At 60.8% G+C, this 57671-nt stretch carries 48 protein-coding genes; 24 read left to right on the top strand and 24 right to left on the bottom strand.

The features are described from left to right. Window positions 1-241: 241 nt before the first annotated feature. From mdtD to betI, 6 genes are all read right to left on the bottom strand, one after another. Entirely contained in the window at window positions 242-1669 is a 1428-nt protein-coding gene (gene mdtD / locus HU765_RS21210; protein ID WP_186549281.1) for a multidrug transporter subunit MdtD, read from the bottom strand. 189 nt (window positions 1670-1858) lie between these two features. Next, window positions 1859-3196, bottom strand: a complete 1338-nt coding sequence (locus tag HU765_RS21205; protein ID WP_186622760.1) for a TldD/PmbA family protein — start codon at window positions 3194-3196, stop codon at window positions 1859-1861. Then, complete coding sequence (locus tag HU765_RS21200) at window positions 3196-4638, bottom strand: TldD/PmbA family protein (protein ID WP_186622758.1); 1443 nt, start codon at window positions 4636-4638, stop codon at window positions 3196-3198. The genes HU765_RS21205 and HU765_RS21200 overlap by 1 nt, the downstream gene beginning before the upstream one ends. Before the next feature lie 279 nt (window positions 4639-4917). Continuing rightward, window positions 4918-6621 (bottom strand): choline dehydrogenase, encoded by a 1704-nt coding sequence (gene betA / locus HU765_RS21195; protein WP_186622756.1) that lies wholly within the window; start codon window positions 6619-6621, stop codon window positions 4918-4920. 209 nt (window positions 6622-6830) lie between these two features. Next, window positions 6831-8303, bottom strand: coding sequence for a betaine-aldehyde dehydrogenase (gene betB, locus HU765_RS21190; RefSeq protein ID WP_186622752.1), 1473 nt, complete (start codon window positions 8301-8303; stop codon window positions 6831-6833). An 88-nt stretch (window positions 8304-8391) separates the two neighbouring features. After that, the gene (betI, locus tag HU765_RS21185; RefSeq protein WP_042561476.1) at window positions 8392-8985 is read right to left on the bottom strand and encodes a transcriptional regulator BetI; all 594 of its coding nucleotides are present in this window, start codon (window positions 8983-8985) and stop codon (window positions 8392-8394) included. A 486-nt stretch (window positions 8986-9471) separates the two neighbouring features. Here betI and HU765_RS21180 point away from each other — a divergent pair, with 486 nt between their 5' ends. Then, the gene (locus tag HU765_RS21180) at window positions 9472-11412 is read left to right on the top strand and encodes a BCCT family transporter (RefSeq protein ID WP_346727552.1); all 1941 of its coding nucleotides are present in this window, start codon (window positions 9472-9474) and stop codon (window positions 11410-11412) included. A 253-nt stretch (window positions 11413-11665) separates the two neighbouring features. Here the strand turns inward: HU765_RS21180 and choV are convergent, their stop codons facing one another. The 3 genes from choV to HU765_RS21165 form a co-directional block, all read right to left on the bottom strand. After that, window positions 11666-12844: a choline ABC transporter ATP-binding protein gene (choV, locus tag HU765_RS21175; protein ID WP_186622748.1), complete on the bottom strand. Its 1179-nt coding sequence runs from the start codon at window positions 12842-12844 to the stop codon at window positions 11666-11668. Next, a complete protein-coding gene (gene choW, locus HU765_RS21170) occupies window positions 12841-13686 on the bottom strand; it encodes a choline ABC transporter permease subunit (RefSeq protein WP_186622747.1) in 846 nt (281 codons plus the stop codon). The genes choV and choW overlap by 4 nt, the downstream gene beginning before the upstream one ends. 77 nt (window positions 13687-13763) lie before the next feature. Continuing rightward, window positions 13764-14711 (bottom strand): choline ABC transporter substrate-binding protein, encoded by a 948-nt coding sequence (locus HU765_RS21165; RefSeq protein WP_186549266.1) that lies wholly within the window; start codon window positions 14709-14711, stop codon window positions 13764-13766. Window positions 14712-15147: 436 nt separating this feature from the next. Here HU765_RS21165 and HU765_RS21160 point away from each other — a divergent pair, with 436 nt between their 5' ends. Both HU765_RS21160 and HU765_RS21155 read left to right on the top strand, forming a co-directional pair. Continuing rightward, the gene (locus HU765_RS21160; protein WP_186549264.1) at window positions 15148-16524 is read left to right on the top strand and encodes an L-serine ammonia-lyase; all 1377 of its coding nucleotides are present in this window, start codon (window positions 15148-15150) and stop codon (window positions 16522-16524) included. 514 nt (window positions 16525-17038) lie between these two features. Further along, entirely contained in the window at window positions 17039-18142 is a 1104-nt protein-coding gene (locus HU765_RS21155) for a GlxA family transcriptional regulator (RefSeq protein WP_007949927.1), read from the top strand. Window positions 18143-18246: 104 nt separating this feature from the next. On the opposite strand, the gene HU765_RS21150 is transcribed toward HU765_RS21155, so the two are convergent. The 6 genes from HU765_RS21150 to HU765_RS21125 form a co-directional block, all read right to left on the bottom strand. Beyond that, complete coding sequence (locus tag HU765_RS21150; protein ID WP_186549262.1) at window positions 18247-18510, bottom strand: hypothetical protein; 264 nt, start codon at window positions 18508-18510, stop codon at window positions 18247-18249. Window positions 18511-18896: 386 nt separating this feature from the next. Next, complete coding sequence (locus HU765_RS21145) at window positions 18897-20060, bottom strand: gamma-butyrobetaine dioxygenase (RefSeq protein ID WP_186549260.1); 1164 nt, start codon at window positions 20058-20060, stop codon at window positions 18897-18899. Window positions 20061-20085: 25 nt separating this feature from the next. Beyond that, window positions 20086-20562: a thioesterase family protein gene (locus tag HU765_RS21140; protein ID WP_186622746.1), complete on the bottom strand. Its 477-nt coding sequence runs from the start codon at window positions 20560-20562 to the stop codon at window positions 20086-20088. A gap of 134 nt (window positions 20563-20696) precedes the next feature. Then, window positions 20697-21662 carry an L-carnitine dehydrogenase gene (locus HU765_RS21135; RefSeq protein WP_186622745.1) on the bottom strand — a complete coding sequence of 322 codons (966 nt, stop codon included), beginning with the start codon at window positions 21660-21662 and terminating at the stop codon, window positions 20697-20699. A gap of 212 nt (window positions 21663-21874) precedes the next feature. After that, window positions 21875-22762: a 3-keto-5-aminohexanoate cleavage protein gene (locus tag HU765_RS21130; protein ID WP_186549254.1), complete on the bottom strand. Its 888-nt coding sequence runs from the start codon at window positions 22760-22762 to the stop codon at window positions 21875-21877. 73 nt (window positions 22763-22835) lie between these two features. Next, window positions 22836-23780, bottom strand: a complete 945-nt coding sequence (locus HU765_RS21125; protein WP_186622744.1) for a choline ABC transporter substrate-binding protein — start codon at window positions 23778-23780, stop codon at window positions 22836-22838. Between the two features lie 190 nt (window positions 23781-23970). Here HU765_RS21125 and HU765_RS21120 point away from each other — a divergent pair, with 190 nt between their 5' ends. Further along, entirely contained in the window at window positions 23971-24915 is a 945-nt protein-coding gene (locus tag HU765_RS21120; RefSeq protein ID WP_186622743.1) for a GlxA family transcriptional regulator, read from the top strand. 109 nt (window positions 24916-25024) lie between these two features. Here the strand turns inward: HU765_RS21120 and HU765_RS21115 are convergent, their stop codons facing one another. The 3 genes from HU765_RS21115 to HU765_RS21105 form a co-directional block, all read right to left on the bottom strand. Further along, on the bottom strand, window positions 25025-25441 hold the full coding sequence (locus HU765_RS21115) for a DUF3010 family protein (protein WP_186622742.1): 417 nt from the start codon (window positions 25439-25441) through the stop codon (window positions 25025-25027). A 28-nt stretch (window positions 25442-25469) separates the two neighbouring features. Next, window positions 25470-25793 carry a helix-turn-helix transcriptional regulator gene (locus HU765_RS21110; protein WP_186622741.1) on the bottom strand — a complete coding sequence of 108 codons (324 nt, stop codon included), beginning with the start codon at window positions 25791-25793 and terminating at the stop codon, window positions 25470-25472. A gap of 102 nt (window positions 25794-25895) precedes the next feature. Then, window positions 25896-26297: a lysozyme inhibitor LprI family protein gene (locus tag HU765_RS21105; RefSeq protein ID WP_186622740.1), complete on the bottom strand. Its 402-nt coding sequence runs from the start codon at window positions 26295-26297 to the stop codon at window positions 25896-25898. 231 nt (window positions 26298-26528) lie between these two features. Between HU765_RS21105 and HU765_RS21100 the strand changes: the two genes are divergently transcribed. The 6 genes from HU765_RS21100 (at window position 26529) to HU765_RS21075 (ending at window position 34304) form a co-directional block, all read left to right on the top strand. Next, window positions 26529-27506, top strand: coding sequence for a dipeptidase (locus tag HU765_RS21100; RefSeq protein ID WP_027610650.1), 978 nt, complete (start codon window positions 26529-26531; stop codon window positions 27504-27506). A gap of 78 nt (window positions 27507-27584) precedes the next feature. Then, window positions 27585-28115 carry a 4-vinyl reductase gene (locus tag HU765_RS21095; protein WP_186549244.1) on the top strand — a complete coding sequence of 177 codons (531 nt, stop codon included), beginning with the start codon at window positions 27585-27587 and terminating at the stop codon, window positions 28113-28115. Window positions 28116-28130: 15 nt separating this feature from the next. Continuing rightward, the gene (gene dgcA, locus HU765_RS21090) at window positions 28131-30191 is read left to right on the top strand and encodes a dimethylglycine demethylation protein DgcA (protein WP_186622738.1); all 2061 of its coding nucleotides are present in this window, start codon (window positions 28131-28133) and stop codon (window positions 30189-30191) included. A 163-nt stretch (window positions 30192-30354) separates the two neighbouring features. Next, window positions 30355-32304, top strand: a complete 1950-nt coding sequence (gene dgcB / locus HU765_RS21085) for a dimethylglycine demethylation protein DgcB (RefSeq protein ID WP_186622737.1) — start codon at window positions 30355-30357, stop codon at window positions 32302-32304. Further along, the gene (locus HU765_RS21080) at window positions 32304-33524 is read left to right on the top strand and encodes an electron transfer flavoprotein subunit alpha/FixB family protein (RefSeq protein ID WP_186622736.1); all 1221 of its coding nucleotides are present in this window, start codon (window positions 32304-32306) and stop codon (window positions 33522-33524) included. The genes dgcB and HU765_RS21080 overlap by 1 nt, the downstream gene beginning before the upstream one ends. A gap of 9 nt (window positions 33525-33533) precedes the next feature. Beyond that, window positions 33534-34304 (top strand): electron transfer flavoprotein subunit beta, encoded by a 771-nt coding sequence (locus tag HU765_RS21075; protein ID WP_186622735.1) that lies wholly within the window; start codon window positions 33534-33536, stop codon window positions 34302-34304. Between the two features lie 877 nt (window positions 34305-35181). Here HU765_RS21075 and gbcA read toward each other — a convergent pair. Continuing rightward, on the bottom strand, window positions 35182-36477 hold the full coding sequence (gene gbcA / locus HU765_RS21070; RefSeq protein ID WP_016772823.1) for a glycine-betaine demethylase subunit GbcA: 1296 nt from the start codon (window positions 36475-36477) through the stop codon (window positions 35182-35184). A gap of 296 nt (window positions 36478-36773) precedes the next feature. Here gbcA and gbcB point away from each other — a divergent pair, with 296 nt between their 5' ends. Next, window positions 36774-37874, top strand: coding sequence for a glycine-betaine demethylase subunit GbcB (gene gbcB / locus HU765_RS21065; protein ID WP_186622734.1), 1101 nt, complete (start codon window positions 36774-36776; stop codon window positions 37872-37874). An 81-nt stretch (window positions 37875-37955) separates the two neighbouring features. Here the strand turns inward: gbcB and HU765_RS21060 are convergent, their stop codons facing one another. The 3 genes from HU765_RS21060 to HU765_RS21050 all read right to left on the bottom strand — a co-directional run bounded on the left by HU765_RS21060 (window position 37956) and on the right by HU765_RS21050 (window position 40595). Further along, on the bottom strand, window positions 37956-38156 hold the full coding sequence (locus tag HU765_RS21060; protein ID WP_186622733.1) for a hypothetical protein: 201 nt from the start codon (window positions 38154-38156) through the stop codon (window positions 37956-37958). 309 nt (window positions 38157-38465) lie between these two features. Further along, the gene (locus HU765_RS21055) at window positions 38466-39290 is read right to left on the bottom strand and encodes an NAD(P)-dependent oxidoreductase (protein WP_186622731.1); all 825 of its coding nucleotides are present in this window, start codon (window positions 39288-39290) and stop codon (window positions 38466-38468) included. A gap of 264 nt (window positions 39291-39554) precedes the next feature. Further along, on the bottom strand, window positions 39555-40595 hold the full coding sequence (locus HU765_RS21050; RefSeq protein WP_016772826.1) for a low specificity L-threonine aldolase: 1041 nt from the start codon (window positions 40593-40595) through the stop codon (window positions 39555-39557). A 127-nt stretch (window positions 40596-40722) separates the two neighbouring features. Between HU765_RS21050 and HU765_RS21045 the strand changes: the two genes are divergently transcribed. The 8 genes from HU765_RS21045 to fdhA all read left to right on the top strand — a co-directional run bounded on the left by HU765_RS21045 (window position 40723) and on the right by fdhA (window position 50862). Continuing rightward, window positions 40723-41433, top strand: a complete 711-nt coding sequence (locus tag HU765_RS21045; RefSeq protein WP_186622728.1) for a TraX family protein — start codon at window positions 40723-40725, stop codon at window positions 41431-41433. Between the two features lie 285 nt (window positions 41434-41718). Next, window positions 41719-42972, top strand: a complete 1254-nt coding sequence (locus HU765_RS21040; protein WP_186622726.1) for a serine hydroxymethyltransferase — start codon at window positions 41719-41721, stop codon at window positions 42970-42972. Between the two features lie 20 nt (window positions 42973-42992). Continuing rightward, window positions 42993-44243, top strand: a complete 1251-nt coding sequence (locus HU765_RS21035) for a sarcosine oxidase subunit beta (protein ID WP_016772829.1) — start codon at window positions 42993-42995, stop codon at window positions 44241-44243. Between the two features lie 14 nt (window positions 44244-44257). Continuing rightward, window positions 44258-44587, top strand: coding sequence for a sarcosine oxidase subunit delta (locus HU765_RS21030; protein WP_186549224.1), 330 nt, complete (start codon window positions 44258-44260; stop codon window positions 44585-44587). Next, on the top strand, window positions 44584-47601 hold the full coding sequence (locus HU765_RS21025) for a sarcosine oxidase subunit alpha (protein WP_186622725.1): 3018 nt from the start codon (window positions 44584-44586) through the stop codon (window positions 47599-47601). Before HU765_RS21030 ends, HU765_RS21025 begins: the two co-directional genes overlap by 4 nt. Window positions 47602-47759: 158 nt before the next feature. Continuing rightward, window positions 47760-48392 carry a sarcosine oxidase subunit gamma family protein gene (gene soxG / locus HU765_RS21020; RefSeq protein ID WP_186622723.1) on the top strand — a complete coding sequence of 211 codons (633 nt, stop codon included), beginning with the start codon at window positions 47760-47762 and terminating at the stop codon, window positions 48390-48392. 232 nt (window positions 48393-48624) lie between these two features. Continuing rightward, the gene (gene purU, locus HU765_RS21015) at window positions 48625-49482 is read left to right on the top strand and encodes a formyltetrahydrofolate deformylase (RefSeq protein ID WP_186622721.1); all 858 of its coding nucleotides are present in this window, start codon (window positions 48625-48627) and stop codon (window positions 49480-49482) included. A gap of 180 nt (window positions 49483-49662) precedes the next feature. Beyond that, window positions 49663-50862, top strand: a complete 1200-nt coding sequence (gene fdhA, locus HU765_RS21010; protein WP_186622719.1) for a formaldehyde dehydrogenase, glutathione-independent — start codon at window positions 49663-49665, stop codon at window positions 50860-50862. A gap of 58 nt (window positions 50863-50920) precedes the next feature. Here the strand turns inward: fdhA and HU765_RS21005 are convergent, their stop codons facing one another. Further along, window positions 50921-51301, bottom strand: coding sequence for a hypothetical protein (locus HU765_RS21005; protein WP_186622717.1), 381 nt, complete (start codon window positions 51299-51301; stop codon window positions 50921-50923). 235 nt (window positions 51302-51536) lie between these two features. Here HU765_RS21005 and HU765_RS21000 point away from each other — a divergent pair, with 235 nt between their 5' ends. Continuing rightward, window positions 51537-52094 (top strand): DUF2780 domain-containing protein, encoded by a 558-nt coding sequence (locus HU765_RS21000; RefSeq protein ID WP_186622715.1) that lies wholly within the window; start codon window positions 51537-51539, stop codon window positions 52092-52094. 1 nt (window position 52095) lies between these two features. Here HU765_RS21000 and HU765_RS20995 read toward each other — a convergent pair whose 3' ends face one another. Next, a complete protein-coding gene (locus tag HU765_RS20995; protein ID WP_186622762.1) occupies window positions 52096-52983 on the bottom strand; it encodes an acyltransferase in 888 nt (295 codons plus the stop codon). A 285-nt stretch (window positions 52984-53268) separates the two neighbouring features. Between HU765_RS20995 and HU765_RS20990 the strand changes: the two genes are divergently transcribed. From HU765_RS20990 to creD, 4 genes are all read left to right on the top strand, one after another. Then, window positions 53269-53775 (top strand): RimK/LysX family protein, encoded by a 507-nt coding sequence (locus tag HU765_RS20990; RefSeq protein WP_186622713.1) that lies wholly within the window; start codon window positions 53269-53271, stop codon window positions 53773-53775. 69 nt (window positions 53776-53844) lie between these two features. Continuing rightward, window positions 53845-54525: a two-component system response regulator CreB gene (creB, locus tag HU765_RS20985; protein ID WP_186622711.1), complete on the top strand. Its 681-nt coding sequence runs from the start codon at window positions 53845-53847 to the stop codon at window positions 54523-54525. Continuing rightward, complete coding sequence (gene creC, locus HU765_RS20980) at window positions 54525-55943, top strand: two-component system sensor histidine kinase CreC (protein WP_186622709.1); 1419 nt, start codon at window positions 54525-54527, stop codon at window positions 55941-55943. The genes creB and creC overlap by 1 nt, the downstream gene beginning before the upstream one ends. A gap of 183 nt (window positions 55944-56126) precedes the next feature. Next, a complete protein-coding gene (gene creD, locus HU765_RS20975; protein WP_186622706.1) occupies window positions 56127-57497 on the top strand; it encodes a cell envelope integrity protein CreD in 1371 nt (456 codons plus the stop codon). The last annotated feature ends 174 nt before the right edge of the window (window positions 57498-57671 follow it).

Here is a 57671-nt window from a genome sequence, read left to right as displayed (position 1 = left end):
GACAGTTCTGGACGAACAGCGATTGAACCCGAGGCAGGGATTATCTGTGGCGAGGGGATTTATCCCCGCTGGGGTGCGTAGCGCCCCCCCCAAAAAAGATGAATGCGATCAGCCTGACTGGCCGAGGCGACAGCAGAAGCAGAGGGGCGCTACGCACCCCAACGGGGATAAATCCCCTCGCCACAGATAAATCCCCTCGCCACAGTAGTCCTTCACCAGCTCCAGAAGTCCTTTGGCAGAATCAGTGCTCGATGTGCTCTTCAGGACGCTTGGCGCGGCGGCCGTCTTCCTTCGACAGCTGCGAGAAAATCGTCGCGGCGAGCATGGCCATGATGCCGACTGTGACAAAGGTCAGCTGGAACGCGCCGAGTACGGTTTCCACGCCATCGTTGCCGACCTTGGCGGTGAAGCCGCCGAGCAGCGCACCGGCACACGCCACGCCGAGGCTCAGCGACAGCTGCGCCACCACCGACAGCAAGCTGTTGCCGCTGCTGGCGCTGGCATCGTCGAGGTCGATCAGGGTCACGGTGTTCATCGCCGTGAATTGCAGCGAGTTGATTGCCCCCAGCACCGCCAGCAGGCACAACAGCAGCCAGTACGGCGTCTGTTCGCTGACCAGACCCATGCTCGCCAGCATGATCCCCAGTGCCAGGGTGTTGCCGGTGAGCACGATGCGGTAGCCGAGGCGTTCGATCAGCGGTCGTGCGACCCACTTGGCAACCATCGCCGCAGCGGCCAGCGGCAACATGCTCATGCCGGCCTGGGACGGCGAATAGCCCAAGGCCACTTGCAGCAGCAACGGCACCAGAAACGGCAGGGCGCCGCTGCCCAGACGCGCGAACAGGTTGCCGAGAATGCCGACGGCGAAGGTGCGGGTCTTGAACAGCGACGGCGCGAATAGCGGATTCTCGATATGCCCGGCGCGCAACCAGTACGCCGCCAGACAGGCCATGCCGGCGAACAGCAGCAACATCACCCGCAGGTGCGGCAAGTGCAGTTCGCCGAGGCCTTCCATGGCGATGGTGATCAAGATCATCGCCGCACCGAACAGCAGAAAGCCCAGGCTATCGAAGCGTGTGCGCTCAGTGCCGCGCAGGTCGGGAATGAATTTCCACACCGCATAACAACCAATCACCCCGACCGGCAGATTGATCAGGAAGATCCAGTGCCACGTCAGGTATTCGACCATCCAGCCGCCCATGGTCGGACCGATCAGTGGGCCGAGGAGGCCGGGGATGGTGATGAAACCCATGATCCGCACCAGTTCCGAGCGCGGATAGGCGCGCAGCACTACCAGGCGCCCGACCGGCAACATCAGCGCACCGCCGAGGCCCTGAATCACCCGTGCACCGATCAGCATGCTCAGGCTGCTGGACAAGGCGCACAGCAGCGAGCCGAAGCTGAACAGCAGAATTGCGCCGAAGAAGATTTTCTTGGTGCCGAAGCGGTCGGCTATCCAGCCTGAGGCCGGGATCAACAGGGCCACGGTGAGCATGTAGGCAATGATCACGCCCTGCATGCGCAACGGGTCTTCGGCCAGATCGCTGGCCATCGCCGGCAGCGCGGTGTTGAGAATCGTCCCGTCGAGGGACTGCATGAAGAATGCAATGGCAACGACCCACGGCAACCAGCGGGCGGTGATGGCGTCGAGAGGCGGGCGGTTGGGCATGGAACCTCTGATGGGTGGTTAATCCAGATTTTTGTTCAAACATGAAACCCTGTGGCGAGGGGATTTATCCCCGCTGGGTCGCGCAGCGGCCCCAAAAAAGCGGGACTGCTGCGCAGTCCATCGGGGATAAATCCCCTCGCCACAGTTTCTATTCCAACAGTTGATCCCTGTGTGCCGGGGATCTTTGTTTTACAGCGTTAGGGTCAACCGGCTGACCAGCGCCCCCGGCAACAGCGATGACGAAGTGTTGCGCTGGCTGTAGGTACTCGCCGACAGCAGTAATTCGCGCTCCGTGGTCAACGCCTCAAGCTGCGAACCGAGCAGGCTGTAGGCGCTATCGTCGAAACGCATGGTGCTGACCGGTGCCTGGATCTCGCCGTTCTCGACCCAGAAGGTCGCGAAGCGGGTCATGCCGGTCATGCGCGCCGCCGGTTGATCCGAGTAGTTCAGGTACCATAGATTGCTGATGTACAGCCCGGTGCCCAGCTCTTTCAATATCTGTTCTTGCGACAGATCACCGGCCGCCATGTTCAACGCACTGGGCATTTCGCCGCCGCCCGCGCCGTTGGCCGCCAAACCGTATTCGGCCGCACTGCGCGAACCGACCAGTTGATCGCCGGCCTGGCCTTCGATGATCAGCCGCAGATCGCTGCGCGGATAACCTTCGGCGGAAAACGCCGGGCTTAGCGATTCACTGACCTTTTCATCCAGCGACACCAATGGGCTGAACGCCTGATCGCCGACATACAGTTTCTGCAACGGACTGCTCTTGCTGGCGATCGACTGCGCCGAGAAGCCGCCCCAACTGAGCATGCCCATGATTTCTTCCAGCGCTGCCGGTGCCAGATAGGCGCGATACTGACCTGGCGCCAAGGTGCGCAACGGACGACCAAGAAATTCAAGCTGCTCGCGTGCCTGAGCGAAACGCTTGGCGAAACCTTCGTCGCTCCAGTCGTGGCCGGCGTAGCTGGCTTTTACCGCTTCGCCGTTTTCGTGAAACAGACTGAAGTCGAAATTGAAGCTGTTGGCCTCATGCCAGCCAAACGCACCCGCCGAACTGGCGAAACCCCGGCTGATCGGGCCGGCCGCGTAAAAACCGACCAAATCCAGACCTTCAGCGGCCGCGCAGATTTGGGCCACGACATCTTCCGTGTCCGGCAGCGGATGTGCTTGTACATGCGTGCTCTGCCAGCCGTTGTGATTGAGCAGCAGATACGGATCCTGCGGCAGCAATGGCAGGGTTTCGCGCAGTTGTTGCAGGCCTTCGGCAAGACGCTGCAGATCGGCTTCCTGATCCCCGGACAAGGTGATCTGCAAGTCGGCGTGACGACCGTCGTTGATCAGTTTCAAGCCGACATTGGCCTGCTGCACCTGCCCGGCCTGGCGCACCTTGGCGTGATTGAAGCGCACGAACGCCGAGGCTTCGGCGGCGTAGCTGAGCGTGAATTGTTCCGGCTCGCGCACACTGTCGCGCAGCCAGTCGACCATGACCTTGAAGGCGTCGGACTGACGCTTGGAAATGTTCATCAGGCGTCTCCCCCAAACACATCAATGTTGCTGAATACGCAGGCCGGCGAAGCATGGCCGACGCGGATCACCTGGTTCGGTTCGCCCTTGCCGCAGTTCGGCGTGCCCAGCACCTTGACGGTGTTGGCGTCGCCGACCGCGCGCAGGCTTTTCCAGAAGTGCGCGGAAATTGCCCGGTAGTTGGGATTTTTCACCACGCCTTTAAGTTCACCCTTCTCGATCAACTGGCCCCATTCGCAGCCGAACTGGAATTTGTTGCGCGCATCGTCGATCGACCACGAACGGTTGGTGCTCATCAGAATGCCGTGTTCGATACCGGCAATCATCTGCTCCAGCGTCTGATCGCCCGGCTCGATATTGAGGTTGGCCATGCGGTCGATCGGCGGCCGGTTCCAGCCGCAGGCGCGGCTGTTGGCAACGCCGTCGAGGCCGGCGCGATACTGCGACAGCGCCCCGCCCAATGGGCGCAGCAGCAGGCCATCGCGAATCAGGAATTGTCTGCTCGCCGCGGTGCCGTCGTCGTCATGGCCGTAGCTGGCGAGTTCTTCGGGAATGCCCGGATCGAAAGTTACGTTAAGCAGCTTCGAGCCGTATTGCAGGCTGCCGAAATCGCTGGTCTTGACGAAACTGGTGCCGGCGTAATTGCGCTCGTCGCCCAAAATCCGGTCGAGTTCCAGCGGATGGCCGATGGACTCGTGGATCTGCAACATCATCTGGTCCGGCATCAACAGCAGATCGCGCGGGCCTTGCGGGGTATTGGGGGCGAGCAACAATTGCAGCGCCTGATCGGCGACTTGCGGGCCGGCACCGACCAGGCCGCAACGGCTGATCACGTCGGCGCCGCCCTGTTGGCCGAAGTTTTCACGGCCCAGGCTGCGGGTCTGGCTGTCGTTACCGTCGTAGGCGGTGACGTCGAGGCTCGGGTAGACGAAGCGCTGGGCCTGACGCAATTCGGCGCCGGCGCTGCTCAAATAAATCTGCTCGACGTGGGTAATGCCGATGCTCACCTGCCAATTGACCAGGCGCTCGTCCTTGGGCACCGAGGCGGACTCTGCACCGAGCAGTTCGAAGCATTCGCTCAGGGACGGGAAAGGCTGTTCCAGGTTGGGTGAAAAATAATCGGCGCGGTCGCTTGAGACCGGTTGCTCGCGCAGGTCGAGCAGGGCATGCGGCTTGAGCCGGCGTGCTTGCTGTTCGGCGCGTTCGAGGGCCGCTTGCAGGCCTTGCTGCGACAGGTCGTTGGTCGCGGCGTAGGCTTCGACGCCATTGACGCGCACGGTGAGCATCGCCCCTTCGTCCCGGCTCAGGCTCGGCGGTTCGGCGACATTCTTGCGCACCGACAGGTACTGCCCGGATTCGCGCGCATAGCGCAGGGAAAAGAATTCAGCGCCCGTGCGCAAGGCAGCGAAGCGCTGCTTGAGCTGGGGGTGGAAATCGAACATTCGGGAACCTCCTTGTAGGGGGAAGCGGTAGAGCGACGGCGGGGCGGGGTGAAACGGTTGCGCGAGGTCTAGAGTAGGCCTGCGTGGGGGTAGGATCAAGTGAAGAGGGGGTGTAGGAGGATTTACTGTGCAGCAGGGGATTTGTGCTGAATGGCAGGGCCTCATCGCGAGCAGGCTCACTCCTACAGTTAATCTTCAGTGTCCACAGAGTTTGTGTTCACTGGAGATCCTTGTAGGAGTGAGCCTGCTCGCGATCAGCCTTGATGCGGTGTAACTGGATTACTGAGTAACCGGGGTGATATCACGCATCGGCTTGCCCTTCACCGGCGCACCATTCGCCACGTAGTAAGCCGCATTGCTGCGCGGCAGTGGCTTGCGGCCGCGGATCTTGTCGGCGATTTTCTCGGCCATCATGATCGTCGGCGCGTTGAGGTTGCCGGTGGTGATGATCGGCATGATCGAGGCGTCGACCACGCGCAGGCTTTGCATGCCATGCACACGACCCTCGCCATCGACCACAGCCATCTCGTCGGTGCCCATCTTGCACGAGCAGGACGGGTGGAACGCGGTTTCGGCGTGCTCGCGGATAAACTTGTCGAGCTGCTCATCGGTTTGCACTTCAATGCCCGGGCTGATTTCGCGGCCACGGAACGCGTCCAGTGCCGGCTGTTGCATGATTTCCCGGGTCAGGCGGATGCCGTCGCGGAATTCCTGCCAGTCCTGCTCGGTGGCCATGTAGTTGAACAGTATGCTCGGGTGCTGGCGTGGATCCTTGGATTTGACCTGGATGCGACCACGGCTCGGCGAACGCATGGAACCCATGTGCGCCTGGAAACCGTGCTCTTTCACACCGTTGCTGCCGTTGTAGTTAATCGCCACCGGCAGGAAGTGGTACTGGATGTTCGGCCATTCGAACTCCGGGCGCGAACGGATGAAACCGCCGGCCTCGAACTGGTTGCTGGCGCCGATGCCGGTACCGTTGAACAGCCACTCGGCACCGATCGCCGGCTGGTTGTACCAGAGCAGCGACGGGTACAGCGAAACCGGTTGGGTGCAGGCATATTGCAGGTACAGCTCAAGGTGATCCTGCAGGTTTTCGCCAACGCCCGGCAGGTCGTGAACTACCGGGATGTCGAGACTTTCGAGCAGTTTCGCCGGGCCGACACCGGAGCGCTGCAGAATCTGCGGCGAGGCGATGGCGCCGGAGCACAGCAGGACTTCTTTGCGCGCCTTGGCTTCAACGCGCTCTTCGGCGTCGCCGATCAGGTAACGCACACCGACTGCGCGCTTGCCTTCAAACAGGATCTTGTCGGTCAGAGCGTGGGTGACGATGGTCAGGGTCGAACGCTGCTTGGCGATGTCGAGGTAGCCACGCGCGGTGGAAGCACGACGGCCATTCGGCGTCACGGTGCGGTCCATCGGGCCGAAGCCTTCCTGCTGGTAGCCGTTCAAATCTTCGGTGCGCGGATAGCCGGCTTGCACGCCGGCTTCGACCATGGCGTGGAACAACGGATTATTGCCGGCTTTCGGCGTGGTCACGCTGACCGGGCCGTCGCCACCGTGGTAATCGTTCGGGCCGATGTCACGGGTTTCGGCTTTGCGGAAGTACGGCAGGCAGTCGAGGTAGGACCAGTCTTCCAAGCCCGGCAGTTTCGCCCAGCCGTCGTAGTCCATGGCGTTGCCGCGGATGTAGCACATGCCGTTGATCAGCGAGGAACCGCCGAGGCCCTTGCCGCGACCGCACTCCATGCGACGGCCGTCCATGTGTGGCTCTGGATCGGTTTCGTAGGCCCAGTTGTAGCGACGGCCCTGCAGCGGGAAGGCCAGCGCGGCCGGCATTTGCGTGCGGAAATCGAGGCGGTAATCCGGACCACCGGCTTCAAGCAGCAGCACGGTGACGCCTTCGTCTTCAGTCAGACGGGTCGCCAGGGTGTTACCGGCGGAGCCGGCACCGATAATGATGTAATCGAATTCTTGGGACATTGAATGCACCCTCTTTGAAGTTGGTCAGGTCAACTGTGACCGCGCACCTGTGGCGAGGGGATTTATCCCCGTTCGGCTGCGCAGCAGTCGCAATTGCGGTGAATGAGATGTGGCCTGAGACGTTCGAGCGCAGGTGTAAGGGCTGCTTCGCAGCCCAGCGGGGATAAATCCCCTCGCCACATCAACATTCACTCGGACTTTGCTGGGTGTTAGAACACCGAGACGTAATCGCCCAGCTCGACCTGTACCGATTTGATGCGGGTGAAGTTGTTCAGCGAGCTGATTCCGTTTTCACGGCCCACGCCCGACTGCTTGTAGCCGCCGACCGGCATTTTCGCGTCGGACTCGCCCCAGGCGTTGATCCAGCAGATACCGGCTTCCAGTTGATGAATCACGCGGTGGGCGCGGTTCAGGTCTTTGGTGACGATACCGGCGGCCAGGCCGAAGTCGGTGTCGTTGGCGCGGCGGATCACTTCTTCTTCGGTTTCGTAGGAAAGGATCGCCATGACCGGGCCGAAGATTTCTTCGCGAACGATGGTCATCTCGTCGGTGCAGTCGGTGAACACGGTTGGCGCAACGAACGCGCCCTTGGCGAATTCGCCGTCGGTCAGACGACCGCCGCCGCACAGTACGCGGGCACCTTCTTCCTTACCTTTTTCGATGTAGGACAGCACGCTTTCCATGTGGGCGAAGCTGACCAGCGGGCCGAAGTTGGTGTTTTCGTCTTCCGGGTTGCCGACGCGGATGCGGGCAACGCGCTCAACGATCTTGGCTTCGAACGCGGCTTTCAGGTGCGCCGGGACGAATACGCGAGTGCCGTTGGTGCAGACCTGGCCGGAGCTGTAGAAGTTGGCCATCATCGCAGTGTCGGCGGCGCGATCGAGGTCGGCGTCGTCGCAGATGATCAGCGGCGACTTGCCGCCCAGTTCCATGGTCACGTCTTTGAGCGACGAAGCCGAGGCGCTGGCCATGACTTTCTTGCCGGTGTCGGTGCCGCCGGTGAAGGAAATTTTCTCGATGCGCGGGTGCTCGGTCAGCCAGGTGCCGACTTCACGGCCGCTGCCGGTCAGCACGTTGAACACGCCGTTCGGCACGCCGGCTTCGGTGTAGATCTCGGCCAGTTTCAGAGTAGTCAGCGAAGTGACTTCGCTTGGCTTGAAGATCATCGCGTTACCGGCGGCCAGCGCAGGTGCGGATTTCCACAGGGCGATCTGGATCGGGTAGTTCCACGCGCCGATACCGGCAACCACGCCCAGTGGCTCGCGACGGGTGTAAACGAAAGAGGTGTCACGCAGCGGGATCTGCTCGCCTTCGATGGCAGGCACCAGGCCTGCGTAGTATTCCAGCACGTCGGCGCCGGTGACGATGTCGACGTACTTGGTTTCGGAGAAGGATTTGCCGGTGTCCAGGGTTTCCAGCGCGGCCAGCTCATCGTTGCGCTCGCGCAGGATGTCGACGGCGCGACGCAGGATGCGCGAACGCTCCATGGCGGTCATCGCGGCCCAGACTTTCTGACCCTTTTCGGCGCTGACCACGGCGCGCTCGACGTCTTCCTTGGTTGCACGTTGCACCAGCGCGAGGACTTCACCGTTCGCCGGGTTGATGGCTTCGAAGGTGGCATCGCTGCCAGCGTCGGTGTACGCGCCATCGATGTAGAGTTTTTGCAGTTCGAAACGGGCCATAGTGTCCTCGCAAGTGCATTGGTGGTTGGCGTTGCCCACCGCGATCACGCTGCGGTGGAGTTCAGGGGCTGAGCGTTTTCTGTGTGCTCTAGCTCACCTGCTTGGCCAATTGGAAATCCATGTATTCGTAAGCGATCTGTTGCGCCTGCGCCGTGTCGAAAGCGTCTCCCGACAGCGCGCCGCGCAACCACAAGCCGTCAATCAACGCTGCCAGGCCTCGGGCGGCGCTGCGCGCATCTTCGAGCGGCAGCACACGGCGGAACTGGCAGCACAGGTTGGAATACAGACGGTGATCGTTGATCCGCTGCAACCTGTGCAAAGACGGCTGGTGCATGCTGGTGGCCCAGAAGGCCAGCCAGGTTTTCATTGCCGGGCCATTGACCTGGCTGGCGTCGAAGTTGCCTTCGATGATCACCTGCAGATGCGCCCGTGGGCTGTCATCTGCCAGCGCCTGACGGCGCGCGGTGACGCTCTCGCTGAGGGCGGTCATCAGGTACCGCATCGTGGCGGCGATCAGGCCGTTCTTGTCCTGAAAGTAATGACTGATGATGCCATTCGAGACACCGGCCAAACGGGCGATCAGCGCAATGCTGGCGTCCCCCATTCCGACCTGATCAACCGCCTGCAATGTGGCTTCGATCAGTTGTTGGCGGCGGATGGGTTGCATACCGACCTTGGGCATCTTGCACATCTCCTTAGGCCTTCCGACGGGCGAATGACGCCGATCGGATTGAGGGCCAGTCTATTTTGTTTTGATTGAACGTTCAATCAACAAAGAATAAGATCTGCGACAATTCGTCGCTGCCTACAGATTTTTCCTACGCGTGATGACGATAAAAACCGACACCTGAAACGGCTCGAAACCTGCGTGGTGCATGGCGCGGTTCGCGATTCGATGGACGTGTTGAAAGGGCAAGACGCTCGGGGCCAGGTTTCGGATGAACGTCCGGCATCGCTGGCCACGAAAGCGAATACGCAACGCCATTTCGGCAGGTTCGGGCTTTTTTCGGAGTGTCTTTATATCACCCGCCGGTCGGCTGCCAACTAACCGATTGATCGGGTCCCGTGTTGCCTTGTGTTCTTCTCTCGCACTGCCTGGAGCATTTGTGCCATGAGTTCTGCCTCGCTAATAAAGACCCCGCCCGAGAAGGTGACGGTCAACGGTTGGGTGTTCTACACCTCGACCGCGCTGATTCTGTTGTTGACCGCCATTTTGATCATCGCCCCGCAAGAGGCCGGCAGAATGTTGGGGATGGCCCAGGCCTGGTTGTCGCGCAGCTTCGGCTGGTACTACATGGTGGTGATCGCGGCCTACCTGGTGTTTGTGGTCGGTCTGGCGTTTTCCTCGTACGGCAAACTCAAACTGGGCAGCAAGGACGACACCCCGGATTTCAGTTACGGCGCCTGGGCGGGGATGCTGTTCTCGTCGGGCATCGGTATTTCGCTGCTGTACTTCGGCGCCTCCGAGCCGCTGGATCACTATTTCAATCCGCCAGAAGGCACGTCGGCCTCCAACATGGCCGCGCGTCAGGCGGTGCAACTGACGTTCCTGCACTGGGGCCTGCACGGCTGGGCGATCTACGCGCTGGTCGGCCTGGCCGTGGCGTACTTTGCCTATCGGCATAACCAGCCGCTGGCGTTGCGTTCGGCGCTGTATCCGCTGGTTGGCGAGCGTTGGGTCAAAGGCGCGGCCGGTCATGCGGTCGACGGCTTCGGCATGTTCGTGACCCTGCTGGGGCTGGTGACCAACCTGGGCATTGGCTCGCTGCAAGTGTCGTCCGGGCTGGAAAACCTGTTCGGCATGGAGCACAGCAACACCAATCTGCTGATCGTGATCATTGTCATGAGCACCGTGGCGACCATCGCTGCCGTGTCGGGCGTGGAAAACGGCATCCGTCGTCTGTCCAACCTGAACATCGTGCTGTTCAGCGGCCTGCTGATTTTCGTTCTGCTGTTCGGCCCGACCCTGCACTTGCTCAACGGCTTCGTGCAGAACATCGGCGACTACCTCAACGGCGTGGTGCTGAAGACGTTCGACCTGTACGTCTATGAAGGCGACAACGCCAAGTCTGATCGCTGGCTGGGTCTGTGGACTCTGTTCTATTGGGCGTGGTGGATTTCCTGGGCGCCATTCGTGGGCATGTTCATCGCACGGATCTCCCGTGGCCGCAGCGTGCGTGAGCTGGTCGCGGGCGTGCTGCTGATTCCACTGGGCTTCACCTTGGCTTGGCTGTCGATCTTCGGTAACTCGGCGCTGGATCTGGTGATGAACCAGGGCGCGGTGGAGCTGGGCAAGACGGCGCTGGAACAGCCGTCGATGGCGATCTATCAATTGCTGGAGCATTACCCGGCGTCGAAGATTGTCATTGGTGTGTCGATCTTCGTCGGCTTCGTGCTGTTCCTGACCCCGGCCGACTCCGGCGCGGTGATGATGGCGAATCTGTCGTGCAAGGGCGGCAACGTCGATGAAGACGCGCCGCACTGGCTGCGGATATTCTGGTCGGTGGTGATTACGCTGGTGACCATCGGCCTGTTGTTTGCCGGTAATTTCGAAGCCATGCAGACCATGGTGGTGCTGGCCGGTCTGCCGTTCTCGGTGGTGCTGATCTGCTTCATGTTCGGCTTGCACAAGGCGATGCGCCAGGACGTGCAGATTGAACAGGAGCAAGCGCAACTGGCCGAGCGCGGACGTCGCGGATTCAGCGAGCGTTTGACGCAGCTGGATCTGCAGCCGAGCCAATCGGTGGTGCAGCGCTTTATGGACAAACATGTGACCCCGGCACTGGAAGATGCAGCCGCGCAATTGCGCAATCAGGGGATTGAAGTGCAGACGCTGTTGGGCAAAGCCAAGCGCTGCATGGGCGTACGGGTCGAGATGGAAGAGGGCAACCCTTTCGTTTACGAAGTGAGCCTGGAGGGCTATCTGGCGACCCCGACCGAATCGGCGCAATCGGATGAGGCTCGTCAGCGTTATTACCGGGCCGAGGTGTATCTGCACAACGGTAGCCAGGATTACGACTTGATGGGCTTCACCCCGGAGCAGATCACCCGGGATGTGCTGGATCAGTTCGAGAGCCATCGGCAGCTTCTTGGCCGGGTGTATAGCTAAGCCTTGAGATTCAGCGATGCAGTCAGCTGCACCGCTGAACCATTGTGGCGAGGGGATTTATCCCCGTTGGGCTGCGAAGCAGTCCTGAAACCGTCAAACGCGGTTTTATTGAATTACCGCGATTGACGACTTGGGGCCGCTTCGCGACCCATCGGGGATAAATCCCCTCGCCACAGGTTCTTTGTTTACAGCTAGATATCTGCACTAACAAAAACGCCGCGAGAGTCTCGCGGCGTTTTTGTGTCTGGGATTCCTACCCCAGATTCTTGCCCAACAACGCATGATACAACTCGCTGTCCCCAAGGATTCCGACCACATGATTGTCATCGTGCAGCACCAGCTTGTTGCCGGTCTGATAACGGATCTGCAGTGCGTCACGCATGCCGATGTTCGAGTCCACCAGCGTCGGCTTGCGCTCCAGGCCTTCCACGGCCTGGCCCGGTGCCCAGTTCTGCAGGTTCAGCACCGAACCGTTCTGCCGCGCGCCCTTGATGGTGTTGCCTTCGGCCAGGTCCAGCCACGAATCGCCGCCCGGATCGAGGCACACCGAGCCGTTGATGCGTTTGCACTTGTCCAGCGTACGCATCAGGCTGCGCCCGCAGAGCACGTTGAGCGGGTTGGTGTGGGCGACGAAGGTGCGTACATAGTCGTCCGCCGGGTTGAGCACGATTTCTTCCGGCACGCTGTACTGGATGATCCGGCCGTCTTTCATGATCGCGATGCGGCTACCCAATTTGAGCGCCTCGTCGAGGTCGTGGCTTACAAACACGATGGTCTTGCTCAGCTTGCGTTGCAGCTCCAGCAGTTCGTCCTGCAGGCCTTGGCGGATCAGCGGGTCAAGGGCCGAGAACGGTTCGTCCATCAGCAGGATGTCGGCGTCCATCGCCAGCGCGCGGGCGAGGCCGACGCGCTGCTGCATGCCGCCGGAGAGTTCGTCGGGCTTCTTGTTGCGCCATTGCGTGAGGCCGACCAGTTCGAGTTTTTCATCGACCAGTTTCTTGCGTTCCTTCTCCGGTCGGCCCTGCATTTCCAGACCGAAACTGATGTTCTCGCGCACCGTCAGCCAGGGCATCAGGGCAAACTTCTGGAACACCATGGCAATGCGCTTGGTGCGCATCATTTTCAGTTCCGCCGGGGTGCACGAAGCGATGTCGATCTGGCGGTTTTCATGCTCGACGAACAGCTTGCCGCGGCTCACGGTGTTGAGGCCGTTGATGCAGCGCAGCAGGCTCGACTTGCCTGAGCCGGACAGGCCCATCAGCACGCAGATTTCGCCCTTGTTGATGTCCAGCGTGGCTTTTTCCACGCCGACGATCTGGCCGGTCTTCTTCAGGATCTCGTTGCGGGTCATGCCTTGGTCGAGCAGCTTGAGCGCCTCGCGTGGATCCCTGGAAAAGATTACGTCGACGTCTTCGAAGCGAATAATGCTCATGCGTCACCCCCTACTTTAGCGTCGGGTTGTTTGCAGATACGGTCGAGCATGATCGCCAGCAGTACGATTGCCAGGCCTGCTTCGAAGCCCAGCGCAATATCAGCAGTGTTCAGTGCGTTGACCACCGGTTTGCCAAGTCCGTCGGCGCCGACCAGTGCCGCGATCACCACCATCGACAGCGACAGCATGATGCACTGGGTGATGCCGGCCGCGATGCTCGGCATGGCGTGCGGCAGTTCGATCCGTGAGAGCAGTTGGCGACGCGAGCAGCCGAAGGCCTTGCCGGCGTCCATCAGTTCTTGCGGGACATCGCGGATGCCCAGGTAGGTCAGGCGGATCGGCGCCGCGATGGCGAAGACCACCGTCGAGATCAGGCCTGGCACCACACCCAGCCCGAAGAGGGTCAGGGTAGGAATGAGGTAAACGAAGGTCGGTACGGTCTGCATCAGATCGAGTACCGGCCGCATCATGGTGTAGAACATCGGTTTGTGCGCGGCGATGATGCCCAGCGGCACGCCAATCAACACGCAGACCAGGGTCGCGAACAGCACCTGGGCGAGGGTTTCCATGGTTTCCTGCCAGTAACCCAGGTTGAGGATGAGCAGGAACGAGGCCACCACGAACGCAGTCAGGCCCCATTTGCGCTGGATCATGTGAGCGAGTAGCGCGATCAGGCCAATCAAGACCAGTGGGTTGAACCAGGTCAGCGCAAACGTCACGCCGTGGATCATCGTTTCCAGTGTCACGGCGATTGCGTCGAAGGTGTTGGCGCCGTGTTGCGTCAACCATTCGACGAAGCCCGCGATGTACTGGCCTAAAGGTATTTTCTGATCAATCAGCATGGTAGTGAACGTCCGCATGCAAGGAAATTAACAGCCCGGGCAGGCACGCCTGCCCGGCATAAGCGGTGCCTCTGGAATCAAGGCGCGAGCTTGGCTTTCACGGCCTCCAGGCCAGGTTTACCGTCAATGGTGGTCACGCCAGCGAGCCAGGTTTCGAGCACCTGTGGATTCTTTTTCAGCCAGGCCTTGGCGGCCGCGTCAGGCTTCATTTTGTCGTCAAGGATGTTGCCCATCAGTTCACTTTCCATGTCGACGGTGAACTCCAGGTTTTTCAGCAACTGACCGACATTGCTGCATTCGGTGGCGTAGCCCTTGCGGGTGTTGGTGGCCACGGTGGCGGCACCGAAGTCGGGACCGAAGAAATCGTCGCCGCCGGTCAGGTATTGGATCTTGAAACGCTTGTTCATCGGGTGCGGCGCCCAGCCGAGGAAGACCACGGCGGTGTCGCGTTTCTGTGCACGGTCGACCTGCGAGAGCATGCCGGCCTCGGAGGATTCGACGACTTTGAAACCGGCGTCCTTCAGGCCAAAGGCGTTCTTGTCGATCATGCTCTGGATCAGGCGGTTGCCGTCGTTGCCCGGCTCGATGCCATAGATCTTGCCGTCGAGTTCTTTCTTGAATTTGGCGATGTCGGCGAAGTCATGCAGGCCTTTGTCGTACAGCGCTTGCGGCACGGCCAAGGTGTATTTGGCGCCCTTGAGGTTGGTGCGCACGGTTTCCACGGTGCCGGCGTCACGGTAGGCCTTGATGTCGTTCTCCATGGTCGGCATCCAGTTGCCGAGAAACACGTCCATGTTCTTGCCATCGGCCAGCGACTTGTAGGTCACGGGCACCGAGATCATGGTGGTCTTGGTCTTATAGCCGAGGGCATTGAGCACCACGGAGGTGGTGGCGGTGGTCGCGGTGATGTCGGTCCAGCCGACATCGGAGAAGTTAACGAGGCTGCACTGTGCCGGTTCTGCGGCTTGCGCCAGTAACGGCAGACTCAGCAGGGCGGCCAACAACAACGACGGGGAACCTTTCATGGATGGACTCCTTGGTGTTTTTTTTGGCAGTGTTCCGACTGTGGACCACCGCACTTATAGGTTGCGGTTGGGTGGCGTTCTGGAGACAGCTGTACCGCAGCGCCTTGCAATCGAGTCATCCCGATCATGTACCAGTGAAAATCTGACGCCTACAGGGAGGGTCGTATCCAGTACAGGGATGGTCGCTTCCAGTGTCGGTGACGTCGCTTACAGCTTTTTTCCGCCCCCGATGATCTTCTGAACTGCATAAAAACGGCGCATTTGCGGGGCGAAAACACTACGGCGCTGGTGGACATGAGTGCGTCGGTGTCAGACGCCGCACGAGCCGGCAAAAGCCCGATGATGCGGGCATTCGGCGGATCGCAGCTTGAGCGTAGCAGCTCCGCCAGCGGGTGCTTTTCACATCCGGACCGGCATCTTCAGGAGCTTCGCAGCAATGGCTATCAGCGTTTTCGACCTGTTCAAAATCGGCATCGGCCCCTCCAGTTCCCACACCGTCGGCCCGATGCGCGCCGCCGCATTGTTCGTCGAGTCGCTACGCGGCAAGCATCAGTTGGAGCAGGTGCGGCGCATCGAGGTGCAGTTGTTCGGTTCGCTGTCGGCCACCGGCATCGGCCACGGCAGCGACAACGCCGTCATCATGGGTCTGATGGGCGAATGGCCGGACGCAATCGATCCGTTGCAAATCGGCCCGCGCATTCAGGCACTGCGCGAAACCCACACGCTGTTACTTGATGGTCGCTTGTCGGTGCCGTTCGTCTGGGCGCGCGACATGCGCCTGATCGACGAAAACCTGCCGTTCCATCCCAATGCCATGACTCTGGTTGCCGAAGGTGAATCCGGTGAGCTGCACCGCGACACCTATTATTCGGTCGGCGGCGGCTTTGTCGTTGATGAGGCGCAAGCCAGCAGCGGCGTGGTCGATCTGGATCGCACCGAATTGCCTTACGACTTTTCCAGTGCGGTCGAGCTGCTCGACCTGTGCAAGAAGAACAATCTGCGCGTCGCCGAACTGATGATGGCCAACGAAAAGGTCTGGCGCAGCGAAGAAGAAATCCGCGCCGGGCTGATGAAGCTGTGGCGGGCCATGCAGGACTGTGTCGAGCAGGGCCTCAAACACGAAGGCATCCTCCCCGGCGGTTTGAACGTGCGGCGGCGCGCGGCGAAGTTGCACCGCAGCCTGCAGGAGTTGGGCAAGCCCAATGTGATCGGCTCAACCCTCAGCGCGATGGAGTGGGTCAACCTGTTCGCCCTCGCGGTCAACGAAGAGAACGCGGCGGGCGGGCGCATGGTCACGGCACCGACCAATGGCGCAGCGGGGATCATCCCGGCGGTGTTGCACTACTTTATGAAGTTCAGCGAAGCGGTCACGGACGCCAACGTCGTCGACTATTTCCTCGGCGCGGCGGCGGTCGGGATTCTGTGCAAGAAGAACGCTTCGATCTCCGGTGCCGAAGTCGGTTGCCAGGGCGAAGTCGGTTCGGCTTGCGCCATGGCGGCGGCGGGGCTGGCGGAGATTCTCGGGGCTACGCCGGAGCAGTTATGCAACGCGGCGGAGATTGGCCTGGAACACAATCTTGGTTTGACCTGCGACCCGGTCGGTGGCCTGGTGCAAGTGCCATGCATTGAGCGCAATGCAATCGCGGCAGTGAAAGCGATCAACGCGGCGCAAATGGCCCTGCGTGGCGACGGTCAGCACTTTATCTCGCTGGACCGGGTGATCCGCACCATGCGCGACACCGGCGCGGATATGCATGACAAATATAAAGAGACCTCCCGGGGTGGATTGGCGGTCAGCGCCGTTGAATGCTGAAACCGAGTTGTCTCTGTTCGCGAGCAGGCTCACTCCTACAATTTGAAATGCGTTCCCCTGTAGGAGTGAGCCTGCTCGCGATGAGGCAAGACCAGTCAAAACTGCTCACCAAACGAACACCACAACCCAGCCACGCCACCTTTTGGCGCGTCGCAATCAGACAAGAGTCGGTGTCGGTCGTGACTGCTGAGTCGCTACTTGACCGTCCATCGCCCGTGCTTGCGGTGACACTCTGTCTGAATCGCGCGCAGGCCCGTTCCCACAAGTGCTACCGATCTGCTCACAGACTGCGCAGCAGGCCCCTGGCAGCGCTTGATGGCACTTCGAAATGCCCTGTTCCGAGGTCTCGAATAGACACGTCGCGAGGTCGTTTTCAGGAGTTATTGAACGCCCATCCAATTTTAGGCATGGCAATTGCTCTGTCATAACAAAGCCCGTCTCCCAGTGAGTACGCCGGCAATAACAAGAGCCTCCGCCTGAGGCCATCACCCGCTTTGTGTGAGGAGATACCGCGATGACGTCGTTCAACTCCGGGGCCCAACCCCAGAACCGTGCGCCTCAATCCATCGGCTTTCTGCTGCTGGACAATTTCACGCTGATTTCTCTGGCGTCCGCAGTAGAACCACTGCGCATGGCCAACCAGTTGTCCGGTCGCGAGCTTTATCGCTGGAGCACCCTCACCGTCGATGGCGGTCAGGTGTGGGCCAGTGACGGTCTGCAAATCACCCCTGACGCCTCCATGCACAAAGCGCCGCCGCTGGACACCGTGATCGTCTGCGGCGGCATCGGCATCCAGCGCACCGTGACCCGTGAACACGTCTCGTGGCTGCAAAGCCAGGCGCGTCAGTCCAAGCGTCTCGGTGCGGTGTGCACCGGCAGTTGGGCGCTGGCCTGCGCCGGTCTGCTCGACGGTTTCGATTGCAGCGTGCACTGGGAATGTCTGGCGGCGATGCAGGAAGCCTTCCCGCGGGTGGCGATGAGCACACGCCTGTTCACCCTCGACCGCAACCGTTTCACTAGCTCCGGCGGCACCGCGCCGCTGGACATGATGCTGCACCTGATCAGCCGCGATCACGGTCGTGAACTGTCGGCGGCGATCTCGGAAATGTTCGTCTACGAGCGCATCCGCAACGAGCAGGATCACCAGCGCGTGCCGCTCAAGCACATGCTTGGCACCAACCAGCCGAAGTTGCAGGAAATCGTCGCGCTGATGGAGGCCAACCTGGAAGAGCCGATCGACCTGGACGAACTGGCGGTCTACGTCGCGGTGTCGCGCCGCCAGCTGGAGCGGCTGTTCCAGAAATATCTGCACTGCTCGCCGTCGCGCTATTACCTCAAGCTACGCCTGATCCGCGCCCGGCAACTGCTCAAGCAGACGCCGATGTCGATCATCGAAGTGGCCTCGGTATGTGGTTTCGTCTCCACGCCGCACTTCTCCAAGTGCTACCGCGAATACTTCGGCATCCCGCCGCGTGACGAACGCGTGGGCTCCAACACCACCCAGCAAGTGGCGATGCTGCCGCTGCCGCAGGCCATCGTGATGTCGCCGCTGTCGGGGCCGATGTCGGCGCTGAGTCAGGCGCGCAATGAGTCCACTTTTGCCAGTGTAAGGCTGTAGACCGAGTCATCGTTCTTCGCGAGCAGGCTCGCTCCCACATTCAACCGCGATCCTTCATGAGACTGCGATCTAATGTGGGAGCGGGCTTGCTCGCGAATGGGTCTTCAGGCGCGGTGGGACTGTTGGTAATCCGCCAGGGCCGGCAGCAATTGCTTGTCGATCGCCTGGCGCACCGCCGGCTGGATACTGGCGCCGCTGGTGTACATGTCCTTGACCATCTTGCGCAGTTCAAACGCGCGAACATTATCCAGACCACGCACAGCGCACTCACAGGCCTGATCGGCCGTGGTGCCGCTCGGCACCTGAATGCCCAAGGCCTTGAGCTGGCCCAGCAGATCTTCCTGGTCAATCAAATCGGCGTACATCATCACGCAAATCCTTCTGTGGCAACGGAGGTCTTGGATCGATTCTGGTAGCCACGGCCGGGCGCGGCAAGGGCGATTTGTCGCAGTGGCTATGACGACTATGAACAGGTCGTTTTCGGCTAACTGAGCCGCTTGGCGAGTGGGCACACTGGCTCCAGCTCGCTTCACGAAGGTTTGGTCACCCTCGCCTGGGCAGCTCCTCGACAGTACCCTCCTCAGCTCCGATCCTGTCACGGCTTGATCGGGGTTTTTTTTGCCTGTGAATCAGCCAGAGATTTGTTGTTCCCGCTGACGCTTTCGCGAGCAGGCTCGCCCCACTTTGGAATGCGTTCCCCTGTGGGAGCGAGCCTGACTCCGGGCGGCGTTCCGACGAAGAACGATGACGCGGTCTAACGTTGCAACACCAGAATCCGCGACAACAACTCATCCCGGTCGACATAGCAGCCCTGAAAATGCCGCGCCCCGGTCGCCGGATCGAACGCATTGCGCGCATGCAGTGTGCGGCGATTATCGAAGCACCACAGCTCGCCCGGATTGAGCCGCTGCATCAGACGAAACCGCGGCTCGCGCGTCATCGCCATAAACCGCCGATAGGCCCGATACAGGCGTGGCATCTGCTCTACCGAGGTATCGAACGCGCCGCGCAGAAAGTTCGCCATGCGAATCTCCGCGACCCGGCCCAGCGCATCCAGCGCAATGATCGGCGCCAGACAGCGGTAGTCGCTGTGCCGATCCTTGTTGCGAAATTCCACGGGGATTTCACAGAGCGCCTGAAACGAGGCTGGGTCTTCACTGCGCAACGCATCGGCAATCGCAAAACCGTCGACGAAAATACTTTCGCCACCTTCGGCGTCATTGACCAGGCAATGCAAAAACTGCAGTCCCGGTTGCAACTCGCGAGTCGGCAAATCCGTGTGCAAGGGCAGGTTGAAAGCGGTATAGGCATTGCTGTCGGCATCGGCTTTGGATTGCACGTTGAACAGCACGCCGAAATTGCTTTCGCGGATGAACGAGATGCGTTGGGCGATGAGTTTCAGCGAGCCGGGTGCGGTGGGCACGCCGCGCACCTGGGTCAGGCCGATGTCACGCACGGCAATCAGCCATTGCAGCAAGGCCGCCGGGTCTTCCATCAACGCCGTGTACTCGAACACCGGCAACTGCAAATCGCTGCGCCATAAATGGCTTTGCGGTTGGCCGGCCAGGCGTTCGGCGCGCGATTGATCGTCATAGGCATGCGCCCGCAGCCAGCCCGGGTCGAAACGGCTACGGTGGCCGTCGTGCCAGTCGAGGCACAGGCAACCCTCGGCATCGATGTGCGCGGCAGTCGGTTGCAGATCGTCGGGCGCATCGACAATTTCGAAGACCTGCTCGCGGGTGACGCTGTAGACGCACTGTTGGCACGGGCAGTTGTCCCGTAGCCAGACATGGTGGAACGGGCTGATGCGCCCGTCCGCCCATTCGACGGCAACGCGATCGGCCAGGGTCTGCACGCTACCGAGCGCGCTGATCAACGGATAAGTACGAAAATCGGCAACAACGGCAGCGGTGTTCATGGCGGCTCCTTGGCGATGGGTGGATTTACCGGGCGGGTGGCAGGGCGATGACGCGACCGAGGTAAGCGGGGGCGGGCAGGTCGGTTTGATCGGCGACGATAGCTTGCAGGCGATGCAGCGTGTCGGGGCTGAACGGCGCCGAGCGCGGTCCCGCGAGGTCGACATGCAGAAGCATTTGCTCGTTGCCAGCCAGTTCCTGCTCGTCCCCGACCTTGTGCAGGCTGTGATAGAGATGCAGGCGTTTGCTGTCGTGACCGATGATCTGCGTACGCACTTCGACCTCGGTGTCGAGCTTCACTTCGTGCAGGTAGTTGAGGTGCAGTTCGAGGGTGAACAGCGAATGGCCGCTGGCTTCGCGGTTGTTGCTGTCCATGCCGAGGCGATCCATCAAGGCGTCGGTGGCGTAGCTGAAAATCAGCAGGTAGAAGGCGTCGCGCAGGTGGCCGTTGTAGTCGACCCAGTCGGGGATGATTCTGGTCTGGTAGGTGGTGAGGCTGGGCATAGCACGGCTCCGATGTTGATATTGGCTGGACTGCCGCTTTCGCGAGCAAGCCCGCTCCCACATTGGTTTCGTGCACGACGCAGATCCCATGTGGGAGCGGGCTTGCTCGCGAAGAGGCCAGACCTGCTGACTTGTTACTCGCTGAAACTCATCCCATGCTTTTCCTTGGTGGTCTTCACCGCTTCAAGCACCGCCAGCAGGCAGTCATCACGATAGCGCTCCAGCGCCGAAATGCTGTGCCGACCGAGCTGATCAGTGGTGCCATCGACCACGTCATCAATCAGCTTGTCAGTCAGTTCCGGCGCCGGCAGATAGGTCCACGGCAACTGCAACGCCGGGCCGAACTGCGACATGAAGTGGCGCATGCCGGCATCGCCGCCCGCCAGGGTGTAAGTCAGGAATGTGCCCATGAACGACCAGCGCAAACCGGCGCCAAAGCGGATCGCATCGTCGATCTCGCCGGTGGTCGCCACGCCGTCGTTGACCAAGTGCAGCGCCTCGCGCCACAGCGCTTCAAGCAAGCGGTCGGCAATAAATCCGGGCACTTCCTTGCGCACATGCAGCGGGCGCATGCCGAGGGATTCGTAGACTTGCATGGCCGCCTGGATCGCCTCGGGCGCGGTGTGCTTGCCGCCGACCACTTCCACCAGTGGCAACAGGTAAACCGGGTTGAACGGGTGCCCGACCACGCAGCGTTCCGGGTGCGTCGAACTTTCGTAGAACTCGCTGGGCAGCAGGCCCGAGGTGCTCGATCCGATCAGCGCGTCAGGTTTGGCCGATGCGCTGATTTTGCTGTGCAGGTCCAGTTTCAGCTCCAGCCGCTCCGGGGCGCTTTCCTGAATGAAGTCGGCATCACGCACGCATTCCTCGATGGTCGCGACAAAGCGCAGGCGATCCGGTGAGGCGCCCGGCGCCAGACCGTTTTTCTCCAGCGCACCCCAGGCATTCGCGACGCGTTTGCGCAGCGCCGCTTCGGCTCCCGGCGCCGGGTCCCAGGCGACCACATCCAGACCATGGGCGAGGGCACGAGCGACCCAGCCGCTGCCGATGACACCGCTGCCGAGGGCGGCGAAGGTTTTGATTTCAGTGATAAAGCGCATGATGATTTCCTGAGAGAGTTCGGTGATACCTGTGGAAACTCTGTTCTCGTGGCGAGGGGATTTATCCCCGATCGGCTGCGAAGCAGTCGTAAAACCAGCGCTCTCGGTCTATCTGATGCCCCGGGTTGTCAGGTTTTGGGGCGGCTTCGCCACCCATCGGGGATAAATCCCCTCACCACAAAATTTATGTTCACAGGGAGAAAGGGTGAGGTTCAGCCGCGCTGGGTCAGGCCCATTTTCTGGCGGCCTTCTGCGGGCGTGAGTACGCGGGCACCCAGTCGGCTGAGGATTTGCGCGGCGCGTTCAACCAATTGGCCGTTGGTCGCCAGTACGCCTTTGTCCAGCCACAGGTTGTCCTCCAGCCCGACCCGCACGTTGCCGCCCAGCAACACCGCTTGCGCGGCCATCGGCATCTGCATGCGGCCGATGCCGAAACCGGCCCACACCGCGTCGGCCGGCAGGTTGTCGACCATGGCTTTCATGGTGGTGGTGTCGGCCGGCGCACCCCACGGGATGCCCAGGCATAGCTGGAACAGCGGGTTGTCGAGCAAGCCTTCCTTGATCAACTGCTTGGCGAACCACAGGTGACCAGTGTCGAAAATTTCCAGCTCGGCCTTCACGCCCAACTCGGTGATGCGTTTGGCCCCAGCGCGCAGTTGCGCTGGCGTGGAGACGTAAATGGTGTCGCCATCGCCAAAATTCAGCGTGCCGCAATCGAGGGTGCAGATTTCCGGCAGCAGTTCTTCCACGTGGGCCAGACGAGTCAGCGGGCCGACCAGATCGGTGTTCGGGCCGAATTCCATCGGGCTCTCCCCCGCGCCGATTTCCAGGTCGCCGCCCATGCCGGCGGTGAGGTTGACGATGATGTCGACGTCGGCTTCGCGGATGCGCTCCATCACTTCGCGGTACAACGCCACGTCGCGGCTGAACTTGCCGGTCTGCGGGTCGCGCACATGGCAGTGCACAACGGTGGCGCCGGCCCTGGCCGCTTCCACGGCGGCCGCGGCGATCTGTTTCGGGGTGACCGGCACGTGTGGACTTTTGGCGGTCGTGTCGCCAGCACCGGTAAGTGCGCAGGTGATGATGACGTCGTGGTTCATGGTGCGTTTCCTTCAGGCGTGATGGGTCTGTCCGCAGCCCATGCGGGGCTGCGAAGCGTCGATTCGGTGTGAGTTACTTGCTGGTCAGTTGCAGATTTTCAGCGGCCGGTTTGCCATCGAAAGTCGTTACACCTTCGAGCCAGCGCTGCTTGTCTTCGGGGTGATCCTTGAGCCACTGCTTCGCCGACTCGAAGGCATCCTTGTGATCAAGCAACGGCTGCATCATTCGGCTCTCGGATTCGGCGGTGAAGGTCAGGTTGCTCAGCAGGCGACCGATGTTCGGGCATTGCTCGGCGTACTTCGGTGCAGTGACCGTCCACACCGTGGCCATGCCTTCGTTCGGGCCAAGCGCATCTTCGCTGCCGGTCAGATAGGTCATCTGCACGTTGACGTTCATCGGGTGCGGCGCCCAGCCGAAGAACACCACGGCTTCCTTGCGGCGCACCGCGCGATCGACGGCGGCGAGCATGCCTGCCTCGCTCGACTCGACGAGCTGAAATTTGCCCAGACCGAACTGGTTCTTGGCGATCATCGCCTTGATCTGCGTGTTGGCGCCCGAGCCAGGCTCGATGCCATAGATCTTGCCGCCCAGTTCCTTCTGGAATTTGGCGATGTCGGCGAAAGTTTTCAGGCCCTTGTCGGCCAGATAGGTCGGCACGGCGAGGGTGGCGCGAGCATCCTTGAGGTTTGGTGCCTCGAGTACCTTGACTTGATTGGCCTCGACGAACGGAGTGATGGTCTGCGTCATCAGCGGGTTCCAGTAACCGAGGAACAGGTCCAGGCGCTGATCGCGAATCCCGGCGAAGATGATCTGCTGGGAGGCGCTGGTCTGTTTGGTGCTGTAGCCGAGGCCGTCGAGCAGGACCTTGGTCATGGCACTGGTGGCGATCACGTCAGTCCAGTTGACCACGCCCATGCGTACGTTCTTGCACGATGCAGGTTCGGCGGCCATGACGCCGGCGCTGAAGAAAGCGGTACCGCTGAGTGCCAGAACGCAGCTGCTGATCAGTCGTTTCATGTCGGGTTCCTCGGCAGTTCGATTATTGTGGTTTCCGGCATCTGCGCACCGGTGATGCCAAGTTACGCAGCTACGGGCCGGTGAAAACGCACTGCGGCGACGGGCATTTGCACTGTAGCGACCTGCACGCTTGAACGGCGCCGACAATCGGCGTATCAACGAGCCACGCGTCCGCCAACCGAGTGCGTCCATGTCCCAGGATTTCTACTTTTTGCTGATGCCGGGGTTCTCCGCCATCGGCTTCATCTCCGCGATCGAACCGCTGCGCGTGGCCAACCGCTTTCGCGGCGAGTTGTACCGCTGGCATGTACTCAGCGCCGATGGCGGCGCGGTGCTGGCGAGCAACGGCATGTCGGTCAACGCCGACGCGGCGCTGGAGCCGCTGAAGAAAGGCGCGACGTTGCTGGTGGTGGCCGGGTTCGAACCGCTGAAATTCATGACGCCGGCGCTGGAGCAGTGGTTGCGCCGGCTGGACAAGGAAGGCGTGACCCTCGGCGCCATCGACACCGGCAGCTTCGTCCTCGCCGAAGCGGGCTTGCTCGATGGGCATCGCCTGACCCTGCACTGGGAAGCTATTGACGCGTTCAAGGAATCTTATCCACAGCTCAGCGTGACCCAGGAGCTGTTCGAGATCGACCGGCGGCGGATCACCTCGGCCGGTGGCACGGCGTCGATTGACTTGATGCTCGACCTGATCGCCCAGGCCCACGGCCCGCAACTGGCGATTCAGGTCAGCGAGCAGTTCGTGCTGGGGCGCATTCGCCCGCGCAAGGATCACCAGCGCATGGAAGTCGCCACGCGTTACGGCATCAGCAACAAGAAACTGGTGCAGGTGATCGGCGAGATGGAACAGCACAGCGAACCGCCGCTGACCACGCTGCAACTGGCGGAATCGATCAAAGTGACGCGACGGCAACTGGAGCGTTTGTTCCGGCTGCATCTGAACGATACGCCGAGCAACTTCTATCTGCGGTTAAGGCTTGAGAAGGCGCGGCAATTGCTGCGCCAGACCGATATGAGCGTGCTCGAAGTCAGCATCGCCTGCGGCTTTGAATCACCGTCGTATTTCACCCGCAGCTATCGCGCCCGCTTCGCCCGCTGCCCCCGGGAAGACCGGCGTACCGCACAGGCCTGAATGGATGTAGGAGTGAGCCTGCTCGCGATAGCGGTCTATCGGCTGACATGTGCGGGACTGAACCACCGCTATCGCGAGCAGGCTCACTCCTACAATAATGCGATCAGCGTTATTTTTTCACCAACGCCGAACACGCCGCCTTGTAAGCCTCATGCTGATACTTGTTCAACGTCCCCGGCAGCTCGAAATTATGCTTCTTGGCCTGCGCATTGATCGTCTGCGGCGACAACAGCGTCACCTCACAACCATCAAGCAGTTGAAACACGCCCTCGATCTTGAACGTCGTCGGCCCACCGGCAAACTCACCCTTTTTGCTGCGCTTCTTGATCGCAATCCGGTCCACCGAATTCTCCCGCACAAACGACGCCACCTGCGCCGCGAACCGCCGCACGTTCGCCGCCTCGTCATCGTCTTCAAGCGCAATCTTTTTCGTCGCGAGAGGGAGGTGGCTCAACCTCGAACCGTCGAGCGCAGCCACAGCGATGATCGCTTCGCTGCCTTTGATTTCAATGCCGCAGATGTTCATGGGAGTTCCTTTGAATAAAGAGGGCAGCCTACAGCTCGAGCTGACTGGCTGTGATGCCGAACGCGGCGGCGATTTTCTCGCGGGTGGCCTTGCGGGGCTTGGCGACTGTTTCCTGCTGGGCAAACGCCGGTTGCGAGATGCCCATGCGCTTGGCGACTTCTTCCTGAGTCAGGTTGAGATGTTCGCGCCAGGCACGGATCGGTGTTGCCCCATCGACCATCCGACTGACGACCTCGTGGGGAGTCAGGTCGGGCTGCATTTTTTGCGCAACGTACTGCGCGTACGGAATGACCACGAAGGAAGGGTTGCCCTCGGCGTCGTTGATGATCTGGATGTCTTTAGACATTTTCATGGTCGGAAAAATATAAGTCTTTTATAGGACTCTAAGATCTTTACTTATATTTCTCACGAAACCAATCAACAAGAATTGACGGCATGTTACGAGAGGTCAGGATCACTCCTGCCCAATCGACTCCAAAAACTCCGACCGCTCGTCACTCATCCGCGCCACGCAGTCATTCTGCGCAATGGTGAACGCCTTGCTGCCAGCGGTAGCCGGGAACGCTTCCACCGCGCAATCGGCATCGCGGGTTTTCAGCCATTGCTGCTGTGCCGTCTTTAATTTGGCAGTTATATCCGCCAGCTGTGTCGGGTTCTTGCCGTACGCGGTCTGCAGGCGTTCGTTGAGGCTGGCGTAGTTGTCTTTGAGCAGGTCTTCGGCAGTGGTGCGGCTGTAGGCCGAGCATTCCAGGGTCTGGATGCCGTTTTCGACCGCGTCGCACGGGTTGTTCTCGGATTCTTCTGCGGCGTGGACGCCGGTCGCAATCAGTGCCAGGGCGAGGAAGATCGATTTCATTGAGGTCGCTCTAATCCAGTGGTGTGTGCAGGATGCGGCAGATTCTGGCGCAAGCGCGCAGGCTTGAACAGGTCACCGAGCGCAGCGGCTGACGACCCTTTGTCGCGGATTGACGCTTTCGGCAATTCCCCTGTCGTTTTTGCACCCGGTCGCCCCGGCACCGAGGCATATGCTGGCCCCAAAGCGCCGGCAGACGATTCGGCGCATGAATCGCCAATAAGGGGACGCCTGATGAGCCCAGCCGAATTACACGCCGACAGCATCGTTATCGACGGTCTGATCATTGCCAAATGGAACCGCGAGCTGTTCGAAGACATGCGCAAGGGCGGTCTGACGGCAGCCAATTGCACCGTGTCGGTGTGGGAAGGCTTTCAGGCGACCGTGAACAACATTGCTGCCAGCCAGAAGCTGATCCGCGAGAACAGCGACCTGGTGATGCCGGTGCGCACCACCGCCGACATCCGTCGCGCCAAGGAGCAGGGCAAGACCGGCATCCTCTTCGGCTTCCAGAATGCCCACGCCTTTGAAGACCAGATCGGCTATGTCGAAGTGTTCAAGCAGCTCGGCGTCGGCATCGTGCAAATGTGCTACAACACCCAGAACCTGGTCGGCACCGGCTGCTACGAGCGTGACGGCGGCCTGTCGGGTTTCGGTCGCGAGATCGTCGCCGAGATGAACCGCGTCGGCGTCATGTGCGACCTGTCCCACGTCGGTTCCAAGACCTCCGAAGAAGTCATCCTCGAATCGAAAAAACCGGTGTGCTACTCGCACTGCCTGCCGTCGGGTCTCAAAGAGCACCCGCGCAACAAGTCCGATGAAGAACTGAAGTTCATCGCCGACCATGGCGGTTTCGTCGGTGTGACCATGTTCGCGCCGTTCCTCGCCAAAGGCATCGATTCGACCATCGACGATTACGCCGAAGCCATCGAATACACCATGAACATCGTCGGCGAAGACGCCATCGGCATCGGTACCGATTTCACTCAGGGCCACGGCCAGGACTTCTTCGAGTACCTGACCCACGACAAGGGCTACGCCCGCCGTCTGACCAGCTTCGGCAAGATTATCAACCCGCTGGGCATCCGCACCGTCGGCGAATTCCCCAACCTCACCGAAACCCTGCTCAAGCGCGGTCACTCCGAGCGCGTGGTGCGCAAGATCATGGGCGAGAACTGGGTCAACGTCTTGAAGGATGTCTGGGGCGAATAAGCCGCCGCACTTCTGAATCCTTTCCCCCGGCCATCCGCGCCGGGGGCAACAAACCAAATTTTCTGGAGTTAAGTTTCCATGGCCAAGATCGCCCCGCAATTGCCCATCGAAGTCGACAGCGAGACCGGTGTCTGGACCTCCGACGCCCTGCCGATGCTCTACGTGCCACGTCACTTCTTCGTCAACAACCACATGGGCATCGAGGAAGTGCTGGGCGCTGATGCCTACGCCGAGATCCTCTACAAGGCCGGCTACAAATCCGCTTGGCACTGGTGTGAAAAGGAAGCCGAATGCCACGGTCTGGAAGGCGTCGCAGTGTTCGAGCATTACATGAAGCGCTTGTCGCAGCGCGGCTGGGGCCTGTTCAAGATTCAGGACATCGACCTAGACAAAGGCACCGCCAGCGTCAAGCTTGAGCACTCGGCGTTTGTCTACGTCTACGGCAAGGTCGGGCGCAAGGTCGATTACATGTTCACTGGCTGGTTTGCCGGCGCCATGGATCAAATCCTTGAAGCCCGCGGCAGCAAGATTCGCACTGTGGCCGAACAAGTCTACGGAGGCTCCGAAGAGGGCCACGATGACGGCTTGTTTATCGTCAAGCCGTTGTAAGCCGAGGACCGTGCCATGGCTTTCGAAGCAATGTTCCAGCCGATCCAGATCGGCAAACTGACCATCCGCAACCGCGTGCTCAGCACTGCGCACGCCGAGGTCTACGCGACTGACGGCGGCATGACCACCGAGCGCTACGTCAAATATTACGAAGAGAAAGCCAAGGGCGGCATCGGCCTGGCGATCTGCGGCGGCTCCTCGGTGGTCGCCATCGACAGCCCGCAGCAATGGTGGAGCTCGGTCAACCTGTCGACCGACCGGATCATTCCGCACTTCCAGAATCTGGCCGACGCCATGCACAAGCATGGCGCCAAGATCATGATCCAGATTACCCACATGGGTCGCCGCTCGCGCTGGGACGGTTTCCACTGGCCGACCCTGATGTCACCGTCGGGCATCCGCGAACCGGTGCACCGCGCCACCTGCAAGACCATCGAGCCGGAAGAAATCTGGCGGGTGATCGGCAACTACGCCCAGGCCGCGCGCCGGGCCAAGGCCGGTGGCCTTGACGGTGTTGAGCTGTCGGCCGTGCACCAGCACATGATCGACCAGTTCTGGAGCCCGCGCGTCAACAAGCGCACCGACGAATGGGGCGGCAGCTTCGAAGGCCGAATGAAGTTCGGTCTGGAAGTGCTCAAAGCCGTGCGCGCCGAGGTCGGTGACGACTTCTGCGTGGGCATGCGCCTGTGCGGTGACGAGTTTCACCCGGACGGCCTGTCCCACGAAGACATGAAGCAGATCGCCAAGTATTACGACGACACCGGCATGCTCGATTTCATCGGCGTGGTCGGCTCGGGTTGCGACACCCACAACACCCTGGCCAACGTCATTCCGAACATGAGTTATCCACCGGAGCCGTTCCTGCACCTGGCTGCCGGGATCAAGGAAGTGGTCAAGGTGCCGGTGCTGCACGCGCAGAACATCAAGGACCCGAACCAGGCCACGCGCATTCTCGAGGGCGGTTACGTCGACATGGTCGGCATGACCCGCGCGCACATCGCCGACCCGCACCTGATCGCCAAGATCAAGATGGGCCAGATCGACCAGATCAAGCAGTGCGTCGGCGCAAACTATTGCATCGACCGCCAGTATCAGGGTCTGGACGTGCTGTGCATCCAGAACGCTGCGACCTCCCGCGAATACATGGGCGTGCCGCACATCATCGAGAAATCCACCGGGCCGAAACGCAAGGTGGTGATCGTTGGTGCCGGCCCGGCCGGGATGGAAGCCGCACGCGTGGCTGCCGAGCGTGGCCACGACGTGACCCTGTTCGAGAAAAAAGACTTTATCGGCGGGCAGATCACTACGGCGTCGAAAGCGCCGCAGCGCGACCAGATTGCCGGTATCACCCGTTGGTTCCAGCTGGAACTGGCGCGACTGAAAGTCGATCTGCGTCTGGGCACGGCGGCCGATGCCGCAACCATCATGGACCTGCGTCCGGATGTGGTGGTGCTGGCGGTCGGCGGTCATCCGTACCTTGAGCAGAACGAGCACTGGGGCGCGGCCGAAGGGCTGGTGGTCAGCAGCTGGGACGTGCTCGACGGCAAGGTCGCGCCCGGCAAGAACGTGCTGGTCTACGACACCATTTGCGAGTTCACCGGGATGTCGGTCGCCGACTTCCTCGCCGACAAAGGCAGCCAGGTCGAGATCGTCACCGACGACATCAAACCGGGCGTGGCCATCGGCGGCACATCGTTCCCGACCTACTACCGCAGCATGTATCCCAAAGAAGTGATCATGACCGGCGACATGATGCTGGAGAAGGTCTACCGCGAGGGCGACAAACTGGTTGCCGTGCTGGAGAACGAATACACCGGTGCGAAAGAGGAGCGGGTGGTCGATCAGGTGGTCGTCGAAAACGGCGTACGCCCGGACGAGGAAATCTACTACGCGCTCAAGGACGGCTCGCGCAACAAGGGCCAGATCGACGTCGAAGCGCTGTTCGCGATCCAGCCGCAGCCTTCGCTGAGCGAGGCGGGCGACGGCTACTTGCTGTTCCGCATCGGCGACTGCGTGGCGCAGCGAAATACCCACGCCGCGATCTATGACGCACTCAGACTGTGTAAAGACTTCTAAAGGCTTGCACACAACCCTGTGGGAGCGAGCTTGCTCGCGAAAGCGGTGGGTCAGTCGACATCGATGTTGAATGTCAGTCCGCCTTCGCGAGCAAGCTCGCTCCCACAGGAACCGAGTAAGGCATCTCGACCTGCAAGACCCGAGGTCTTTGGGAGCTGCACCTATGTTGAACACCCTTCTTCCAATCCTGTTGTTCGCAGCCCTGGGCCTTGCTGTCCTCGGCGCGTTGCGGCGGATGAACATGTGGCGCCGGGGGCGGGCGGCGAAGGTCGATCTGCTCGGCGGTCTGTTGGCCATGCCCAAGCGCTACATGGTCGATCTGCACCACGTCGTGGCGCGGGACAAATACATTGCCAACACCCACGTCGCCACGGCGGGCGGGGCGGTGGCGTCGATTGTGCTGGCGATTCTGGTGCACGGTTTCGGCCTGCATAACCGCATCCTCGGCTATGCCTTGCTGCTGATGTCGGCGGTGATGTTCGTCGGCGCGATCTTCATGTACCTGCGCCGACGCAACCCGCCGGCACGCCTGTCGAAAGGCCCGTGGATGCGCCTGCCGAAAAGCCTGCTGGCATTCTCCGCGTCGTTTTTCCTGGTGACCCTGCCGGTGGCCGGGATCCTGCCGGAGAATTTCGGTGGCTGGGTGCTGGCGGCGATTCTTGGTGTGGGCGTGCTGTGGGGCGTGACCGAATTGTTCTTCGGCATGACCTGGGGCGGGCCGATGAAACACGCCTTTGCCGGTGCCTTGCACCTGGCCTGGCACCGTCGTCCCGAGCGCTTTGGTGGCGGTCGCTCCACCGGTTTGAAACCGCTGGACCTGAACAATCCCGATGCGCCGCTGGGCGTGGAAAAACCCAAGGATTTCACCTGGAACCAGTTGCTCGGTTTCGACGCCTGCGTGCAGTGCGGCAAGTGTGAAGCGGCATGCCCGGCCTTCGCCGCCGGCCAGCCGCTGAACCCGAAAAAACTGATTCAGGACATGGTGGTCGGACTCGCTGGCGGCACCGATGCCAAATTCGCCGGTAGCCCGTATCCAGGCAAGCCTGTGGGCGAACACGGCGGCAACCCGCATCAACCGATCGTCAACGGTCTGGTCGATGCCGAAACCCTGTGGTCGTGCACCACCTGCCGCGCCTGCGTCGAGGAATGCCCGATGATGATTGAGCACGTCGATGCCATCGTCGACATGCGCCGCCATCTGACCCTGGAAAAAGGCGCGACGCCGAACAAGGGCGCCGAAGTCCTCGAAAACCTCATCGCCACCGACAACCCTGGCGGTTTCGCCCCGGGAGGGCGGATGAACTGGGCGGCGGACTTGAACCTGAACCTGCTCAGCGAGAAGAAATCCACCGACGTGCTGTTCTGGGTCGGCGACGGCGCCTTCGACATGCGCAACCAGCGCACGTTGCGCGCGTTCGTCAAAGTGCTGAAAGCGGCGAAAATCGACTTCGCCGTGCTTGGCCTCGAAGAACGCGACAGCGGCGACGTGGCCCGGCGCCTCGGCGACGAAGCGACGTTCCAGACGCTAGCGAAACGCAATATCCAGACCCTGGCCAAATACAGCTTCAACCGCATCGTCACTTGTGATCCGCACAGTTTCCACGTGCTGAAAAACGAGTACGGTGCCTTCGACGGCAACTACCTGGTGCAGCACCACAGCACCTACATGGCCGAGATCATCCAGGCTGGCGCGCTCAATCTTGGGCAGCACAAAGGCAACAGCGTGACGTATCACGATCCGTGCTACCTGGGGCGTTACAACGGCGAATACGAAGCACCGCGTGAAGTGCTGCGTGCGCTCGGGATCGAGGTCAAGGAAATGCAACGTTCCGGTTTCCGCTCGCGCTGCTGCGGCGGTGGCGGCGGCGCGCCGATCACTGACATTCCGGGCAAGCAGCGGATTCCCGACATGCGCATGGAAGACATCCGCGAGACCGGCGCCGAACTGGTGGCCGTGGGCTGTCCACAGTGCACGGCGATGCTTGAAGGCGTGGTCGAACCACGTCCGCTGATCAAGGACATTGCCGAACTGGTGGCCGACGCCTTGCTCGAAGACGCGGCGCCGAGCAAACCTGCCACGCCGGCCAAACGTGAACCTGCGGAGGTGCATTGATGAGCGACATTATCCGCCGCGACCCGCGTGCCGAATGGATCGCGCGCAACCGCCTGCATCCGCTGCACGCAGCGATGCAACCTGCGCAGCACAGCTGGATGGGGCCTAACGGCGTCATCCGCAAGAACCCCCACGGCATGGGTTTTATCGGCCCCAACGGCATCAAGCGGATCGACCGTAGCGGCGCGCAGCAGGGCGGGGCAGTCAAGCGCTCGGCCACGGTGGAAGTGCAGTTACCGCTGCATCAGGTACCGGCCCCGGCGTTCTACATCTGCGTGGTACCGGATATGGTCGGCGGCCGCTTGAGCAGCCACGACCGCGACCTGCTCGGCCTCGCTCATCAACTCGCAGGCACCGACGGTGCAGTGTTGGCGGTGGTCTTTGGCGAGCACAAGGAAAGCGCTTTCGAAACCGCTGGCGTCGATCGCTTGCTGGTACTCGAAGGCGAAGCCTTCAGCGGTTATGCACCGGAGCAACGCGTGCAGGGCTTGCGCGCTGTGGATAACCAGTTCAACCCGCGCCACTGGTTGCTGCCCGACAGCCGCAGCGGTGGTGGCGAACTCGGTCGACGTTTTGCCGCAGCTTTGGGCGAGCGTCCGGCGACACGGGTCTGGCAGGTCAAGGATCAAGAGTGCATTGGCCGCGCCGGTGCGGGGCTGCAGGACTTGGCGCGTCCGGTTGCGCGGTTGATTCTCGCCGCTGCCGAATGCGCCGAACCGGTCAGCGAAACCCGTCACGAAGCGTTGCCAGTGGAGTTATCCACAAGCGTGGCGCGCAGCCTGTCGCGGATCGAAGATCTCGGCGCGGTGGCGGTGGACCCGGCGGCGATTCCAATGGCCGAGGCCGAGTTCATCTTCTCCGGCGGCAACGGCGTGAAAGACTGGGCGTTGTTCCACGAAACGGCGGCAGCGCTCGGCGCCACCGAAGGCGCATCGCGCGTTGCGGTGGACGATGGCTTTATGGCGCGGGATCGTCAGGTTGGCGCCTCTGGCACATGGGTCACCGCGCGGGTGTACGTCGCGGTGGGTATTTCCGGGGCGATCCAGCACCTGCAAGGCATCGGTGCCTGCGACAAGGTGGTGGCGATCAACCTTGATCCGGGCTGCGACATGATCAAACGCGCCGACCTCTCGGTGATCGGCGAAAGCGCAGAGATTCTGCGCGCACTGATCGCGGCAGTTGAGGCCTATCGCAACGACGCCAAGCGCGACGCGGCTTAAGGAAACCCTATGAACACTAAAGTGATCAGTCTGGTCTCGATCGGCGCCCACCCGACCTCCGGCCGCCCGCGCCGCGCCGATCAGGATGCGCGCGCGGTGGAGCTGGGCCTGCAACTGGCTGGGGATAACCTGCAAGTGCTGCACGCCGGCGACATCGCCGAACCGGCACTGCGCGCCTATCTGGGCATGGGCCTTGAGCAGTTGCATGTGCTGGAACAACCGCCGGGGGGCGATGCTTTGCCGGCATTGACCGAGTATCTGCGCGATGCCGGGGCGCAAGTGGTGCTGACCGGCAGTCAGGCGGAAACCGGCGAAGGCTCGGGGATGTTGCCGTTCCTCCTGGCTGAAGGGCTGGGCTGGCCGTTGGTGGTGGGCCTGGCCCAGGTCGAGTCGATCAATGACGGTTCGGCGCTGGTCCTGCAAGCGTTGCCGCGCGGGCAGCGACGGCGGCTGAAGGTGAAACTGCCGTTTCTGGCGACTGTGGATAACGCCGCGCCGAAACCTCGGCAGAGTGCTTATGGCCCGGCGCGACGGGGCGAATTGGCCGCCGATGACGTTGACGTGGTGGAGGACGAGTTGTTGGCCGTCGCCACGCTGCAGCCCGCCAAGCCACGACCCAAGCGCTTGAAGGTGATCAAGGCCAAAAGCGGCGCTGACCGGATGAAAGCGGCCACGGCCAAGGCCAGTGGTGGCGGCGGGCAGGTGCTCAAGGGCGTTACGGCGCAGGCAGGGGCGGAGGCGATTCTGAAGTTGCTGATTGAAGAGGGCGTCGTTCGCTAGTCACCCTCTTCCAGGCACTGAACACCCCCTGTGGGAGCGAGCCTGCTCGCGAAAGCAAACTGTCAGCTGGTACATCTATCGACTGATCCAGCGCATTCGCGAGCAGGCTCGCTCCCACAGTTACATTCATCATAGTCAGTTTGTGTCGTTTACCCACAATCCCTGTTGGCGAAGCTGTGGATAACGTGTTCGCCCTTGCGCGCATCCCACACCGTTCAAGGCTCTCAGCCATAAGATCAAAAAACAACCAGTGTAACTTGCGGATTTTTCTGACTTTTCCTTCGGGATAACTCAGGAACTTGCCCCCAATCTCTGTTGGCGCTTCTGTGGATAAGATGTTCGCTATCAGCTGTAGGCTATATGAATCAAGGCCTACACAGGTTTGATCAATTATCGACCAAATGCAGTGTTCCAGCGTTACAAGCTGGCTGAGCAAGCGCTTTTCCCCAGTTGAGCACGCTTTTCCACAAGCAAGCCAAAGTTACCCCCGATCTCTGTTGGCGCTTCTGTGGATAACATGTTCGCTCCCCGCTAGAGGCCTTTATAACCATGGCTTACAGGGCCTTGATCAAAAAACACTCAATGCTTCTCGGAAACCATGCTTCTGAATAAGTCACGGCTTTTCTTTGAAAATCAGCAGGATGTTTCTCGTCTCATCCACAGTTACCCCCATTTGCTGTGGGTGAGCATGTGGATAACTTGTTCGCGGAAGGCTGGAGGGCTTGGTGGGTATGGGTGGCGGGGTGGTTGGTCAGAAATTGTGCAATCGGGTTTGGGAAACGTGTCGTCTGTCAGGAAGCCTTCGCGAGCAAGCCCGCTCCCACAGTTGAAATGCATTCCACCTGTGGGAGCGGGCTTGCTCGCGAAGCTTTTGCTTTTAGCCTTGAACCGGAACACCTTTGAGATACGGAGCAGGTTCTGCCCCGAGGTTGTTCAACATCCGCTCGCTGTACCAATCGACGAAGTTGACCACGCCAAACTCATAAGTCTTGGAGTACGGCCCAGGCTGGTAAGCAGTGGAGTTGATCCCGCGCTGGTTTTCCTCAGCCAGACGGCGGTCCTGGTCGTTGGTCGCGTCCCACACCTGGCGCATGCGTTCGACGTCGTAATCGACACCCTCGACCGCGTCCTTGTGCACCAGCCATTTGGTGGTGACCATGGTTTCCTGGGCGCTGATCGGCCACACAGTGAAGACGATGATGTGATCGCCCATGCAGTGGTTCCACGAATGCGGCAGGTGCAGGATGCGCATCGAACCCAGATCCGGGTTCTTGATCCGGCCCATCAGTTTCGCGCAGCCCTGTTTGCCGTCGAGGGTCATCGACACGGTGCCCTTGAGCAGCGGCATGCGCACGATGCGGTTGCGCAGGCCGAAACTGGCATGGGCGTAAGGGATCTTCTCGGCTTCCCAGGCGGCGGCTGAGGCGGCGACGTGGTCCTTGAACGCCTGGTCGGCGCGCGGGTCGGTGACGTCGTCCCACTCCAGCAGGGTTTTCAGCAGTTCCGGGTGCGAGGCGTTGCAGTGGTAGCACTCGCGGTTGTTTTCCAGCACCAGTTTCCAGTTGGCCTTTTCCATCAAGGTGGTGGTAATCGCCACCTTGGTGTTCTCCATGTCGTACGGTTCCATGTAATGGTTGAGCGTCGACAGGAAGTCATCGATGGCCGGCGGATTTTCCGCCAGGCTGATGAAGATGTAGCCGCCAGCGGTTTTCACGTTCACCGGTTTCAGACCGTACTGCTTCATGTCGAAGTCGGCGCCCATCTCGGTGCCGGCGAACAACAGGCGACCATCCAGCTCGTAGGTCCACTGGTGGTAATGGCAGACCAGTTTGGCGACCTTGCCTTTTTCACTGGTGCACAGGCGCGAGCCACGGTGGCGGCAGACGTTGTGAAACGCATGCACCACGCCCTCGGCGCCGCGGATGACGATGATCGGGTTCTTGCCGACCTGCAGGGTCAGGTAATTGCCCTTGGCCGGGATCTCGCAGGTCATGCCGGCGATCAACCACTCTTTCTGGAAGATCTCCTGCATGTCGATATCGAACAGCCGCTCATCGCTGTAGAACGGCTGTGGCAGGGAGAAGGTGCGCTCGCGCTCCTGAAGCATTTGCGCGGTGGCCTTGCGTGCGGGTTCCAGCGGATCGCCCAGGCTGATTTTTGCGGTGACGTCCATCGATGTAATCCTCATGGCCCTCTGCGTGGCCGGCGAAAGTGGCTGATCAGGTGTGCTGCAAAACGGTTGCTACGCAAGGTGTAAAGAAGTCGTCTTGTGTTGAGGCGAGTGTGGGGCCGGCGCGGCCCGCAACCTTATCCATGGGCGACATGGCGCAATCTGTTCCCGACGCGCAACCCCCGGTGGTTGGGGGCTGGTCGCGATAAGTATGTCAATGTCGCGAATAGGTAAACGCACGCTCGGCTCTATACGCAGAATCGCCGACATGAGGCCGACAGTCGGCCGTGGAGAACAGCATGTCCAACAGCTTCCTGAATCCGGTCACCACCCAGACCTGGGCCAATGGCCGACACATTGTCCGTTGCGTCAAAGTCATCCAGGAAACCTGGGATGTGCGCACCTTCTGCTTCATGGCCGATCAGCCGATCCTGTTCTTCTTCAAGCCCGGGCAGTTCGTGACGCTGGAGCTGGAAATCGAAGGCCAGCCGATCATGCGCTCCTACACCATCTCCAGCTCGCCGTCGGTGCCGTACAGCTTTTCGGTGACGATCAAACGGGTGCCGGGCGGCAAGGTGTCGAACTGGTTGCACGACACCCTGCATGAGGGGCAAGAGCTGGCGGTGCACGGCCCGGTCGGTCTGTTCAACGCCATGGACTTCCCGAGCCCGAAAGTCCTGTATCTGAGCGGCGGGGTCGGCATCACGCCGTGCATGTCGATGGCGCGCTGGTTCTACGACACCAACGCCAACGTCGACATGACCTTCGTGCACAGCGCGCGCTCGCCGAAAGACATCATTTACCACCGCGAGCTGGAACACATGGCTTCGCGCATCGACAACTTCAGCCTGCACCTGATCTGTGAAAAGCACGGCCTCGGCGAGCCTTGGGCCGGGTATCGCGGCTATCTGAATCACAAGATGCTCGAATTGATGGTCCCGGACTTCCTTGAGCGCGAAGTGTTCTGCTGCGGCCCGACGCCGTACATGAACGCGGTCAAACGCCTGCTGGAAGTGGCCGGTTACGACATGTCGCGTTATCACGAGGAGTCCTTCGGCGCCACGCCACCCGAGGCTCGCGCCGATGCAGTGGAACAGGCCGAACAAGCCGCCGATGCGCCGGAAATCGACGCAGCGGATCTTCATCAGGTCGAATTCACTGCCTCCGGCAAAAGCATCCGCGTGGCACCGGGCGAAACCGTGCACGCGGCGGCAGCCAAGCTTGGCCTGATGATCCCGAAAGCCTGCGGCATGGGTATTTGCGGGACGTGCAAGGTGCTGAAACTGGGCGGTGAGGTGGAGATGGAGCACAACGGCGGGATTACCGAGGATGATGAGGCCGAAGGGTTTATCTTGTCGTGCTGCAGCGTGCCGAAGGGGGATGTGCGTATTGAATATTAAGTTTTATCGTTTTCTGGATGGTTGCAGATTAAGGCTTATAGCAGACACTGCAGTTTCTGCTATAAGCGATACATATGTGATTCAAAGCTGAACGCCATCTACAACGACTTCATATGAGCCATTCTCTTGCTGCCGGAATACCTTATTGGTTATTTTCCAGTATTTCGCTCCTGGTTTTGTTGGGTAGAGTAAAACCAGATCGCCAGGGCTCGCGGCTAAAGCGGCTTGTTCCGGCGAAAGAATATGAGTGCCAAATACGATCTTTTGATTTTCAGTCGACATGATGCACCTTCCCTTTATGAGTTGAGCTTTGTTGAAAGCAGTTGCTTCACTTCGTATGGTATTTGTTTGAACGTAACAGTTCACCTGTCAGAAGTTACAGCTTGTGCGAGGGGTTTGGGTGTGCTAAGTAATTAATCATGCTTCGTCGAAAGTCATTTGCGTAGTTCAGCATTTTATATATAGCTGTGCGTTTGAAGCGGATGATCTTTAGTCTTCGAATAATGATGGAGCTGGGTTAGAGTGTAGGCAGTGCTTAATGCTCCAGTTGATGGGAAGGGGCAAAGCACGGTCAATTGCCGGATAGTTATGTCAGTCAACAAAAAGATCGGGTATCAGTGCTGCTTTGCTATCCGGTTCAAACCGATAATGATCAAAATCAGTCACACCGTCCTCGCGCAAGATTTCTTCGTCAATCAACAATCGCCCGGTGATCTGCCGCGCACTGCTGCTCAAAACCACATACGCCGCATCCGCCATGATCGCCGGGGTGCGCGCCTGCTTGAACGACTCGCTATTGCCCAACTGAAACTCGATGGCCGCCGTGGCGATCATTGTCTGCGGCCACAACGAGTTCACGCTGATGCCGTAACTGGCGAATTCCTCACTCATCCCCAGCGTCAGCATGCTCATGCCATATTTGGTCACGGTGTACGGGCTGAACTGGGCGAACCATTTACTTGCCAGGTTCAGCGGCGGCGACAGGTTGAGGATGTGACCGCGGGATTTTTTCAGGTAGGGCAGGGCGGCCTGGCTGCATAGCAATACCGCGCGGGTGTTGATCTGGTGCATCAGGTCGAAGCGCTTGAGTTCGACGTGTTGCACGCCGGTCAATTTGATCGCCCCGGCGTTGTTCACTAGCGCGTCGATAGCGCCGAAGTGTTCGTTGGCCTGGGCCAGCGCCTGACGTACCGCCTCTTCGTTGCGCACATCGACTTGTAGCGCCAGCGCCTTGCCACCGGCCGCTTCGACTTCCGCCGCGACGCTGTGGATGGTGCCGGGCAGCTTGGCGTGAGGTTCGGCGCTTTTCGCCGCGATCACAATGTTGGCCCCGTCCTTGGCAGCCCGTAGCGCAATCTCACGGCCGATTCCACGGCTGGCGCCGGTGATGAACAGGGTTTTGCCTTGTAGCGACATGCCGATGCTCCTGCTTGTTGTTATCCGAGCGATGGCTCGACAGACACTGTAGACCAAGTCTTTCAGGGCAGAGGGAAGGCACCGATGTCGCTTAAGGAGAGGAGCTTTCGTGGCGAGGGGATTTATCCCCGTTCGGCTGCGCAGCAGTCGTAAATCCTGAGATTGCAGACTTCCTGTTTGACCGCGTTCTCAGGTTTTGGGGCCGCTGCGCAACCCAACGGGGATAAATCCCCTCGCCACAGGGGATGTAAGTAATGTCTGGAATCAGGCCGACATGACCTCGCGAATATCCCGGGCCAGTTCGCGCACGCGTTCTTCTTCGGTGTCCCAAGAGCACATGAAGCGCGCGCCGCCCTTGCCGATGAAGGTGTAGAAGCGCCAGTTCTTCGCGGTCAGGGCGGCAATGGCCGGCTCGGACAGTTGCAGGAACACGCCGTTGGCCTGCACCGGGAACATCAGCTCGACGCCGGGGATGTCGCTGACCAGCTCGGCGAGCAGTTGCGCGCAGTGGTTGGCGTGGCGGGCGTATTTGAGCCAGGCGTCGTTTTCCAGAATGCCGACCCACGGTGCTGACAAAAAGCGCATCTTCGACGCCAGTTGCCCGGCCTGTTTGCAGCGGTAGTCGAAGTCTTCAGCGAGTTTGTGGTTGAAGAACAGAATCGCTTCACCCACCGCCATGCCGTTCTTGGTGCCGCCGAAGCACAGCACGTCGACGCCGGCCTTCCAGGTCAGGTCGGCGGGGGAGCAGCCGAGGAATGCGCAGGCGTTGGAGAAACGTGCGCCATCCATGTGCAGGTGCAGGCCGAGTTCCTTGCAGGTGGCGCTGATCGCGCGGACTTCTTCCGGGGTGTAGACGCTGCCGACTTCGGTGGCCTGGGTCAGGGTGACCACGCGCGGTTTCGGGTAATGGATGTCCTGGCGCTTGAGCGCGACTTCGCGGATCGATTGCGGGGTGATCTTGCCGTTTTCGGTGCCGGCGATCAGCAGTTTCGAACCGTTGGAGAAAAATTCCGGGGCGCCGCATTCGTCGGTTTCGACGTGGGCGGTTTCCGAGCAGATCACGCTGTGGTAACTCTGGCACAGCGACGACAGGGCCAGCGAGTTGGCGGCGGTGCCGTTGAAGGCGAAGAACACTTCGCAGTCGGTTTCGAACAGTTTGCGGAAATGATCGGCCGCGCGGGCGGTCCATTCATCGTCGCCGTAAGCGCGCTGGTGGCCGTGGTTGGCCTGTTCCATGGCCGCCCAGGCTTCGGGGCAGATACCGGAATAGTTGTCGCTGGCGAATTGTTGGCTCTTGTCGGTCATGGCCGGCTTCCGTGATCGAAGCGCTTTTGACGCTTCGTTGGTCAATGAGGGTGTGCACTTTACCGAAGATCATCCGGGGAGCACACGGGATGTCGCTGGCAGAACTTTACAAGGACACGGGCCGATTATGCACCTGAGAAAACGCGACGGCGCCCTCGATCTGCTCAAGTGGCTGGCGCTGCTGAGCATGTTGCTCGATCACCTGCGATATGTCGGGTTCTCCGCCGATTGGCTCTACGTGCCGGGGCGGCTGGCGTTTCCGTGGTTTTGCCTGGCGATGGCGGCGAATCTGGCCCGTGACGGCAGACGAAAAACAGAATGGCGTTATCTGGGCTGGCTGGTGCTGTTCAGCGCTATCAGTGAAATTCCGTATCGCTTGTACATACCCGAGCCTGACACCTTGAACGTAATGCCGACCCTGGCGCTGGGCCTGCTGGTGGCGCGGGGCTGGCAGGATTCAGCGCCCGTGTCGCGATTGCTCGCGTTGGCCGCGCTGGTGGCCGCGGCGGTTTTTTCAGAGCGACTGATGTTCGGCTTTTTCGGAGTGCTGCTGCCGTTGGCGATGCTGCTGGTATTTCGCCGGCCATGGTCTCTCAGTGTGTTGCCGGGGCTGATTTGTCTCGCCGCGAATCAATGGCAGGTGCTGCTCGAATCGGCGCGGTTCGGCAACAGTCTGGCGATTCTCGGCCTGGCGACTTGTCTGTTGGCGCCGATGCTGGGGATGTTCTTGTTGCGACATCTGCGACATCTTCAGCCGCCACCGATGCGGCGTTGGGCTTATGCCCTGTATCCCGCGCATTTCCTCGTGCTGCTCGCCGTCCGCGCGGCATACACCTAATCCCTGTGGGAGCGGGCTTGCTCGCGAAGGCGGTGTGTCAGGCGGCATTGATGTGACTGACACGGCCTCTTCGCGAGCTAGCCCGCTCCCACAGGGGATCTCCACAGTTTTGGATGATGTGTCCGACCAGCCTTTTCCAGCCATGTCGTAAACGCACCTTTGCGTGGCGCGCGCAGGCATTTGAGCTGTCTGTGCCGGTCATACCATCGCATCAAAGGGCACCGCTGCGATTGCCGGTGCCTCACCGAGACGAAATGGCGCACAGATGCCGCTGGGAGAGACGCGATGTTCAGCAAGCAAGACCAGATCCAGGGTTACGACGATGCACTGCTGGCGGCGATGAATGCCGAGGAGCAACGTCAGGAAGATCACATCGAGCTGATCGCGTCGGAGAACTACACCAGCAAGCGCGTCATGCAGGCACAAGGCAGTGGCCTGACCAACAAGTACGCCGAAGGCTATCCGGGCAAGCGCTACTACGGCGGCTGCGAGCATGTGGATAAAGTCGAAGCGCTGGCCATCGAACGCGCCAAGCAACTGTTCGGCGCCGATTACGCCAACGTCCAGCCGCACTCGGGATCTTCCGCCAACAGTGCCGTGTACCTGGCGCTGATCAAACCGGGCGACACCATTCTCGGCATGAGCCTGGCCCACGGCGGTCACCTGACCCACGGCGCGAAAGTGTCGTCCTCGGGCAAGCTTTACAACGCCGTGCAGTACGGTATCAACACCGACACCGGGCTGATCGACTACGACGAAGTCGAGCGTCTGGCCGTCGAGTGCCAACCGAAAATGATCGTTGCCGGTTTCTCGGCGTATTCGAAGACTCTGGACTTCCCGCGTTTCCGTCAGATCGCTGACAAGGTCGGTGCGCTGCTGTTCGTCGACATGGCCCACGTTGCCGGCCTCGTCGCCGCTGGCCTGTACCCGAACCCGCTGCCGTATGCCGACGTGGTCACTACCACTACCCACAAAACTCTGCGCGGTCCGCGTGGCGGGCTGATCCTGGCCAAGTCCAACGAAGAGATCGAGAAAAAGCTCAACGCCGCGGTATTCCCAGGCGCTCAGGGCGGTCCGTTGATGCACGTCATCGCCGGTAAAGCGGTGTGCTTCAAGGAAGCGCTGGAGCCTGGCTTCAAGGCTTATCAGCAGCAAGTGATCGATAACGCCCAGGCGATGGCCAGCGTGTTTATCAAGCGGGGCTACGATGTCGTCTCCGGTGGCACCGACAACCATCTGTTCCTGGTCAGCCTGATCCGTCAGGGCCTGACCGGTAAAGATGCCGATGCCGCGCTGGGCCGTGCGCACATCACCGTCAACAAGAATGCCGTGCCGAACGACCCGCAGTCGCCGTTCGTGACCTCGGGCCTGCGCATCGGCACCCCGGCGGTGACCACGCGAGGCTTCAAGGTCAGCCAGTGCGAAACCCTCGCCGGCTGGATCTGCGACATCCTCGACAATCTCGGCGATGCCGACGTCGAGGCCAATGTCGCCCAGCAGGTTTCGGCCCTGTGCGCTGACTTCCCGGTTTATCGCTGAGCGTTTTGGAGTAACTGACTATGCAACGCTATTCCGGCTTCGGCCTGTTCAAACACTCGCTCAGCCACCACGAAAACTGGCAGCGCATGTGGCGCACGCCCACCCCGAAAAAAGTCTACGACGTGGTCATCGTCGGCGGCGGCGGGCACGGCCTGGCGACGGCCTACTACCTGGCCAAGGAACACGGCATCACCAATGTCGCCGTGGTCGAGAAAGGCTGGCTGGGCGGCGGTAACACCGCGCGCAACACCACCATCGTCCGTTCCAACTACCTGTGGGACGAATCGGCGCACCTCTACGAACACGCGATGAAATTGTGGGAAGGCCTGTCGCAGGACCTCAACTACAACGTGATGTTCTCCCAGCGCGGCGTCTACAACCTGTGCCACACCCTGCAGGACATTCGTGATTCCGAGCGTCGGGTCAGCGCCAACCGCCTTAATGGCGTTGATGGCGAGCTGCTCGACGCCAAGCAGGTCGCTGACGAAATTCCATACCTCGACTGCTCAAAAAACACCCGCTACCCGATCATGGGCGCCACCGTGCAGCGTCGCGGCGGCGTCGCCCGTCACGACGCCGTGGCCTGGGGCTTTGCCCGTGCCGCCGATGCCTTGGGCGTGGACCTGATCCAGCAGACCGAGGTGATCGGTTTCCGCAAGGAAAACGGCGTGTGCATCGGCGTTGAAACCAACAAGGGTTTCATCGGTGCCAAGCGCGTCGGCGTGGTGACTGCCGGTAATTCCGGGCACATGGCCAAGCTTGCCGGTTTCCGCCTGCCGATCGAATCCCACCCGCTGCAAGCGCTGGTGTCCGAGCCGATCAAACCGATTATCGACAGCGTGATCATGTCCAACGCCGTGCACGGTTACATCAGCCAGTCCGACAAGGGCGATCTGGTGATCGGCGCCGGCATCGATGGCTACAACGGCTACGGCCAGCGCGGTTCGTACCCGGTGATCGAGCACACCATTCAGGCCATCGTCGAGATGTTCCCGGTGTTGTCGCGAGTGCGGATGAACCGCCAGTGGGGCGGCATCGTCGACACCACCCCGGACGCCTGCCCGATCATCTCGAAAACGCCGGTACCGAACATGTTCTTCAACTGCGGTTGGGGCACCGGCGGCTTCAAGGCAACGCCTGGCTCGGGCAACGTGTTTGCCGCAAGCCTCGCGAAGGGTGAAATGCACCCCTTGGCCGCACCGTTTTCCATCGACCGTTTCCACAACGGTGCGCTCATCGACGAACACGGCGCTGCTGCCGTCGCCCACTAACAGGAGAAATCCCTATGTTGCACATCTTCTGTCCTCACTGCGGCGAACTGCGCTCCGAAGAGGAATTCCATGCATCCGGCCAGGCGCATATCCCGCGTCCGCTGGATCCGAACGCCTGCACCGACGAGGAGTGGGGCGATTACATGTTCTTTCGCGATAACCCGCGCGGTCTGCACCACGAGTTGTGGGACCACGTTGCCGGTTGCCGCCAGTATTTCAACGTCACCCGCGACACCGTGACCTACGAGATTCTCGAGAGCTACAAGATCGGCGAGAAGCCGCAATTCACTGACAAGGCTGACACTCAGAAAGCGGCCGCCACGGCTCTGGGAGAGAAGGTATGAGCCAGATCAATCGCCTGTCCAACGGTGGACGGATCGACCGCAACAAAGTGCTGAGCTTCACCTTCAACGGCCAGACCTACAAAGGCTTTGAAGGCGACTCGCTGGCCGCCGCCCTGATCGCCAACGGCGTCGACATCATTGGCCGCAGTTTCAAGTATTCGCGTCCTCGCGGGATCTTCGCTGCCGGTGCCGAAGAGCCGAACGCTGTGCTGCAGATTGGCGCTACTGAAGCCACGCAGATTCCCAACGTGCGTGCCACGCAACAGGCGTTGTATCAAGGCTTGGTCGCCACTAGCACCAACGGCTGGCCGAGCGTCAACAACGACATGATGGGCATTCTCGGCAAGGTCGGCGGCAAGCTGATGCCGCCGGGCTTTTACTACAAAACCTTCATGTACCCGCAATCGTTCTGGATGACTTACGAGAAGTACATCCGCAAGGCCGCAGGTTTAGGCCGCTCGCCGACCGAGAACGATCCGGACACTTACGACTACATGAACCAGCACTGCGACGTGCTGATCGTCGGTGCTGGCCCGGCCGGTCTGGCCGCTGCCCTGGCGGCGGCGCGCAGCGGTGCGCGGGTAATTCTGGCCGATGAGCAGGAAGAGTTTGGCGGCAGCCTGCTCGACTCGCGCGAAAGCCTCGACGGCAAGCCGGCGATGGAGTGGGTCGCCAGTGTCATCGCGGAACTGGCGAACACCCCGGACGTGCTGCTGTTGCCGCGCGCCACGGTCAACGGATATCACGACCACAACTTCCTGACCATTCACGAACGTCTGACCGATCACCTCGGCGATCGCGCGCCAATCGGTCAGGTGCGTCAGCGTATCCACCGCGTGCGCGCCAAGTGTGTGGTGCTGGCGACCGGTACCCATGAGCGTCCGCTGGTCTACGGCAACAACGATGTGCCGGGCAACATGCTCGCCGGGGCTGTCTCGACTTACGTGCGCCGCTACGGCGTCGCACCGGGCAAGAAGCTTGTCTTGTCGACCAACAACGATCACGCCTATCGCGTCGCTCTCGATTGGCTCGACGCCAGCCTGCAAGTGGTCGCCATCGCCGACGCCCGCAGCAATCCGCGCGGTGCATTGGTGGAAGAGGCGCGCGCCAAGGGCATTCGTATCCTCACCGGCAGCGCCGTGATCGAAGCCCGTGGCAGCAAGCGCGTCACCGCTGCCCGGGTCGCCGCGATTGACGTCAAGGCACACACCGTGACCAGCCCGGGCGAATGGCTCGACTGCGATGTGGTCGCCAGCTCCGGCGGTTACAGTCCGGTGGTGCACTTGGCCTCGCACCTGGGCGGCAAGCCGGTCTGGCGCGAAGACATTCTCGGTTTCGTACCGGGCGAAGCGCCGCAGAAACGCGTGTGCGTCGGTGGCATCAACGGCGTCTACGGTCTCGGCGATGCCTTGGCCGACGGTTTCGAAGGCGGCGCGCGCGCGGCCGTCGAAGCCGGTTTCCAGACCGTCGAAGGCGTGTTGCCGAAAGCGCTGAGCCGTCTCGAAGAGCCGACGCTGGCGCTGTTCCAGGTGCCCCACGAGAAGAACTCGGCGCGTGCACCGAAGCAATTCGTCGACTTCCAGAACGACGTCACCGCTGGCGGTATCGAACTGGCGACCCGCGAAGGTTTCGAGTCGGTCGAGCACGTCAAGCGCTACACTGCGCTGGGCTTCGGCACCGATCAGGGCAAGCTCGGCAACGTCAACGGTCTGGCCATTGCCGCCCGTTCGCTGAACGTGACCATCCCACAGATGGGCACCACCATGTTCCGTCCGAACTACACGCCAGTGACTTTCGGCGCCGTGGCCGGTCGGCACTGTGGGCACATCTTCGAACCGGTGCGCTACACCGCACTGCATGCCTGGCATGTGAAGAACGGCGCCGAGTTTGAAGACGTCGGTCAGTGGAAGCGTCCATGGTACTTCCCGAAAAACGGTGAAGACCTGCACGCCGCGGTGAAGCGCGAATGCAAAGCCGTGCGCGACAGCGTCGGCCTGCTGGACGCCTCGACCCTCGGCAAGATCGATATTCAAGGCCCGGATGCCCGCGAGTTCCTTAACCGCGTGTACACCAACGCCTGGACCAAACTCGACGTGGGCAAGGCCCGCTACGGTTTGATGTGCAAGGAAGACGGCATGGTCTTCGACGACGGTGTGACGGCGTGTCTGGCCGACAACCATTTCGTCATGACCACCACCACCGGCGGCGCCGCACGCGTACTGCAATGGCTGGAGCTGTACCACCAGACCGAATGGCCGGATTTGAAAGTGTATTTCACTTCGGTTACCGACCACTGGGCGACCATGACGTTGTCCGGGCCGAACAGCCGCAAGCTGCTCAGCGCCGTGACCGACATTGATCTGAGCAACGAAGCGTTCCCGTTCATGACCTGGAAAGAAGGTCTGGTGGGCGATGTGCCGGCGCGGGTGTTTCGCATCTCGTTCACTGGTGAACTGTCGTACGAAGTCAACGTGCAGGCCGACTATGCGATGGGCGTGCTGGAGAAAATCGTCGAGGCCGGCAAGCAATACAACCTGACGCCGTACGGCACCGAAACCATGCACGTGCTGCGTGCCGAGAAGGGTTTCATCATCGTCGGCCAGGACACCGACGGCTCGATGACCCCGGACGATCTGAACATGGGCTGGTGTGTCGGTCGCACCAAACCGTTCTCGTGGATCGGCCAGCGCGGCATGAACCGTGAAGACTGCGTGCGCGATCAGCGTAAACAGTTGGTCGGTCTCAAGCCGATCGATCCGACCAAGTGGCTGCCGGAAGGTGCACAGCTGGTATTCAACACCAAGCAGGCGATCCCGATGACCATGGTCGGCCACGTCACCTCGAGCTACGCGCACAACTCCCTCGGTTATTCGTTTGCCATGGGTGTGGTCAAGGGCGGTCTCAAGCGCATGGGCGAGCGGGTGTTTGCACCGCTGGCCGATGGCAGCGTGATCGAGGCGGAAATCGTTTCTTCGGTGTTCTTCGATCCGAAGGGTGAGCGGCAGAACATTTGATGGTTCGGCTCTTGGGGAGTGCAGGTGCACCGCGGCGACTTTATCGCGAGCAGGCTCACTCCTACAGGTGATCGCGTACCCCTTGTAGGAGTGAGCCTGCTCGCGATAGCGGTAGATCTGCCTACACAGGGCTCAAGTCAGAATTCAGAAGGTGCTTTATGACCACAGCCAATGTTTACCAACAACGCCCGACCACCGGGGCCCGTGCCGAGTCGTCGCTGCACCATGCCGACCTCGCCAGCCTGGTCGGCAAGGGCCGCAAGAACGCCGGCGTGATCGTGCGTGAAAAGAAACTCCTCGGCCATTTGACCATTCGTGGCGATGGCCACGACGCAGCGTTCGCCGCTGGTGTGCACAAGGCACTGGGCATTGAATTGCCCGGCGCTCTCAGCGTCATTGTAAAAGGCGAAACCAGCCTGCAATGGATGGGCCCGGACGAGTGGCTGCTGATCGTGCCAAGCGGTGAAGAATTTGCCGCCGAACAGAAGCTGCGCGACGCGCTGGGCGATCTGCACATCGCAATCGTCAACGTCAGCGGCGGCCAGCAGATTCTCGAACTGAGCGGGCCGAACGTGCGTCAGGTGCTGATGAAGTCCACCAGCTATGACGTGCACCCGAACAACTTCCCGGTCGGCAAGGCTGTAGGCACGGTGTTCGCCAAGTCACAACTGATGATTCGTCACACGGCTGAAGACACTTGGGAATTGCTGATTCGCCGTAGCTTTTCCGATTACTGGTGGTTGTGGTTGCAAGATGCTTCGGCTGAGTACGGCCTTAGCGTTCAGGCTTGAAGCTGAATGGCCAGTGCCTGCTTCTGTGGCGAGGGGATTTATCCCCGTTGGGTGGCGAAGCCGCCCCAAAACCAATCACCGCAGTTCATCAGGTAGATCGAACTCACAGGTTTTGCGACTGCTTCGCAGCCGAACGGGGATAAATCCCCTCGCCACAAAAACAGTTCAGCCCAGGTCAGCCTGGTTCAGAGTTCACTTTGCTCACCGTTGTTGTAACAGGAGTCACCGCACCATGAGCCGCGCCCCAGACACATGGATTCTGACCGCCGATTGCCCCAGCGTCCTCGGCACCGTGGACGCGGTCACGCGTTTTCTGTTCGAGCAGGGCTGTTACGTCACCGAGCACCATTCGTTCGATGATCGCCTCTCCGGGCGCTTCTTCATTCGTGTGGAATTCCGTCAGCCCGACGGCTTCGACGAACAGTCCTTCCGTGCAGGCTTGGCCGAGCGCGGGCAGGCCTTTGGCATGATCTTCGAGCTGACCGCGCCGAACTACCGGCCGAAAGTGGTGATCATGGTCTCCAAGGCCGATCACTGCCTGAATGACTTGCTCTACCGCCAGCGCATCGGTCAGTTGTCGATGGACGTGGCGGCGGTGGTGTCCAACCATCCGGATCTCAAGCCGTTGGCCGACTGGCACCAGATTCCCTACTACCATTTCCCTCTCGACCCCAACGACAAACCGGCGCAGGAGCGTCAGGTCTGGCAGGTGATCGAAGAGGCCGGTGCCGAACTGGTGATCCTCGCCCGCTACATGCAGGTGTTGTCACCGGAGCTGTGCCGCAAGCTCGACGGCAAGGCGATCAATATTCACCACTCGCTGCTGCCGGGCTTCAAGGGCGCCAAGCCGTATCACCAGGCCTACAACAAGGGCGTGAAACTGGTCGGCGCCACCGCGCATTACATCAACAACGATCTGGACGAAGGACCGATCATTGCCCAGGGCGTCGAGACGGTGGATCACAGTCATTACCCCGAGGATCTGATTGCCAAGGGGCGGGATATCGAAGGCCTGACGCTGGCGCGGGCCGTGGGTTATCACATCGAGCGGAGGGTGTTTCTCAACGCCAATCGCACCGTCGTTCTTTAGATCGCCATCGCGAGCAGGCTCACTCCTACAAGGGGTACGCATTCCAAATGTAGGAGTGAGCCTGCTCGCGATAGGGTCATAACAAACAACGCAAAACCCAACAAGCAATAACCCGAGCACTCAACGCGCTGCCCTGCCTGGGGCAACGCAGTTCCATAAAAACAACAGCGAGGTGAAAGCATGTCTGGCAATCGTGGTGTGGTGTATCTCGGCGCTGGCAAGGTCGAAGTACAGAAAATCGACTACCCGAAAATGCAGGACCCGCGCGGTCGCAAGATCGAGCACGGGGTCATTCTCAAAGTAGTCTCCACCAATATTTGCGGCTCCGACCAGCACATGGTGCGCGGCCGGACTACGGCGCAGACCGGTCTGGTGCTGGGCCATGAAATCACCGGTGAGGTGATCGAAAAAGGCTCCGACGTCGAAAACCTGAAGATCGGCGATCTGGTCTCCGTGCCGTTCAACGTCGCTTGCGGGCGCTGCCGTTCCTGCAAAGAGCAACACACTGGCGTCTGCCTGACCGTCAACCCGGCCCGAGCCGGCGGCGCTTATGGCTATGTCGACATGGGTGACTGGACCGGTGGCCAGGCCGAATACGTGCTGGTGCCATACGCCGACTTCAACCTGCTGAAACTGCCGGACCGCGACAAGGCCATGGAGAAAATCCGTGACCTGACCTGCCTCTCCGACATCCTCCCGACCGGTTACCACGGCGCCGTCACTGCCGGCGTTGGCCCGGGCAGCACCGTCTACATCGCAGGCGCCGGCCCGGTCGGTCTGGCCGCCGCCGCTTCCGCACGCTTGCTCGGTGCTGCGGTGGTGATCGTTGGCGACGTCAACACCATCCGCCTGGCCCACGCCAAGGCCCAGGGTTTTGAGGTGGTCGACCTGTCCAAGGACACCCCGCTGCACGAACAGATCGCCGCGCTGCTGGGCGAGCCGGAAGTCGACTGTGCGGTGGACTGCGTCGGTTTCGAAGCACGCGGCCACGGCCACGACGGCGTCAAGGCCGAAGCCCCGGCCACCGTGCTCAACTCACTGATGGGCGTGGTGCGGGTGGCCGGCAAGATCGGCATCCCGGGCCTGTACGTCACCGAAGATCCGGGCGCCGTCGACGCCGCCGCAAAAATGGGCAGCCTGAGCATCCGCTTCGGTCTGGGCTGGGCCAAATCCCACAGCTTCCACACCGGCCAGACCCCGGTGATGAAATACAACCGCCAGTTGATGCAGGCAATCATGTGGGACCGCATCAACATCGCCGAAGTGGTCGGTGTGCAAGTCATCAGCCTCGATCAGGCGCCGGAAGGTTACGGCGAGTTCGATGCGGGTGTGCCGAAGAAGTTTGTGATTGATCCGCATAAGTTGTTTAGTGCGGCGTAACGGAACAAGGTGACAAAAAGGGCGGCCGAAATGCCGCCTTTTTCATTTCCGCTAATCGTTATTCATTCGTGCTAAAGGAGCACTGAGTTAACGAAGCAGTGCATTGACCGGTTTTCGTCCAATCGCTGGATGTTGATTCGAAGTGAGCGACATCTGCTACCAAGGCAATGTTTCCATAACGACAACTTATTTGACTGACCAGGATTGGACCGGTTTCGTCTTCGTCTTCGGTAATGTGCGTAACGCTTTCAAACTCAGTGCCCCTGTTGATTTTTAGCTCGTTCGGATTCGCCACCTTCCAGATTCTACCGAAGTTGTCCTTGAGCTCAGAACCATCCCTGGCCTCTTGCATGCCTGAAAGCACGGGGCAGGTGTCTGCCTGTGCGAGGCCTGCAGTAACAGCTAAACAGAGCGGCGTGAATAGTCTTGCGATACGCATGATTTCATTTCCTTGGCGAGTTGAAGGTCAACCATGCCCCGGAAGCATTGCGACGGCTACTGTCATATATGACAGTTTATGAGAACCATTAGGAATGAATCGGGTGGGTTTTTATCGCGAGCAGTGGTCGGCCGGACTAATATCATTTCCCGGTTCTGGAACAGCTCATTGAGTCTCAGGTCAAAAGGCGCAGCTCCGCCTGTTGATGGAGCCCAAGAAATAAGAGGATGTCTGAATGAAGATTTCACGCGGTTTTGCCCTGGCATCGCTCCTGACGCTGGCCGCCGGGCCGGTGTTTGCCGGTTTCAGTCTGAATGACGTGGCCGGTGCGGTATCGGGCATGCAGGGTGGTGACAAGGCGGCGGCCGCCGCGCCGACTTCGGAGACCGCCGGTTTGCTCAGCGCACTGAGTGCACTGGATGTCACGCCGGAGCAAGCCGTCGGCGGCACCAGTGCGATGCTCGGGCTAGCGAAGAATCAACTGAGCAGCACCGACTATTCGCAACTGGCCAAGGAAGTGCCGGGCATCGACAAGTTGTCCGGTGGCGGCGGCAATCTGGCGGCCCTGGGCGCGTTGCTCGGTTCGTCCGGAAAATCCGCAGGCCTGGAGAATGCGCTGGGCAACGTCAAGGACACCAATGACCTGAACAATGCCTTCAGCGCGTTGGGCATGGACAGCGGCATGATCGGCCAGTTTGCTCCGGTGCTGCTCCAGTACCTCGGTCAACAGGGCGTCGGCGGTTCGCTGTTGAGTAGCCTGGGCAGCATCTGGGGCACGGGTACCGGCAGTTGATTCAACGGCGCTCGTCGCGCAGTTCGTCGATGCGCTGGTCCTTCTCGGTCCAGAGCTGGTTGACCCAGTTCTGGACGCGCTCGCGAAACAGCGGATCTTTTTCGTAATCGCCTTGCCACAGCGCCGGGTCGAGTTCGCGGGTCTGGATGTCGATGATCACGCGAGGCACGTTGCCGCTGATCAGGTCCCAAAAGCCCGGGATTTTCTCCTGCGGATAAACCACGGTGACGTCGAGCATGGCGTCGAGTTGTTCACCCATCGCCGCCAGCACAAATGCCACGCCGCCGGCCTTGGGCTTGAGCAGGTGGTTGAACGGCGAAGTCTGCTGTGTGCTTTTCGCTGCGGTGTAGCGGGTGCCTTCCAGATAATTCACTACCGTCACCGGCTGGCGCTTGAACAGCTCGCAGGCCTGTTTGGTGATTTCCAGATCCTTGCCGGCCAGTTCCGGGTTTTTCGCCAGAAACGCCTTGGTGTAGCGCTTCATGAAGGGGTAATCCAGCGCCCACCACGCCAGGCCCAGAAACGGCACCCAGATCAGCTCTTTCTTCAGGAAGAATTTGAAGAACGGCGTACGCCGGTTGAGCGTCTGGATCAGCGCCGGAATATCGACCCAGGATTGATGATTGCTGACCACCAGATACGAGGTGTCGCGACGCAGATCGTCGCCGCCGCGAATGTCCCACTGCGTCGGAATGCAGAGCTTGAAGATCAGCTTGTCGATTTCGGCCCAGGTTTCGGCAATCCACATCACCGCCCATGATGCGTAGTCACGCCAGCGCCCGGGTGCGACCAGTTTGAGCAGGGCAAACACCATCAACGGCCCGATCAGGATCAGGGTGTTGAGCAACAGCAGCAGGGTGACGAAACAGCCGGTGAGCAGGCGGCGCATAAGCAACTCTTTGAAGTCCGGTTGGCGGGCCATGATAAGCAGCTTCACGCAGCAGGCCAAATCGGCGCTGACGAATGTTTCACTTTTCGCCGCGTATGCTTCGCTCAAGTGTTGTGTTGACTGAGTTGGCCCCTTCGCGAGCAAGCCCGCTCCCACAATTTGAAATGCGTTCACCCTGTGGGAGCGGGCTTGCCCGCGAAGGCGGCCGATGGCGAACGAATGACTTCGCTGGTGTCTAAAATCTCGCGCCTGCCGCCCTTAAATTTTTCCAAGGAAACCCCCTACGTGAAATCCCTCCTTGCTCTGTTTGCCCTTGTCGCCCTGCCGGTCATGGCCGCCGAGCCGACCCTGTACGGGCGTTACGAATACATCGCGCTGCCGGAGATCGGCGGCGAAGTGCTCAAGGCCAAGATGGACACCGGCGCGCTGACCGCCTCGCTGTCGGCCAAGGACATCGAGACCTTCACCCGCGACGGCGAAGACTGGGTGCGTTTCCGCCTCGCCACCAAGGACGCCAGCAACAAGGTCTTCGAGCACAAGGTGGCGCGCATCAGCAAGATCAAAAGCCGCTCCGACGAGGACGACGAGGAGCGCGATGCCGGCGATGCCGCCAAGCGCCCGGTGGTCGATCTGGAACTCTGCCTGGGCAACGTCAAGCGCACCGTCGAGGTCAACCTGACTGATCGCAGCCACTTCAATTACCCGCTGCTGATCGGTGCCAAGGCCTTGCGCGAGTTCGGCGCGGCAGTCAATCCGGCACGGCGCTACACCGCCGACAAGCCTGACTGCTAAGTGGTCTGATTGACGTAACGCCGGGCTTGGGGCACCGTTCGCGCATTACCCGCCACGGGCTCGGACGCCATGCCGCACATTCTGATTGTCGAAGACGAAGCGGCGATTGCCGACACGCTGATATTTGCCTTGCAGGGCGAGGGGTTCACCACCACCTGGCTGAGCCTCGGCGCGGCGGCGCTGGAACACCAGCGGCAGACGCCGGCCGACCTGATCATTCTCGATATCGGCCTGCCGGACATCAGCGGCTTCGAAACCTGCAAGCAACTGCGACGCTTCACCGAAGTGCCGGTGCTGTTTCTCAGCGCCCGCGATGCCGAGATCGACCGCGTGGTGGGGCTGGAGATCGGCGCAGACGATTACGTGGTCAAGCCGTTCAGCCCGCGCGAAGTGGCGGCGCGGGTCAAAGCCATCCTCAAGCGCATCGCGCCGCGCCCCACCGTGGAAACCGGTTCCACGTTGTTTCGCATCGATCCCGAACGTGTACAAATCAGCTATCGCGGCCAGCCACTGAGCCTGACCCGTCATGAGTTCCGTCTGCTGCAATGCCTGCTCGAACAACCCGAGCGGGTTTTCAGCCGCGAGCAATTGCTCGACGCGCTGGGCGTTGCCGCTGATGCCGGTTACGAACGCAGCATCGACAGCCACATCAAAAGCGTACGTGCCAAGCTGCGCCTGGTGCGCGCCGACGCCGAGCCGATCCAGACCCATCGCGGCCTCGGCTACAGCTACAGTCCGGGGCACAGCTGATGTCGTTGGGCCTGCGCATTTTTCTGGTGTACGTGCTGTTTGTCGGCCTGACCGGTTATTTCGTACTGAACACGGTGATGGAGGAAATCCGCCCCGGCGTGCGTCAGTCCACCGAAGAGACACTGGTCGATACCGCCAACCTGATGGCGGAAATCCTGCGCGACGATTTCAAGGCCGGCACCCTCAGCGAGAACCGCTGGCCGCAATTGCTGCGTGCCTATGGCGAGCGCCAGCCGCAGGCGACGATTTGGGGCCTGCCGAAGAATCAGGTCAACCACCGCATCTATGTCACCGACGCCAAAGGCATCGTCGTGCTCGATTCCAGTGGCGTGGCGGTCGGTCAGGATTACTCGCGCTGGAACGACGTCTACCTGACCCTGCGCGGCGAGTACGGCGCGCGCTCCAGCCGCAACGATGCCGGTGATCCGGGTTCGTCGGTCATGCACGTTGGTGCGCCGATCCGTGACAACGGCAAGATCATCGGCGTGGTCACCGTGGCCAAGCCCAACAGTTCGCTGCAGCCATATGTCGATCGCACTGAACGGCGCCTGCTGATTTACGGCGTCGGGTTGATCGGTCTCGGTCTGTTGTTCGGCGCCTTGCTGTCGTGGTGGCTGAGCCGCGCGCTGCATCGCCTGACCGGTTATGCGCAAGCCGTGAGCGAAGGGCGGCGGGTGGAAGTGCCGAACTATCGCGGCGGTGAACTTGCGCAACTCGCCACGGCGGTCGAGCAGATGCGCACACAACTGGAAGGCAAGGCCTACGTCGAGCGCTATGTGCACACGCTGACCCACGAACTGAAAAGCCCGCTGGCGGCGATTCGCGGTGCGGCGGAGTTGCTGCTGGCGGACATGCCAACGGTTCAGCGCCTGCGCTTTGTCGGCAATATCGACAGCGAAAGTGCGCGCATGCAACAGTTGATCGAACGCTTGCTCAACCTGGCGCAGGTCGAACAACGCCAAGGCCTGGAAGAGCGAGTGGCGGTGCCGCTTTCGGTGTTGGTCGAGCAACTGTTGAGCGCCCAAGCGGCGCGGATCGAGGGGAAACAACTGCGTGTCGAGCAAGCGATCGGCAGCGATCTGCTGCTGATTGGCGAGCCGTTCCTGCTGCGCCAGGCTTTGGGCAATCTGCTGGAAAACGCGCTGGATTTCACCCCGGCGCAAGGCGTGTTGCGCTTCAATGCCGAGCGGGTCGGCGAGCAGATCGAATGTCGCCTGTTCAACCAAACCGCGCCGATCCCCGATTACGCCTTGCCGCGGTTGACCGAGCGGTTCTACTCGCTACCGCGCCCGGACACCGGGCGCAAAAGTACCGGGCTGGGGCTGAATTTTGTCGAGGAAGTGGTCAAGTTGCATGGCGGGGGGATGCGCATTGCCAATGTCGAGGGCGGGGTTGAAGTGGTATTGCGTCTGCCGTGAGACCGTGTCGCTGCCTTCGCGAGCAAGCCCGCTCCCACACGGATTGGTGAACGACGCATAACCAATGTGGGAGCGGGCTTGCTCGCGAAGGGGCCGGAACATCTCCACACAATCTCCATATTCCGCCCACATTCCCACCACACCGCATCGCCAGACTCCCCCCATCCAAACAGGGAGAGTCCCATGAACAAGAATCTGACCATCAAGCTCGGCGCCATTGCCCTGCTGATCCTGCTGTTGCTGATCCCGTTGCTGATGATCGACGGCGTCATCGACGAGCGTCAGCAACTGCGCGACGGCGTGCTCGAAGACATCGCCCGCAGTTCCAGTTATAGCCAGCAACTGAGCGGGCCGGTGATGGTGGTGCCGTATCGCAAAGTGATCCATAACTGGAAGACCCACGATAAAACCAACAAGCGCTATGACGAACCGACTGAGGAGCGCGGTCGTCTGTATTTCCTGCCGGAGCGCTTCGAACTCGACGGCCAGGTGCAGACCGAGCTGCGCGCCCGGGGCATTTATGAAGCGCGGCTGTTTCACGCCGACAACCGCATCAACGGCCATTTCTCTTTGCCGGCGCAGTTGGGGATTAAAGAAGACTTCAGCGATTACCGTTTTGACGCGCCGTTCCTCGCGGTCGGTATCAGCGACATCCGCGGGATCGAAAACGCACTGCAACTGGAACTCGACGGCCAGCGCCTGGACTTCGTTCCGGGGACTCAAGTCGGCTGGCTCGGAGAAGGCGTTCGCGTGACGCTGCCGCTGCTGGACACCGGCAAAACCACCGAGCTGAGCTTTGGTTTCGACCTGCGCCTGCAAGGCACCGGTTCATTGCAGGTGTTGCCGGTGGGCAGGACCAGCAGCGTCAGCCTGACTGCCAACTGGCCGCACCCCAGTTTTGTCGGCAACTTTCTGCCGGGCAAACGGGAAATCAGCGACGCCGGTTTCAGTGCCGACTGGCAGACCACTTTCTTCTCTACCAACCTGCAAGACGCCATGAGCCGTTGCGTCAATAGCAACGAGTGCGAGGCGTTTACCGGCCGCAGCTTCGGCGTGAGCTTTATCGACCCGGTGGATCAGTACCTGAAAAGCGATCGGGCGATCAAATACGCGCTGCTGTTCATCGTCCTGACGTTCGCCGGTTTCTTCCTCTTCGAAGTGCTCAAGAGCCTGGCGGTGCACCCGGTGCAATACGCCTTGGTCGGCGTGGCGCTGGCGTTCTTTTACCTGTTACTGCTGTCGTTGTCGGAACACATCGGTTTTGCCCTGGCGTACGTGCTGTCGGCCGGTGGCTGCGTGCTACTGATCGGCTTCTATGTCAGTCATGTGCTGCGCAGCGCGTGGCATGGCTTGAGTTTTTCGGCGGGGCTGGCGGCGTTGTACGGCCTGCTTTATGGCTTGCTGAGCGCCGAGGATTACGCGCTGTTGATGGGCTCGCTGCTGCTGTTCGGCTTGCTCGGAGTGTTCATGGTGCTGACGCGCAAACTGGACTGGTACGGGATTGGGTTGAAACCGGCCAAACCGCTTGAGTTTGATGTGGAGGCGATGCAATGAGCGGGTTGGGCTTGCGCGAGGATCAGCATTGGAAGGACGGATTGGTGATGCGGCTTATCGGGCTTTTGCCTGTGGAACCGAGGTGGGGCCATCGCGAGCAGTTGTTCCTTGACCTGTTTGATCGAACCGGCCAGTGGCGTCTGCGGTGTCAGGCGCACCGGGTAGAGGCTGGTG

It is taken from the genome of Pseudomonas sp. SWRI81, assembly GCF_014268545.1.
GTDB classification, from domain to species: domain Bacteria; phylum Pseudomonadota; class Gammaproteobacteria; order Pseudomonadales; family Pseudomonadaceae; genus Aquipseudomonas; species Aquipseudomonas hamedanensis.
The sequence above is the reverse complement of the archived record's forward strand: the minus strand, read 5'-3'. Positions and strand labels throughout refer to the sequence as shown.

Excerpts from the sequence above, each read along its gene's own strand:
- dgcB (WP_186622737.1), top strand. The coding sequence starts at position 30,355 with ATGTTGAACACCCTTCTTCCAATCCTGTTGTTCGCAGCCCTGGGCCTT.
- HU765_RS21005 (WP_186622717.1), bottom strand. The coding sequence starts at position 51,301 with ATGCGTATCGCAAGACTATTCACGCCGCTCTGTTTAGCTGTTACTGCA.
- fdhA (WP_186622719.1), top strand. The coding sequence starts at position 49,663 with ATGTCTGGCAATCGTGGTGTGGTGTATCTCGGCGCTGGCAAGGTCGAA.
- HU765_RS21000 (WP_186622715.1), top strand. The coding sequence starts at position 51,537 with ATGAAGATTTCACGCGGTTTTGCCCTGGCATCGCTCCTGACGCTGGCC.
- creB (WP_186622711.1), top strand. The coding sequence starts at position 53,845 with ATGCCGCACATTCTGATTGTCGAAGACGAAGCGGCGATTGCCGACACG.
- HU765_RS21105 (WP_186622740.1), bottom strand. The coding sequence starts at position 26,297 with ATGAAATCGATCTTCCTCGCCCTGGCACTGATTGCGACCGGCGTCCAC.
- HU765_RS21135 (WP_186622745.1), bottom strand. The coding sequence starts at position 21,662 with ATGCGCTTTATCACTGAAATCAAAACCTTCGCCGCCCTCGGCAGCGGT.
- HU765_RS21140 (WP_186622746.1), bottom strand. The coding sequence starts at position 20,562 with ATGCCCAGCCTCACCACCTACCAGACCAGAATCATCCCCGACTGGGTC.
- gbcB (WP_186622734.1), top strand. The coding sequence starts at position 36,774 with ATGTCCAACAGCTTCCTGAATCCGGTCACCACCCAGACCTGGGCCAAT.
- dgcA (WP_186622738.1), top strand. The coding sequence starts at position 28,131 with ATGGCTTTCGAAGCAATGTTCCAGCCGATCCAGATCGGCAAACTGACC.
- HU765_RS21165 (WP_186549266.1), bottom strand. The coding sequence starts at position 14,711 with ATGAAAGGTTCCCCGTCGTTGTTGTTGGCCGCCCTGCTGAGTCTGCCG.
- creC (WP_186622709.1), top strand. The coding sequence starts at position 54,525 with ATGTCGTTGGGCCTGCGCATTTTTCTGGTGTACGTGCTGTTTGTCGGC.
- soxG (WP_186622723.1), top strand. The coding sequence starts at position 47,760 with ATGACCACAGCCAATGTTTACCAACAACGCCCGACCACCGGGGCCCGT.
- HU765_RS21145 (WP_186549260.1), bottom strand. The coding sequence starts at position 20,060 with ATGAACACCGCTGCCGTTGTTGCCGATTTTCGTACTTATCCGTTGATC.
- purU (WP_186622721.1), top strand. The coding sequence starts at position 48,625 with ATGAGCCGCGCCCCAGACACATGGATTCTGACCGCCGATTGCCCCAGC.
- HU765_RS21050 (WP_016772826.1), bottom strand. The coding sequence starts at position 40,595 with ATGACCGACAAGAGCCAACAATTCGCCAGCGACAACTATTCCGGTATC.
- HU765_RS21075 (WP_186622735.1), top strand. The coding sequence starts at position 33,534 with ATGAACACTAAAGTGATCAGTCTGGTCTCGATCGGCGCCCACCCGACC.
- choV (WP_186622748.1), bottom strand. The coding sequence starts at position 12,844 with ATGAGCATTATTCGCTTCGAAGACGTCGACGTAATCTTTTCCAGGGAT.
- HU765_RS20995 (WP_186622762.1), bottom strand. The coding sequence starts at position 52,983 with ATGCGCCGCCTGCTCACCGGCTGTTTCGTCACCCTGCTGCTGTTGCTC.
- betB (WP_186622752.1), bottom strand. The coding sequence starts at position 8,303 with ATGGCCCGTTTCGAACTGCAAAAACTCTACATCGATGGCGCGTACACC.
- HU765_RS21130 (WP_186549254.1), bottom strand. The coding sequence starts at position 22,762 with ATGAACCACGACGTCATCATCACCTGCGCACTTACCGGTGCTGGCGAC.
- HU765_RS21035 (WP_016772829.1), top strand. The coding sequence starts at position 42,993 with ATGCAACGCTATTCCGGCTTCGGCCTGTTCAAACACTCGCTCAGCCAC.
- HU765_RS21120 (WP_186622743.1), top strand. The coding sequence starts at position 23,971 with ATGTCCCAGGATTTCTACTTTTTGCTGATGCCGGGGTTCTCCGCCATC.
- HU765_RS21100 (WP_027610650.1), top strand. The coding sequence starts at position 26,529 with ATGAGCCCAGCCGAATTACACGCCGACAGCATCGTTATCGACGGTCTG.
- HU765_RS21115 (WP_186622742.1), bottom strand. The coding sequence starts at position 25,441 with ATGAACATCTGCGGCATTGAAATCAAAGGCAGCGAAGCGATCATCGCT.
- HU765_RS21030 (WP_186549224.1), top strand. The coding sequence starts at position 44,258 with ATGTTGCACATCTTCTGTCCTCACTGCGGCGAACTGCGCTCCGAAGAG.
- HU765_RS21155 (WP_007949927.1), top strand. The coding sequence starts at position 17,039 with ATGACGTCGTTCAACTCCGGGGCCCAACCCCAGAACCGTGCGCCTCAA.
- betA (WP_186622756.1), bottom strand. The coding sequence starts at position 6,621 with ATGTCCCAAGAATTCGATTACATCATTATCGGTGCCGGCTCCGCCGGT.
- betI (WP_042561476.1), bottom strand. The coding sequence starts at position 8,985 with ATGCCCAAGGTCGGTATGCAACCCATCCGCCGCCAACAACTGATCGAA.
- HU765_RS21160 (WP_186549264.1), top strand. The coding sequence starts at position 15,148 with ATGGCTATCAGCGTTTTCGACCTGTTCAAAATCGGCATCGGCCCCTCC.
- HU765_RS21205 (WP_186622760.1), bottom strand. The coding sequence starts at position 3,196 with ATGAACATTTCCAAGCGTCAGTCCGACGCCTTCAAGGTCATGGTCGAC.
- HU765_RS21040 (WP_186622726.1), top strand. The coding sequence starts at position 41,719 with ATGTTCAGCAAGCAAGACCAGATCCAGGGTTACGACGATGCACTGCTG.
- HU765_RS21025 (WP_186622725.1), top strand. The coding sequence starts at position 44,584 with ATGAGCCAGATCAATCGCCTGTCCAACGGTGGACGGATCGACCGCAAC.
- HU765_RS21110 (WP_186622741.1), bottom strand. The coding sequence starts at position 25,793 with ATGAAAATGTCTAAAGACATCCAGATCATCAACGACGCCGAGGGCAAC.
- HU765_RS21095 (WP_186549244.1), top strand. The coding sequence starts at position 27,585 with ATGGCCAAGATCGCCCCGCAATTGCCCATCGAAGTCGACAGCGAGACC.
- HU765_RS21150 (WP_186549262.1), bottom strand. The coding sequence starts at position 18,510 with ATGATGTACGCCGATTTGATTGACCAGGAAGATCTGCTGGGCCAGCTC.
- HU765_RS21055 (WP_186622731.1), bottom strand. The coding sequence starts at position 39,290 with ATGTCGCTACAAGGCAAAACCCTGTTCATCACCGGCGCCAGCCGTGGA.
- HU765_RS21125 (WP_186622744.1), bottom strand. The coding sequence starts at position 23,780 with ATGAAACGACTGATCAGCAGCTGCGTTCTGGCACTCAGCGGTACCGCT.
- HU765_RS21080 (WP_186622736.1), top strand. The coding sequence starts at position 32,304 with ATGAGCGACATTATCCGCCGCGACCCGCGTGCCGAATGGATCGCGCGC.
- gbcA (WP_016772823.1), bottom strand. The coding sequence starts at position 36,477 with ATGGACGTCACCGCAAAAATCAGCCTGGGCGATCCGCTGGAACCCGCA.
- mdtD (WP_186549281.1), bottom strand. The coding sequence starts at position 1,669 with ATGCCCAACCGCCCGCCTCTCGACGCCATCACCGCCCGCTGGTTGCCG.
- HU765_RS21045 (WP_186622728.1), top strand. The coding sequence starts at position 40,723 with ATGCACCTGAGAAAACGCGACGGCGCCCTCGATCTGCTCAAGTGGCTG.
- choW (WP_186622747.1), bottom strand. The coding sequence starts at position 13,686 with ATGCTGATTGATCAGAAAATACCTTTAGGCCAGTACATCGCGGGCTTC.
- HU765_RS21060 (WP_186622733.1), bottom strand. The coding sequence starts at position 38,156 with ATGTCGACTGAAAATCAAAAGATCGTATTTGGCACTCATATTCTTTCG.
- HU765_RS21200 (WP_186622758.1), bottom strand. The coding sequence starts at position 4,638 with ATGTTCGATTTCCACCCCCAGCTCAAGCAGCGCTTCGCTGCCTTGCGC.
- creD (WP_186622706.1), top strand. The coding sequence starts at position 56,127 with ATGAACAAGAATCTGACCATCAAGCTCGGCGCCATTGCCCTGCTGATC.